The sequence below is a fragment of the Bacillus sp. USDA818B3_A genome, from assembly GCF_009928415.1.
Lineage (GTDB): Bacteria > Bacillota > Bacilli > Bacillales > Cytobacillaceae > Neobacillus.
In genome coordinates this window covers 1-57,671 of record NZ_JAABNN010000004.1, presented here as the reverse complement: position 1 = coordinate 57,671, position 57,671 = coordinate 1, and the positions used below count along the sequence as shown (strand labels likewise).

At 35.3% G+C, this 57,671-nt stretch carries 55 protein-coding genes, 1 pseudogene and 1 riboswitch (1 of these 57 running past the window's edge); of the genes and pseudogenes, 48 read left to right on the top strand and 8 right to left on the bottom strand.

Features of this window, described 5'->3' with window-relative positions; translation table 11 throughout:
- From GXK58_RS10015 to GXK58_RS09990, 6 genes are all read left to right on the top strand, one after another.
- Positions 1-951, top strand: the 3' portion of a protein-coding gene (locus tag GXK58_RS10015; protein WP_160722321.1) for a tetratricopeptide repeat protein. 267 nt of this gene lie to the left of the window's left edge; the window shows 951 of its 1,218 coding nt (coding positions 268-1,218); its start codon lies off the left edge, out of view; the stop codon is at positions 949-951.
- The gene (locus tag GXK58_RS10010) at positions 948-1,091 is read left to right on the top strand and encodes a hypothetical protein (RefSeq protein WP_160722319.1); all 144 of its coding nucleotides are present in this window, start codon (positions 948-950) and stop codon (positions 1,089-1,091) included. Before GXK58_RS10015 ends, GXK58_RS10010 begins: the two co-directional genes overlap by 4 nt.
- Before the next feature lie 117 nt (positions 1,092-1,208).
- Positions 1,209-2,384 (top strand): trans-sulfuration enzyme family protein, encoded by a 1,176-nt coding sequence (locus tag GXK58_RS10005; RefSeq protein WP_160722317.1) that lies wholly within the window; start codon positions 1,209-1,211, stop codon positions 2,382-2,384.
- 27 nt (positions 2,385-2,411) lie between these two features.
- Positions 2,412-2,597 (top strand): hypothetical protein, encoded by a 186-nt coding sequence (locus tag GXK58_RS10000; RefSeq protein WP_160722315.1) that lies wholly within the window; start codon positions 2,412-2,414, stop codon positions 2,595-2,597.
- Positions 2,598-2,663: 66 nt separating this feature from the next.
- The gene (locus GXK58_RS09995) at positions 2,664-3,062 is read left to right on the top strand and encodes a cytosolic protein (RefSeq protein WP_160722313.1); all 399 of its coding nucleotides are present in this window, start codon (positions 2,664-2,666) and stop codon (positions 3,060-3,062) included.
- 205 nt (positions 3,063-3,267) lie between these two features.
- Complete coding sequence (locus GXK58_RS09990) at positions 3,268-3,795, top strand: ECF transporter S component (RefSeq protein WP_160722311.1); 528 nt, start codon at positions 3,268-3,270, stop codon at positions 3,793-3,795.
- 57 nt (positions 3,796-3,852) lie between these two features.
- On the opposite strand, the gene GXK58_RS09985 is transcribed toward GXK58_RS09990, so the two are convergent.
- Both GXK58_RS09985 and GXK58_RS09980 read right to left on the bottom strand, forming a co-directional pair.
- Entirely contained in the window at positions 3,853-4,236 is a 384-nt protein-coding gene (locus GXK58_RS09985) for a VOC family protein (protein ID WP_160722309.1), read from the bottom strand.
- A gap of 21 nt (positions 4,237-4,257) precedes the next feature.
- A complete protein-coding gene (locus GXK58_RS09980; protein ID WP_160722307.1) occupies positions 4,258-4,821 on the bottom strand; it encodes an FAD-dependent oxidoreductase in 564 nt (187 codons plus the stop codon).
- A gap of 168 nt (positions 4,822-4,989) precedes the next feature.
- Here GXK58_RS09980 and pxpB point away from each other — a divergent pair, with 168 nt between their 5' ends.
- From pxpB to GXK58_RS09965, 3 genes are read left to right on the top strand one after another with little or no spacing between them, the layout of a single operon-like run.
- Complete coding sequence (gene pxpB, locus GXK58_RS09975; protein WP_160722305.1) at positions 4,990-5,709, top strand: 5-oxoprolinase subunit PxpB; 720 nt, start codon at positions 4,990-4,992, stop codon at positions 5,707-5,709.
- 4 nt (positions 5,710-5,713) lie between these two features.
- On the top strand, positions 5,714-6,472 hold the full coding sequence (locus GXK58_RS09970) for a LamB/YcsF family protein (protein ID WP_160722303.1): 759 nt from the start codon (positions 5,714-5,716) through the stop codon (positions 6,470-6,472).
- The gene (locus tag GXK58_RS09965; protein WP_337248172.1) at positions 6,469-7,422 is read left to right on the top strand and encodes a biotin-dependent carboxyltransferase family protein; all 954 of its coding nucleotides are present in this window, start codon (positions 6,469-6,471) and stop codon (positions 7,420-7,422) included. The genes GXK58_RS09970 and GXK58_RS09965 overlap by 4 nt, the downstream gene beginning before the upstream one ends.
- Positions 7,423-7,488: 66 nt before the next feature.
- Here the strand turns inward: GXK58_RS09965 and GXK58_RS09960 are convergent, their stop codons facing one another.
- The 6 genes from GXK58_RS09960 to GXK58_RS09935 form a co-directional block, all read right to left on the bottom strand.
- Positions 7,489-8,700, bottom strand: a complete 1,212-nt coding sequence (locus GXK58_RS09960) for an MFS transporter (protein ID WP_160722301.1) — start codon at positions 8,698-8,700, stop codon at positions 7,489-7,491.
- Positions 8,701-8,714: 14 nt separating this feature from the next.
- Positions 8,715-9,128, bottom strand: coding sequence for a MarR family winged helix-turn-helix transcriptional regulator (locus GXK58_RS09955; RefSeq protein ID WP_160722299.1), 414 nt, complete (start codon positions 9,126-9,128; stop codon positions 8,715-8,717).
- A 510-nt stretch (positions 9,129-9,638) separates the two neighbouring features.
- Complete coding sequence (gene metH, locus GXK58_RS09950) at positions 9,639-13,088, bottom strand: methionine synthase (protein WP_160722297.1); 3,450 nt, start codon at positions 13,086-13,088, stop codon at positions 9,639-9,641.
- Complete coding sequence (locus tag GXK58_RS09945; protein WP_160722295.1) at positions 13,066-14,925, bottom strand: bifunctional homocysteine S-methyltransferase/methylenetetrahydrofolate reductase; 1,860 nt, start codon at positions 14,923-14,925, stop codon at positions 13,066-13,068. The genes metH and GXK58_RS09945 overlap by 23 nt, the downstream gene beginning before the upstream one ends.
- A gap of 3 nt (positions 14,926-14,928) precedes the next feature.
- Positions 14,929-16,119, bottom strand: coding sequence for a cystathionine beta-lyase (gene metC / locus GXK58_RS09940; RefSeq protein WP_160722293.1), 1,191 nt, complete (start codon positions 16,117-16,119; stop codon positions 14,929-14,931).
- On the bottom strand, positions 16,119-17,231 hold the full coding sequence (locus GXK58_RS09935) for a methionine biosynthesis PLP-dependent protein (protein WP_160722291.1): 1,113 nt from the start codon (positions 17,229-17,231) through the stop codon (positions 16,119-16,121). The genes metC and GXK58_RS09935 overlap by 1 nt, the downstream gene beginning before the upstream one ends.
- 128 nt (positions 17,232-17,359) lie before the next feature.
- A riboswitch (SAM riboswitch) is annotated at positions 17,360-17,473 on the bottom strand.
- Between the two features lie 364 nt (positions 17,474-17,837).
- Between GXK58_RS09935 and GXK58_RS09930 the strand changes: the two genes are divergently transcribed.
- The 39 genes and pseudogenes from GXK58_RS09930 to GXK58_RS09740 all read left to right on the top strand — a co-directional run bounded on the left by GXK58_RS09930 (position 17,838) and on the right by GXK58_RS09740 (position 57,655).
- Positions 17,838-19,778 carry a lasso peptide isopeptide bond-forming cyclase gene (locus GXK58_RS09930; protein WP_160722289.1) on the top strand — a complete coding sequence of 647 codons (1,941 nt, stop codon included), beginning with the start codon at positions 17,838-17,840 and terminating at the stop codon, positions 19,776-19,778.
- 15 nt (positions 19,779-19,793) lie between these two features.
- Positions 19,794-19,949 carry a paeninodin family lasso peptide gene (locus GXK58_RS09925; protein WP_160722287.1) on the top strand — a complete coding sequence of 52 codons (156 nt, stop codon included), beginning with the start codon at positions 19,794-19,796 and terminating at the stop codon, positions 19,947-19,949.
- Between the two features lie 294 nt (positions 19,950-20,243).
- Entirely contained in the window at positions 20,244-20,978 is a 735-nt protein-coding gene (locus tag GXK58_RS09920; RefSeq protein WP_237389626.1) for a YveK family protein, read from the top strand.
- Positions 20,968-21,618, top strand: coding sequence for a CpsD/CapB family tyrosine-protein kinase (locus GXK58_RS09915; RefSeq protein WP_237389625.1), 651 nt, complete (start codon positions 20,968-20,970; stop codon positions 21,616-21,618). The genes GXK58_RS09920 and GXK58_RS09915 overlap by 11 nt, the downstream gene beginning before the upstream one ends.
- Before the next feature lie 426 nt (positions 21,619-22,044).
- Positions 22,045-23,871 carry a polysaccharide biosynthesis protein gene (locus GXK58_RS09910; RefSeq protein WP_160722283.1) on the top strand — a complete coding sequence of 609 codons (1,827 nt, stop codon included), beginning with the start codon at positions 22,045-22,047 and terminating at the stop codon, positions 23,869-23,871.
- Positions 23,872-23,884: 13 nt separating this feature from the next.
- Positions 23,885-24,763 (top strand): UTP--glucose-1-phosphate uridylyltransferase GalU, encoded by an 879-nt coding sequence (galU, locus tag GXK58_RS09905; RefSeq protein ID WP_160722281.1) that lies wholly within the window; start codon positions 23,885-23,887, stop codon positions 24,761-24,763.
- A gap of 28 nt (positions 24,764-24,791) precedes the next feature.
- Entirely contained in the window at positions 24,792-25,946 is a 1,155-nt protein-coding gene (locus GXK58_RS09900) for a glycosyltransferase family 4 protein (RefSeq protein ID WP_160722279.1), read from the top strand.
- Positions 25,931-27,040, top strand: coding sequence for a glycosyltransferase family 1 protein (locus GXK58_RS09895; RefSeq protein ID WP_160722277.1), 1,110 nt, complete (start codon positions 25,931-25,933; stop codon positions 27,038-27,040). The genes GXK58_RS09900 and GXK58_RS09895 overlap by 16 nt, the downstream gene beginning before the upstream one ends.
- Before the next feature lie 6 nt (positions 27,041-27,046).
- Positions 27,047-27,940, top strand: coding sequence for a glycosyltransferase family 2 protein (locus GXK58_RS09890; protein WP_160722275.1), 894 nt, complete (start codon positions 27,047-27,049; stop codon positions 27,938-27,940).
- Positions 27,941-28,000: 60 nt separating this feature from the next.
- On the top strand, positions 28,001-29,101 hold the full coding sequence (locus GXK58_RS09885) for an EpsG family protein (protein ID WP_160722273.1): 1,101 nt from the start codon (positions 28,001-28,003) through the stop codon (positions 29,099-29,101).
- On the top strand, positions 29,098-30,258 hold the full coding sequence (locus GXK58_RS09880; protein ID WP_160722271.1) for a glycosyltransferase family 1 protein: 1,161 nt from the start codon (positions 29,098-29,100) through the stop codon (positions 30,256-30,258). Before GXK58_RS09885 ends, GXK58_RS09880 begins: the two co-directional genes overlap by 4 nt.
- Positions 30,259-30,273: 15 nt before the next feature.
- The gene (locus GXK58_RS09875) at positions 30,274-31,470 is read left to right on the top strand and encodes a glycosyltransferase (protein WP_160722269.1); all 1,197 of its coding nucleotides are present in this window, start codon (positions 30,274-30,276) and stop codon (positions 31,468-31,470) included.
- A 42-nt stretch (positions 31,471-31,512) separates the two neighbouring features.
- Positions 31,513-31,665, top strand: a complete 153-nt coding sequence (locus GXK58_RS09870; protein ID WP_160722267.1) for a hypothetical protein — start codon at positions 31,513-31,515, stop codon at positions 31,663-31,665.
- 24 nt (positions 31,666-31,689) lie between these two features.
- Positions 31,690-32,313, top strand: a complete 624-nt coding sequence (locus tag GXK58_RS09865) for a sugar transferase (protein WP_160722265.1) — start codon at positions 31,690-31,692, stop codon at positions 32,311-32,313.
- A gap of 31 nt (positions 32,314-32,344) precedes the next feature.
- Complete coding sequence (locus tag GXK58_RS09860) at positions 32,345-33,403, top strand: peptidoglycan bridge formation glycyltransferase FemA/FemB family protein (RefSeq protein WP_160722263.1); 1,059 nt, start codon at positions 32,345-32,347, stop codon at positions 33,401-33,403.
- 14 nt (positions 33,404-33,417) lie between these two features.
- Positions 33,418-34,596, top strand: coding sequence for a DegT/DnrJ/EryC1/StrS family aminotransferase (locus tag GXK58_RS09855; RefSeq protein ID WP_160722261.1), 1,179 nt, complete (start codon positions 33,418-33,420; stop codon positions 34,594-34,596).
- A 23-nt stretch (positions 34,597-34,619) separates the two neighbouring features.
- The gene (locus GXK58_RS09850) at positions 34,620-34,973 is read left to right on the top strand and encodes a helix-turn-helix domain-containing protein (protein ID WP_337248171.1); all 354 of its coding nucleotides are present in this window, start codon (positions 34,620-34,622) and stop codon (positions 34,971-34,973) included.
- Positions 34,954-36,006, top strand: coding sequence for a glycosyltransferase family 2 protein (locus GXK58_RS09845; RefSeq protein ID WP_237389624.1), 1,053 nt, complete (start codon positions 34,954-34,956; stop codon positions 36,004-36,006). Before GXK58_RS09850 ends, GXK58_RS09845 begins: the two co-directional genes overlap by 20 nt.
- A gap of 75 nt (positions 36,007-36,081) precedes the next feature.
- Positions 36,082-37,284, top strand: a complete 1,203-nt coding sequence (locus GXK58_RS09840) for a CDP-glycerol glycerophosphotransferase family protein (protein WP_160722259.1) — start codon at positions 36,082-36,084, stop codon at positions 37,282-37,284.
- Entirely contained in the window at positions 37,265-37,687 is a 423-nt protein-coding gene (locus tag GXK58_RS09835; RefSeq protein WP_160722257.1) for an adenylyltransferase/cytidyltransferase family protein, read from the top strand. The genes GXK58_RS09840 and GXK58_RS09835 overlap by 20 nt, the downstream gene beginning before the upstream one ends.
- Before the next feature lie 17 nt (positions 37,688-37,704).
- Positions 37,705-38,691, top strand: a complete 987-nt coding sequence (locus GXK58_RS09830; protein ID WP_160722255.1) for a glycosyltransferase family 2 protein — start codon at positions 37,705-37,707, stop codon at positions 38,689-38,691.
- A 20-nt stretch (positions 38,692-38,711) separates the two neighbouring features.
- Complete coding sequence (locus GXK58_RS09825) at positions 38,712-39,734, top strand: glycosyltransferase (RefSeq protein ID WP_160722253.1); 1,023 nt, start codon at positions 38,712-38,714, stop codon at positions 39,732-39,734.
- 41 nt (positions 39,735-39,775) lie between these two features.
- Positions 39,776-40,969 carry a glycosyltransferase gene (locus tag GXK58_RS09820; RefSeq protein ID WP_160722251.1) on the top strand — a complete coding sequence of 398 codons (1,194 nt, stop codon included), beginning with the start codon at positions 39,776-39,778 and terminating at the stop codon, positions 40,967-40,969.
- A 28-nt stretch (positions 40,970-40,997) separates the two neighbouring features.
- On the top strand, positions 40,998-42,188 hold the full coding sequence (locus GXK58_RS09815) for a glycosyltransferase (protein ID WP_160722249.1): 1,191 nt from the start codon (positions 40,998-41,000) through the stop codon (positions 42,186-42,188).
- 32 nt (positions 42,189-42,220) lie between these two features.
- Complete coding sequence (locus GXK58_RS09810; RefSeq protein ID WP_160722247.1) at positions 42,221-43,192, top strand: glucosamine inositolphosphorylceramide transferase family protein; 972 nt, start codon at positions 42,221-42,223, stop codon at positions 43,190-43,192.
- A gap of 62 nt (positions 43,193-43,254) precedes the next feature.
- Positions 43,255-44,433 (top strand): leucine-rich repeat domain-containing protein, encoded by a 1,179-nt coding sequence (locus GXK58_RS09805; protein ID WP_160722245.1) that lies wholly within the window; start codon positions 43,255-43,257, stop codon positions 44,431-44,433.
- A 15-nt stretch (positions 44,434-44,448) separates the two neighbouring features.
- On the top strand, positions 44,449-46,233 hold the full coding sequence (locus tag GXK58_RS09800; RefSeq protein ID WP_160722243.1) for an ABC transporter ATP-binding protein: 1,785 nt from the start codon (positions 44,449-44,451) through the stop codon (positions 46,231-46,233).
- Between the two features lie 59 nt (positions 46,234-46,292).
- A complete protein-coding gene (locus tag GXK58_RS09795) occupies positions 46,293-47,456 on the top strand; it encodes a glycosyltransferase (protein WP_160722241.1) in 1,164 nt (387 codons plus the stop codon).
- Positions 47,457-47,479: 23 nt separating this feature from the next.
- Positions 47,480-48,391: a PIG-L deacetylase family protein gene (locus GXK58_RS09790; protein WP_160722239.1), complete on the top strand. Its 912-nt coding sequence runs from the start codon at positions 47,480-47,482 to the stop codon at positions 48,389-48,391.
- 110 nt (positions 48,392-48,501) lie between these two features.
- On the top strand, positions 48,502-49,710 hold the full coding sequence (locus tag GXK58_RS09785) for a GNAT family N-acetyltransferase (protein ID WP_160722237.1): 1,209 nt from the start codon (positions 48,502-48,504) through the stop codon (positions 49,708-49,710).
- Between the two features lie 46 nt (positions 49,711-49,756).
- Positions 49,757-50,626 carry a 6-hydroxymethylpterin diphosphokinase MptE-like protein gene (locus GXK58_RS09780; protein ID WP_160722235.1) on the top strand — a complete coding sequence of 290 codons (870 nt, stop codon included), beginning with the start codon at positions 49,757-49,759 and terminating at the stop codon, positions 50,624-50,626.
- 111 nt (positions 50,627-50,737) lie between these two features.
- Entirely contained in the window at positions 50,738-51,895 is a 1,158-nt protein-coding gene (locus tag GXK58_RS09775; protein WP_160722233.1) for a GNAT family N-acetyltransferase, read from the top strand.
- Positions 51,896-52,020: 125 nt separating this feature from the next.
- A complete protein-coding gene (locus GXK58_RS09770) occupies positions 52,021-52,923 on the top strand; it encodes an ROK family protein (RefSeq protein ID WP_160722231.1) in 903 nt (300 codons plus the stop codon).
- Positions 52,924-53,018: 95 nt separating this feature from the next.
- The gene (locus tag GXK58_RS09765; protein WP_237389623.1) at positions 53,019-53,762 is read left to right on the top strand and encodes an acylneuraminate cytidylyltransferase family protein; all 744 of its coding nucleotides are present in this window, start codon (positions 53,019-53,021) and stop codon (positions 53,760-53,762) included.
- A gap of 22 nt (positions 53,763-53,784) precedes the next feature.
- On the top strand, positions 53,785-54,609 hold the full coding sequence (kdsA, locus tag GXK58_RS09760; RefSeq protein WP_160722763.1) for a 3-deoxy-8-phosphooctulonate synthase: 825 nt from the start codon (positions 53,785-53,787) through the stop codon (positions 54,607-54,609).
- A gap of 18 nt (positions 54,610-54,627) precedes the next feature.
- Positions 54,628-55,611, top strand: a complete 984-nt coding sequence (locus tag GXK58_RS09755; RefSeq protein ID WP_160722229.1) for a KpsF/GutQ family sugar-phosphate isomerase — start codon at positions 54,628-54,630, stop codon at positions 55,609-55,611.
- 2 nt (positions 55,612-55,613) lie between these two features.
- A complete protein-coding gene (locus GXK58_RS09750; RefSeq protein WP_160722227.1) occupies positions 55,614-56,144 on the top strand; it encodes a KdsC family phosphatase in 531 nt (176 codons plus the stop codon).
- A gap of 110 nt (positions 56,145-56,254) precedes the next feature.
- A pseudogene (locus GXK58_RS27695) lies at positions 56,255-57,136 on the top strand (acyltransferase family protein).
- A gap of 183 nt (positions 57,137-57,319) precedes the next feature.
- Positions 57,320-57,655 (top strand): helix-turn-helix domain-containing protein, encoded by a 336-nt coding sequence (locus tag GXK58_RS09740; RefSeq protein WP_237389622.1) that lies wholly within the window; start codon positions 57,320-57,322, stop codon positions 57,653-57,655.
- Positions 57,656-57,671 lie beyond the last annotated feature (16 nt).

The following is a 57,671-nucleotide window of genomic DNA, read 5'->3' as shown; positions in this document are numbered from 1 at the left end:
AGTATCGAGCATCTCATCCCCTTCTCCAAACATCTTTTTTCTTGCGAATTAACAAAATATCGTTATTTCCTTTTTAAAGGATTAATTGATGATGCCGAGTCACAAAGGGACTTATTGTATAAGCAAAAGAAGAATTTTTCCCAACATGAAAGCTATTTATTTCGTTACTATAATGCGATATTCTTAATATTAAAACAACAGTTTAAGAACGCAGATGATATCCTCGATAGTCTCTATCAAGAAAATGATCAGGATACAACCAGCGGTGAATTCTTGTATCACCGTGCTTTAGTAAAAAGTTCGCTGGAACAATCAGGTCATGCGATCCATTTTGGCAAGATGGCCTTGCAAATTTTCATGAACCAGCATAACTTTCTTAGAATCCTGCACACGTTAATGCTCTTAGGCATCAATTACACCCATTCAAAAATTTACGAGGAAGCGGAAGGATGTTATCAGCATTTAATCCGGAATGCAGAAATTTTAAAGGAGGACAAGATGCTTCCGCAAATTTATCACAACATGGGCTTTTTACAAAACAAAATGAACAATCATTTGGAAGCGATTAAGTATTATGAAAAAAGTTTAGCCCTTCAGCCTGCCATTAATCCGCATTATCTTGTAACTATGTATGCAATTGGTGAAATTTATTTCTCCATAGACTCGATGGAGAGTGCCAAAAAATACTTTCAAGAAGTCTATTCCTTATCAAAGGAGCTGGGAAATAAAAAATACCGTCTGTTGGCTGACTTTTACTTGTGCCGAATGGCTTCACCACAAAAAGCATATAAATACTTAGAAACCAAGGTCATCCCTTACTTTGAGGAGACCAATGAACATATTGATGACCTTACCCGCTTTTATAAGATGCTCTCAGATTACTATAATGACAACGGTAAGATCCATGAAGCAGTCAGTTATTTAAATAAAATAGCAGGAGGATTGTTATGAAAAAATGGACTGCGCTACTATTATCAGTTACGTTCCTTGCTCTTTTTGTATCCAACACAACTTCCGTAAAAAGTGAATCACATCCTCAGGTCGTTGCATACGAAGCACCTGAAGGTCATCCCATCCAGCCGCCAGTATGATGATGGCAAACAAAAAATCCCTGTTTTCAGGGATTTTTTTTATGGACTGGAATGAATATTGAAGAAAGACAGACAATAGGTAAAAATAAATTTTGTTTAATAGGAGTCAACTTTCTTATGTCACAGGGAAAAGAGTTTGAGGTCGATAAACAAATTTGTATGCATTATGAAGATGACCGGAATCGCTTTAATGGTGCGGTTGTCCCTCCCATTTTTCAAAATACCGTATTCACCTATCAGACGTTTAGTGAGTTGACAGATGCGGTTAAAACAGAAAAATATCACTATGTCTATGGAAGAGGAACCAATCCTACGGTCGAAATCGTGGAGGAAAAACTAGCCGCATTAGAGCGGGGGGAAGAATGCAAGACCTTCGGGTCAGGCATGGCAGCGATAAGTGCGGCGATAATTAACAGCGTGGAAAGCGGCGACCATGTACTGTGTGTGAGTAATTTATATTACTCCACGATGGAGCTCTTAAAATATTTAGGAAAGTTTAATGTAAGTCACTCAGTTGTATACTCTACTAATACCGAGGAAATTTCACAAGCCATTCAATCGAACACGAAGGTGATCTTTCTCGAAAGCCCGACGGATCTGACCTATCGATTGCTAGATCTTGCCGCGATCAGTAAACTGGCAAAGGAAAATGGAATCCGGACGATTATCGATAATACCTGGGCGACGCCCCTTTTTCAAAAACCAATACCGCATGGGATCGATATCGTCGTCCATTCCGCTTCTAAATATCTTGGCGGCCATAGTGATGTCTTAGGCGGGGTGTTAATTACAAGTTATAAAATCATGAAATCATTATTTGAGAAAGAATATTTACTAATGGGAGCTGCGATGCCGCCGTCCGAAGCAGCCCTTTTGCTAAGGGGCTTACGGACCTTACCACTGCGCATGCAGTCCCATCAGGAGAATGCATTAAAAGTTGCCGCGTATTTGGAGTCCCACCCGAAAGTAGCTAAAGTTAATTTCCCTGGACTTGAATCCCATCCGGATTTTTTATTAGGAAAAAAACAACTCACTGGTTACAGCGGTTTAATGAGCATAGAACTAACGGAAGCAGATTATTGTGGAGTAGAAAGGGTAATTAACAAACTAACTGCTTTTAAAATCGGAGTTTCCTGGGGTTCATTTGAAAGCCTAGTCCTGTCTCCTAATTTGCGGAACAATGAGGGACAGCTGCTAAAGGAACATATCAGCCCGGGGACTATTCGACTGGCAGTAGGTCTAGAGGATGTAAATGTTCTGATCCATGATTTGGAGAAAGCTTTATGTGATTAATGAGGAAAAGAAAGCAGGTGAGAAGTGATGAAAGATCAAGAACCGAGCCGATTGTTTGAAGATGAGGAATGGGAGAAAGAGGCGATGAAAAAGCTGTATGGAGTTGAACCTGAGATGAGTCTGCAGACAGCACGCTTTGCGACAACGGAAAATCCTCTTTTGACGGAATATTACCAAGAGAGAAATGAGGATGACAATAATCCACTTGAATGAAATGATTCAAAAAGTGGGCATCCTACTAACAGTGTTTGACTTTGATGAAAAGGTAAGGAGGATATCATGGAATCATTTGTAGTTGGTTTTCACCAAGAAGATAATGTGGACAGCATGCAAGTACAGAAAATAAATCAAGAGGAATTTAACACAGCAACTGAAGGCGGGACAAGACATTTATTTGAGCTTGATACCAATATTGGCTTTTTTGTCTTTTTTGATGCGGCAGACATTGATGGGAATCTTTCTTATATGGTATTGCAGTATGAAGAGGATAATGAAGACCCTGTCGGCTGTTATTCCTTCCAGCTTAAAGACTTCTATGAGTTTATGGCGCTATTTTTAAATGACCTTACAATTGGCGACGAAGAGGATGAAGAGGAAGAGCAGGAATATGGCCCTATTCATCATCTAGCCCATTTGCTGTTTCATATCGTCGAAGCTGGCAAGGATCTTAAAGTTTAGAAACTCCCACACTATCTGGTGGGGTACAGGTATTACTGTAAAAAAGTTCAGACCCTTTAAGGCTCTGAACTTTTTTACGATTCAAATTCATCATGTTTTTTCGTATTTGATTTCCCCACCTCATTCTGAATATTTCCAATATCTAATATACGACATCGATAAAGTAGTATGATATTATGAAAAAAAAGAAAAAAGGGGTCATCATATGAATTCTACATACTCACATGCAGCACCAACTAAAACTAGGGCTATCGTCATTAATGCACTTTTCATTGCATTAACTCTAGTAGCGACCATGTTCATCAATTTAAGACTTCCAATCATGGGGAACGGTGGATTAATCCATCTCGGAAACGTACCACTTTTTATAGCGGCCTTGGTTTACGGTAAAAAAACAGGGGCGATTGCAGGAGCCTTCGGGATGGGCTTATTCGATATTATCTCAGGCTGGGCGATATGGTCACCATTTACCTTCGTTATCGTAGGGTTGATGGGCTTTGTCGTCGGTCTTATAACGGAAAAGGTACCTGGTAATCGGGCCCTTGTAAGCACACTTGCCATTGCCCTTGCACTGATTATAAAAGTAGTAGGCTACTATTTTGCAGAAGTGGCCCTCTACGGTAACTGGGTCCAGCCACTCGGTTCCATCCCAGGAAACGTGATGCAAGTGGTAATCGCGGGAATCATTGTTGTCCCGCTTACAGCACGCTTAAAGCAAAGAGCCAAATTTTAATATATTTTTTTAACGAAAAAGAGGCTAACTTAAGCCTCTTTTTTCGTGGATCTAAAATTATCTTTTGAAAAACTCTACTTTTTCCCCATCAGGGCCATTGACAAAGAAATTGCGATACCCGTTAGGAAGGGTATCCACTTCTTCGCTAATAAAAGCTACTTCTAGTCCTTTTAACCGGTTAAATTCTTCGTCGATATCATCTACTAAGAAAGCAATGTGATTTACCTTTCCTTCTTCCGGCAGGTTTGGATTGCCTCCATGAACTAATTCTAATTCCGTTTCATCCGAACCGTTGAAACCAAGGAAAGCAAGGGTAAGGGCTCCATCAGCAATGGTAAACTGGTCCTTTAGTTCCATCCCAACAACCTCTTGATAAAAGGTAAGTGATGCATTTAAGTCTTTAACAAATACGCCAACATGGTCCATCTTTTTAACAGCCATTTTGATTGCTCCTTAGCTTAATTAAGATTTCAATACATCATGGTCAACATAGCGTTCACCGTTGATTTCACTAATTACATTAATCGCCACTTTCGCACCGTCACCAGCAGTAATGATTGTATGTACACTCACACCAGCTACGGTTCCGGCTGCCCAAATTCCATCGATATTTGTTTTTCCAGCTGCATCTACATCCAAGACAGTTTTGATTCTTGGTTCTGTTCCAGGCTTGGTTTTTAGACCAATAGGTTCAGCGAGAGCAGTTAAGGCTCCAGTTGCCACAATGACATGCTTGGCTTGGTATTCGTTTTGATCGGTTACGACTTTGAAACCTTCTTCATTTTTATGAACATCGGTTACGGTAGCTTCTACTATTTCTGCCCCAAATTTTGCGGCTTGCTTTTTACCAATATCAATTAGATCTGGTCCAGTAATTTCCGCCACTCCATAATGGTTTTCAATCCAAGCACGTTTTGTCATACTTTTATCATTATCAACAACTAATGTTTTCTTTCCTGCCTTGGCAGTAAAAAGCGCAGCACTTGCCCCGGCAGCACCTGCCCCAATAACAACTACATCAAACATCTAAGATCCCTCCTATATCTAGTAATAATTCTAGCTTATCGCAATTAAAAATTAATGTAAAATGAAGTGCTTTCAATGTAAATTTTGGGTGGAAAGTGGGCCATAATACTTGAATTTTACCCTTCTAGCAGATAACTTTAAACCAACGATGAATAATAGGGGATTGCTATGATTGAGATTCATTTATTGGGAGATAGCGCGGTTAGTGTTTCGTTCGGGAATGAAATAAATGAAGTGCTCTATAAGGAGATACAGCAATTCATTTCTAGGGTTAAGCAGGCAAATCTAAAAGGCGTGGTCGAGTTTGTGCCTTCCTACTGTACGGTTGCCATTTATTATAAACCTGAGATTATTAACTTTTATGAATTAGAAGAAAGCCTCAAAAGCATTTATCATCATCAAACTAATTTGGAACAACAGGAACGAGTGGTTTACGAAGTTCCTGTCTATTACGGCGGAACGACAGGTCCTGATTTAACGTATGTGGCAAACTACCATCAACTGAGCGAAGAAGCGGTGATTCGTCTGCATACGAGCCAGGAATACCTGATTTATATGATGGGTTTTGTTCCAGGCTTTCCTTATTTGGGAGGACTTCCCCCGAGTCTTGCGGTTCCAAGACTCGACCATCCACGGCCAAAAGTGCAGGCAGGCTCGGTCGGAATAGGAGGAAATCAAACAGGCATTTATCCGGCTGAGGTACCATCCGGCTGGCGTATTATTGGTATCACACCCGTTCCGCTCTTTGACATCGAGCGTCCGTCACCATTTCTTTTCTCTGCCGGGGATTATATTAAATTTTATTCGGTAGATTTCAAGGAGTATAAAGAAATCCAGCAATTACTAGCTTTAAAAGCATTTGAGGTAAAGACCTATAAAAAGGAGTAAACAAATGAGAGTGATTGATTTAAATAGTGATTTGGGTGAAAGTTTTGGAGCGTTTAAGATTGGAAATGATGAAGAAGTTTTAAAATACATCTCATCTGCAAATATTGCCTGCGGGTATCATAGCGGTGATCACAATGTGATGTTTGAGACCGTAAGACTTGCCAAAAAATATGGAGTTCAAATCGGTGCACATCCCGGCTTCCCAGATTTAGCGGGATTTGGCAGGAGAGAAATGCAGCTGACTCCTAGCGAGATTCATCATCTCGTTATTTATCAAATCGGTGCATTAGCAGCTGTGTGTAAGGCGTGTGGGGCTGATCTAGTACATGTAAAGCCTCATGGTGCTTTATATAATATGGCAGCAAAGAATCGAGAAATGGCCGATGCGATCACACAAGCTGTGTATGATGTGAATCCTGGACTCGTGTTATTTGCCCTAGCTGGAAGCAAACTAGCCATGGCTGGGAAAGAGAGAGGCTTAAAGGTCGCTGGAGAAGTGTTTGCTGACCGGACCTACCAGCCTGATGGAACGTTAACCCACCGAAAGGAACCGAATGCTATGATTCACGATTCAGAACTTGCCATTAACCGAGTGATTCGGATGATTAAGGAAGGAAAAGTCGAGATCGTTGATGGGACGGATATCGCAATTGAAGCGGATACTATTTGTGTTCATGGGGATGACCCGCACGCCCTGGAATTTGCCTCCAAATTAAAGAAGGCTTTTCTCCAAGAGAATATCCAGATGAGAAAAAGCTGGTGAACCAATTGTGTGCCATTTTAAAAGTATTAAAACCGGGGCTGCAAACATCGGTGCAGGATCTAGGACGATATGGGTACCAGCAATATGGAATTAGCACATCCGGGGCGATGGATAGTTACTCCATGCATGCCGCAAATATCCTCGTGGGTAATGCTGCTGGTGAAGCCGTTCTTGAGGCAGCCATGATTGGACCGGAACTGGAGGCATTATGCGATGTGGCAGTGGCGATTTGCGGTGGGGATTTTAGTCCGAAAGTGGACGGGGAGGAAGTGGCCCTATGGAAAAGCTTCCTGCTGCGAAAGGGCCAGGTTTTGACGATAGGAACGTGTCAACAAGGAGCGCGTGCATTAATAGCTATTGGAGGTGGCATTGACGTTCCCTTTGTGTTAGGCAGTAAATCTACCTTCTTAAATGGAAAGCTAGGCGGATATGAGGGACGGGCATTGAGTAAGGGCGATGTATTGAAGGGCAGACCGGTGATCAGAAAACCCTTTAAGAAACTTCGTCCAGATTTAGTTCCTTCTTATTCAAAAGAAATCACGGTAAGGGTCATTTTAGGTCCGCAAGAGGGGAGATTTACGGAGCAGAGTATTCAACGCTTTTTCTCCGAAGAATTTATAGTAACACCTCAATCGAACCGGATGGGCTATCAGCTAAAGGGACCAAAACTGGAACACATCGGCGGCCCAGACATCATATCCGACCCCATTCCATTAGGAGGAATCCAAGTCCCCGCCAGCGGCCAGCCCATCATCCTCCTCGCCGACAGACAAACCACCGGAGGCTACACTAGAATCGGCACAGTGATCTCCGTAGACATTGCGAGGCTTGCCCAAGCGGTGACAGGCACCATTATTCACTTTTCCATGGTGTCAGTAGAGGAAGCGCAGCAGCTTTATGTTGAAAGGCAGAGATTATTAAAACATTTGCAGCTGGGGGCGGCAAAATAAAAAGAACCATCATTTCCTAAGTGGGAATGATGGTTCTTGTGTTTAAACTGATATTTACTTCAAAGCTTAAATTTCCTGTACTTTTGTTTGCTGTTGTGCAGATTCTTTGGCAGCAGTGCTCTTCTTCGTATGAAGGAAGTAAAAAAGCACTAAGCCGATTAAGATATAGAAGGAGAAGAAGCAATATAAAGTACTATAATCCATCGTTGAGGCAATAACCCCAACGATAAAGGAACCTAACGCAATTCCAGTATCATAAATAGATAGGAACGTTGCCGTAGCCAATCCTCTTTTTCGTGGCTCCGCATCTTGAATCGCAATGGTTTGGAAGGTTGGGAAAAGGGTTCCCCAGCCGATACCAATCAAACCTGCTGATACAAGGAACGTAACAGCTCCATTGCTTTGACTCAAGATAAACATCCCGATGGCAAAAAGAACGATACATGGGTAAGTCATTACATTAGGGCCATATTGGTCCAGCCACTTGCCTGTAAATGGTCTTGATGCTAATAAGACAATCGCATAGACCACAAAGAACATACTGGCGATGTGCTCTAAATGAATTTCACTTGCATAAATCGATACAAATGATAAAAGCGCCGAATACACAATCGCCATAAAGCTTCCGACGATAGAAATTGGAACAGCAGAGACTTCAAATAGGCTGCTGATCGAAAACGATGACTGAGCCTTCGTTTGTGCAGGTTCTTCAAATGTGTTGTGTTTCACAATGAGCCCTGTAACTAACGAACAAAAAGCTACAATGACACTAAGGATAAATAATGGACGTGCACCCCATTGCTGCATGGCCATTAAACCAATAAATGGACCAAAAACCATCGCCAAATTGGTTGACATCGCGAAGTACCCCATTCCCTCACCGCGGCGGGAGGCAGGAATCATATCGGCTACAATCGTACCAACAGCTGTTGTCGCCATTCCAAACCCAATTCCATGTAACAGGCGGATAATTAAGAATCCTGTAATGGTTTTAGGGAAGAAATATAAAAGGGATGCAGCTGCGAAAAGAATGAGTGCTGTGAGCAGAACCTTCTTATTGCCAGCTCGCCCAAGCCATTGACCGGCTAAAGGTCGGGAGATGATGGCTGATAGTAAAAATACGGTGGTCATTAGTCCTGCCATTGAAGAACTGCTATGTAATTCGTCAAGGGCGTATGAGGGAAGGGTGACAAGTAAGACATAAAAGGTTAAAAAGAGAAAAAGATTACTAAAGGAGATACTAATAAAGTTTTTCGTCCAAAGTTTTGGTTTATTCATATGATGCACCTCTGTTATAAAATTTGCTGTAACCAGCTTTTTTGCAATTGTAAAAGTTGTTCTCGTGATTCAAGAGGGAAGTTTTTCATGAGTTCCTGATTGGCCGAATTCACGATTTGTTCCCAGGCTGGGTATTCCTGAAGGGCTATATTCGTTAATTGTACATATTTTTCTCGTTTGTCTTTCCCAGGTATTTGAGTTACGTAGCCTTGTTTGACTAGACGTTGGATGGTTCGTGTCATAGGTGGCGCTTCGACAAATAGGTAATCGCAAAGTTCTTTTTGTGTCAGCGACCCTTTATTTTTGAGTACATAGATAACGGACCACTGGGCACTATATAATCCTAATGGTTTTAGAGCTTCGTTAAGTGTATTGGTGAGATGTCTTGATAGCTGATGAAGGGTATGGAATAGTTCGTGGGTTATCATAAGTCGCTCCATCTTTTTTAATAGTTACCTAGGTAAATATATTCTATATTGGTGTTTATGTCAAGGGTTGTGCTAAAAATTGGGTGGTGGTATGACATAAGGGGCGAGCGGTGCTGACGGCGGATCTGGCTTTTTTTATGATAAAAGACGGGCAGGCGGAATAAAAGGGAAGAATGGCGGAATTATTCCAGAAAACGGCGGAAATATAACAAAAATAGGCGGAATAAATTCTAAGTCGCGCGGAAAAAACGCAAAAATCGGCGGAATTCACAGCAACAATCAAAAAGAAATCCCATTAAGAAACGCAATTTTTAAAGGGTGAAAATTAGGTTTGGCGGAATTACTCCATAATTCGGCGGAAATACAACAAGAACAGGCGGGAAAAATTCCACAATGCGCGGAAAAAACTCAAAAACAGGCGGAAATCACCTCATCACCACACACGCATCACCACCACCATCCCAATCCACACACAAAAAATCCGCGGAAATAATATCCGCGGACTACATCTTATCTATTCACATTAAAATACCGAGCCTCAGGATGAGCAAAAACAATCGCAGAAACCGATGCCTCCGGCTCCATCATACAGCCCTCCGTCAACTCAATCCCAATCTCCTCAGGATGAATCAACTTAAACAACTTCTTCTGGTCTTCTAACTCCGGACATGCCGGGTAACCAAACGAGAAACGCTGCCCCTGATATTTCGCCGTAAAACGATCCTGCATCGTGAAATCAAGCGGATCCGGGAAGCCCCAGCGATCACGCATCTGGCGGTGAATCAACTCAGCAAAACCTTCAGCAGACTCAAGCGCCAATGACTGAAGCGCATGACTTTCAAGAAAACGTCCTTCTGCCTTGAACTCATCGGCCTTTTGGCGAATGCCTCGGCCAGCTGTCACCGTAAAGAAGCCAACATAATCCATCACACCACTGTCAACCGACTTTAAAAAGTCAGCTAAACAAAGGAATGGTGCGGATTCCTGACGAGGGAAATCAAAGGTTTCAATAATGGTCTTTTGATCTTCTGGATCATAGATAAATACCTTATTACCGTCCGATTGGGCCGGGAAGAATTGATAGGATGCTGCAGGTGTAATCCAGTTATTTGCACTGGCATCTGCTAACAATTGATCAACTGTCCCTTTGATTTTTAAGGCCTTTTCATCCTTCTCTGCAAGCAGCTTAGAAAGTTTTCCTTTCAAACCAAGATGATGCCCGATTAACATTTGCATATTAATATACGGCTCAATATGAGATAGAGAATAAGATCTTAAAATATGCCTTTTCGTATCCATCGGTGTAAAAACAGGTACCTCTGTTGACACCGCCGGTTTCACTTTTACCGCAACGGAACTCGCTGGACGGGCAGGTAATTCCCTTGGTACATCCAATGCCGCCAGCTTTTCTGCTTTATCATCCAACAGCTTCTGATATTCTTCCGGTGACTGCAATTGGTTGGCAAGCGATAGACCGTTCATGGCATCCTTTGCATAAAGAACTAGGCCATCATATTCCTTGGCAATCCTCGTGTCAGTGAACTTGCGAGAAAGGGCTGCACCGCCAACTAGTATCGGCACAGAAATTCCAGCTTCCTTCATGTCTTGGGCAGTTAACACCATCTGCTGTGCTGATTTAACCAGCAAACCGGACAACCCAACCATATCAGGCTTCTCTTCACGAATGGCTTGCACCAATTCTGTTGGAGTAACTTTAATTCCCAAGTCGACAACATCATAACCATTATTGCTTAAAATAATATCAACAAGGTTTTTACCGATATCGTGAACATCACCTTTAACGGTTGCTAAAATAACTTTACCTTTTGAAGCAGACACATCGCCTTTTTCCATATGAGGCTCAAGGAAGGAAACTGAAGCTTTCATCACTTCGGCACTTTGCAGAACCTCCGCCACAATTAACTGGTTGTCATTAAACAGACGGCCAACCTCTTTCATGCCATCCATTAATGGACCATTAATAATATCAAGTGGAGCAGGGTACGTAGAAAGGGCTATCTCTAAATCCGGGAGCAGACCTTCCTTTGTGCCCTCAATCACATAATAGGCAAGGCGTTCTTCTAATGTCATATTAGGAATAGTGGTCTTTGCTTCCTTCTTTTTCCCGCGATAAAACTCAGTAAAAGTAGCTAATGTTTCATCGGTTGTATCAAATAACAAAGCTTCCGCTAGTTGAACTTCATCCTTAGAGATGGAAGCAAACCGCTCAAGCTTTTCGGTATTCACAATCGCATAATCCAAGCCAGCCTGCGTACAATGGTAAAGGAAAACTGAATTCAGCACTTCCCGTCCAACAGGAGGCAGCCCGAAGGAAACGTTACTGATTCCAAGGATGGTCTGCACATTTGGCAAGGCTTCTTTAATCATTCGAATTCCATCAACGGTCGCTTTTGCTGAGCCGATATATTGTTCATCACCTGTACCCACAGGGAACACAAGCGGGTCAAAAATCAGATCCTGTGACTTTAGCCCATATTTATTGACTAACAGGTCATGGGAACGTTTGGCAATCGCCAGTTTGCGTTCAGCTGAAACACCCATTCCTTCTTCATCAATCGTTCCGACAACAACAGCCGCACCGTAACGGTGAATCAAAGGTACAATCGCTTCAAAGCGCTCTTCTCCATCCTCAAGGTTAATCGAATTGATAATCGCTTTCCCTTGGGAATACTTGAGGGCTCTTTCAATGACCTTTTCATCAGTAGAATCAATGACAAGCGGCACTTTTACTTTTTTAACAACTTCTTTTATAAAATTCTCCATATCAACTATTTCGTCACGATCTGGGTCGGCAAGACAAATATCAATAACATGGGCGCCGCCCTTTACCTGTGCACGGGCAACTTCTGAAGCTTCTTCAAATTTGCCTTCGGTAATTAATCGTTTGAACTTCCGAGAACCAATAACATTTGTCCGTTCCCCAACCATGATCGGTCTTAAGGTAGGATCATCATAAATAAATGGATCAATCCCTGACACCATGTGCGTTGTGGATGATTGGAATGGACGAGGCTGATATTCCTTCATCGCGTCAGCAATCGCCTTGATATGCTCAGGTGTTGTTCCGCAGCAGCCGCCGACAATATTCAACCAGCCATGGGCAGCAAAATCGGACAGCTTCTTCGCCAATATTTCCGGTGTTTCATGGTAGTGGCCATCTTCATCAGGCAAGCCGGCATTTGGATAGCAGCTGACCGCTACTGTTGATAAACCTGATAGTGAACGAATATGGTCCTGCATGAATTCAGGGCCCGTCGCACAGTTAAGACCGACAGCGATAGGATTCATGTGTTCAACAGAAATAAAGAACGATTCAATCGTTTGTCCAGCCAATGTGGTTCCCATCGGTTCGATGGTACCTGAAATAAAGATCGGCAAGGTTTTGCCTGTTTTTGAAAAAGCACTTTGAATCCCAACGAAACCAGCCTTTACGTTCAATAAGTCCTGGCTTGTTTCTAATAAAAGTAAATCAACGCCGCCGTCAATTAAACCAATCGCCTGCTCCTCATAAGTGGCAGAGAGGGCGTCGAAGGTAGTGCCCCCAGTGACACTTAATGTTTTCGTAGTCGGACCCATGGATCCTGCTACATAACGTGGCCATTCATCCGTCGAAACGCTCATCACTTCCCGGACAGCAAGCATCGCCGCGATTTTATTAATCTCATAAGCTTTATATCCAAGTTCATATTCGTCCAAAACAAGGCTTGTTGCCCCGAACGTATTCGTTTCAATGATGTCTGCACCAGCCTCTAAGTATTCACGGTGAATACGGGAAATGACGGAAGGAGCTGTTAAAACAAGGTGTTCATTACAGCCCTCGTACTCTTCACCGCCAAAATCCTCGGCTGTAAGATTGGCTTGCTGCAGCATCGTACCCATTGCACCGTCCATGACTAAGATGCGCTTTTTAAGTTGTTCAGAAAATGGTGTTTTCGGCATAGCTGGCCCCCCTAATCTCACTTGCTCGCTGGTTGGCATATAGAGCCAGTTCAGCGGTCATTTCATAACGCAGGAATGGTGTAATTAAATAAATTCCATTGAATAAATCTAATGCAGTATCAATGAGTGACTTGGTAATCGCCACGCCTTCTCTAGCGGCTGCAATCGGATTGTCATTCAACGAAGCCATCCGGTCGCGAATCGAGTCGGCAATCTTGATTCCAGGCACTTCATTGTGTAAAAACTCTGCATTTTTACTGCCTGTTAATGGCATTAGGCCAATATAAACCGGTGCATCTAGATGTTTCGTATGTTCATAGACTTCAATCAATTTCTCCTCAGAAAAAACAGGCTGAGAAATGAAATAATCGGCACCGTATTGAATCTTTTTTTCCAAACGCTTTACAGCTTTCTCGACTGAGCGGACATTCGGATTAAAAGCTCCCGCCACACTAAAGGCTGTTTTTTGCCCCAGGTCTTTACCGGAGAAGGATAAGCCCTCGTTCATCTGTTTAATCATTTGAATCAATTCAAATGAGGATACATCATAAACAGAAGAGGCACCAGGGAAATCCCCAACTCTGGCCGGGTCGCCTGTAATTGCAAGGACATCATGCATGCCAAGGGTATGAAGGCCCATTAAGTGAGATTGAAGTCCGATAATATTACGGTCGCGGCAGGCAAGATGAATCAGCGGCCGCATCCCCAATTCACTTTTTAAAAGATAGCCTAAAGACTCATTAGAAATTCGAACGGTTGCCAGCGAGTTATCTGCTAGTGTAATCGAATCAATGCCCGCTTCCTTAAGAGCTTTAGCTCCTTCGAAAAATTTAGTCGTATCCAGCTTCCGAGGAGGATCCAGCTCAACAATAACAGAAGGCCGTTCTTTAACGATTTCCTGCAGGGGAGTGTATTCCCGTTTCGGAGCAGATTCGACAACAATCTTCTTTTGTTGCAATTTTACAACTTTTTCAGTCACAGGGATACTGTTCTTTAACTCTGCCGCAAAACCGCGAATGTGATCGGGCGTGGTACCACAGCAGCCCCCAAGCAAGCGTACGCCTTCATTTCTAAAGTTTTGCGCTGATTTCTGAAAATAATCCGCATCACCTTCATAATGAAACTTTCCATCTGTATAGGTTGGAAGACTGGCATTTGGATAGGCTGAAAGGAAGCTATGCTTCGGAATTTCAACTTGCTCCAACGCTAACAACATATGGTGCGGGCCTAACCGGCAGTTCAGGCCGACCACATCGGCGCCAAGACCTTCCAGCCTTTTTAATGCGTCATTCACAGGAGTACGGTCATGTAAAAATCCAGGTTCGGAAAGGGAAACCTGAGTAATGATTGGCAGCTTGGTTTCCTTCCGTGCAATCGTAAGGACAGTTTCAAGTTCTTCTAGGTCGTAAAAGGTCTCAAACAATAATCCATCGACACCTTCCATCAGCAAACAATATAATTGCTCACGGAAGCTTCGTTTTAATTCTTCTATTGTTATGGAACTCGTTTTAATCCCGCGATTGCCGCCAATCGTCCCGAGCACATATGCATTCGATTGGGCAGCTTTTTTTGCATTACGAACGGCGGCGCTATTGATTTCCTTTACCGAGTCTTCTAATCCATACCGCTGCAACTTTAAATAGTTTGCAGCATAGGTGTGGGTTTGAATGACATCTGCGCCAGCGTCAATATAGGCCCGATGGATATTTTGGATTTGTTCGGCTTGAGAAATGTTTAATTCCTCCGAACAGGAATCCAACCCAAATGAATAAAGCAGCGTGCCCATCGCACCATCAGCTATTAAAATTTGATTTTGTAATTTTTCTAATAGATTCATTGTTTATGACTCTCCTTGATGTAAAACCAAATGTTTTGCACGTACCTCCTCAAGGGCTTGAGAGAAATCCTTAATCAAGTCATCTGGATTTTCAAGACCAACCGATAAGCGGACAAGTCCATCGGTAATTCCTCGTTGCAGGCGGTCTTCGCGAGACATCGCCGCGTGAGACATTTTTGCTGGATAAGAAAGAATCGATTCAACTGCTCCTAAGCTTACCGCAAAAACAGGTATTTTCACATTCGCAACAAACGTACGAAGGGCATCTTCAGTCGCTAGTTCAAAGGATAAAACTGCTCCTGGACCATCGGCTTGCTCTTTTTGAATTGCATATTGCGGGTGGCTTTCGAGCCCTGGATAATGAACCTTCTCTACAAGTGGGTGTACATCTAAAAACTCTGCTATTTTAATCGCTGCTTTTTGTGATTGTTCGAGACGAACAGACAGAGTCTTGATTCCACGTAATACAAGCCATGCATCTTGAACACCTAGAATCGCACCGAAACTATTTTGTAAGAATCCTAGTCTTTTAGCCAACTCTTCATCTTTAACAACAGCAAGTCCTGCCACGACATCACTATGACCTGCCAAGAACTTAGTCGCACTATGAAGCACGACATCTGCCCCTAGTAGCAATGGCTTCTGGTGGTATGGAGTAAGGAATGTGTTATCAACAAAGGTTAATGCACCGATTTCCTTTGCAATCTCACTGACCGCTTTGATATCTGTTACTTTCATTAATGGATTGGATGGTGTTTCCACATAAAAAGCTTTCGTATTCGGCTGAATGGCGTCTTTCACTTCATCTAAATTGGTCATATCCACAAACGTATGCTCAATTCCAAGTCTTGTAAGAACTTGGGTTACCATACGGAAGGTACCGCCGTAAACATCCTCAGTAATCACAATATGGTCACCAGAGGATAGAAGAAGGAAGGCAGTTGAAATAGCTGCCATTCCTGACGCAAAAGCAAATCCTTTCACACCGCCCTCAAGTTCCGCAATCACATCTTCCAGTGCTTCCCTTGTTGGGTTTAAACTGCGGCCATAATCATACTTACCAAACGAATCAAAGTCAGATTGATGGAAGGTAGAAGCATGCTGAATAGGAACACTAACCGCCCCAGTTACCGGATCAATTTTATGTTTGTTGTGAAGCAGTCTGGTTTCAAAACTAAATTCTTCGTGTGCCATTATGCAATTACCCCTTCCTGAACTTTAGCGAATGCGTGATGTAAATCTTCAATAATATCTTGTGAATCTTCAATTCCAACTGAGAAACGTAATAAACGATTGCAAACACCAGCAGCAATGCGGATCTCTTCTGGGATATCCATATGTGTCTGAGTTGCTGGATAAGTAATGAAGCTTTCTGTGCCGCCTAAGCTTTCGGCAAAACTAATTAGATTTAAATTCTGTAAGAATGGATTTACCCATGCTTCGTCCTTGATTCTGAAGGAAACCATTCCGCCGCGGCCTGGGTAAAGAACATCGGTTACAGCATCATGCTGGGAAAAGAACTCTACGATGGCCTTTGCATTCTTTTCATGGCGTTCCATTCTTAGGGACAATGTCTTCATTCCGCGCATTAATAACCAAGAGTCAAATGGACTCAAGACTGCTCCAGCACCATTATGATGGAAAGCCAGCGCTTCGCAAATCTCTTTTCCTTTTGCTACAACTAAGCCGGCTAAGACGTCATTATGACCTCCAAGGTATTTCGTGCCGCTATGGATAACAATATCTGCCCCAAGGCTGATTGGCTGTTGTAAAAGTGGTGTATAGAACGTATTGTCCACGATTAACAATAGTCCATGCTGCTTTGCAATTTTTGAAATCGCCGCAATATCAGATTCCTGCATCAACGGATTGGTTGGTGTTTCTAAGAAAATCGCTTTTGTTTGCGTGGTGATTTTTTTCTCAACATCTTCCGGACAACATGTATTTACATATTGAGTCTTTAAGCCCCATTTTTTATAGCCTTTTTCTAATAAGCGATAAGTTCCGCCATATAGATCTTCACTCACGATCCATTCGTCACCAGATTCAAATAATGCTAGGATCAGTTGGATAGCTGCCATACCAGAGCTAGTAGCAAATCCTTGATCGGCACCTTCCAAATCAGCGATCGTTTTTTCAAGCAGCTGGCGTGTTGGATTTCCTGTTCGTGTATAGTCAAACCCGGTAGATTGCCCGATTCCCTCATGGCGGAAGGCTGTTGAGAAGTATACAGGCGGGTTTACTGTTCCCGTTGTTGTTTCGCTGCGGTTACCAATTTGGGCTAGTTTTGTATCGATTTTGTACATATCGGACACTCCTTGTAGTTAAATAGTATAAGTTCAACTCTAACGCGATTACGTGTTAAAGCTTTTAGATAAATAAAAAAAGTCTTCTTATAAGAAGAAGACTTTTGCAGGCAGCACATTTGTCATTCTTCTTATCTTGCAAATTAGTAAATTTGCAGGACTTAGCACCTTTTCAATGAGAAAAAACATTGAAGGTTGCTGAGGCGTCGCAGGGCCCTTCCCTCAACCTCTCTTGATAAGAACACATTATTTAGATTATTTATAAAATTTACTACAAATTTCGTGTTATGTCAATTTGTTTTTCAAAATAGGAATATTAATGAAGAAACTAGCTTTAATTAAATAATGGAAAATATATAAACAGTTAGCTTGAAAAATGTTGACAGTGATTGAAGCAGATTATATTATAAATTTATTGGTCGTTCTAAATAAAGAACTAAAGATATGAAAAACAGGTATAAAGTATTGTGGTTTGATAGATAACATTTAATAACTTATAACATAACTCCCAGGTTTATGAAATTAGAGTAATCTGTTTATTGAAGCATGGAATTAATGTTCTATTTAATGAACATTAGTTAAACTTATATCTAGTAGGAGAAAAGCATGAGTGCTATTGCAGGAATCTATCAGGTAAACGATGAACCAATCAATTTAGAGCACGGAAAAAAGCTGATGAAAGAGTTAGAGACCTTTCCAGCTGATGATGTTCAATCCTGGAATAATGAAAGGGTTTTCCTAGGTTGCCATGCACAGTGGATTACACCTGAATCTAAGGGTGAAAAACTTCCTTATTTTGATCATGAAAGGAAGTTAGCCATTACAGCAGATGCCATTATTGATAATCGGGAAGAACTATATGAGCGACTACAAGTTGATAAATGGAAACAAAAAGAAATTACTGATAGTGAACTTATCTTGCTTTCCTATCATAAATGGGAAGAAGATTCACCCAAATATCTAATAGGTGATTTTGCTTTTATTATTTGGGATGAAAGAAAACGGAAACTTTTTGGTGCTAGAGACTTTTCTGGGAGTAGGACGCTATATTTTAACTATAATCAACAGACATTTTCATTTTGTTCTACAATCAAACCATTATTAGCTCTCCCAAAAATAGAAAAAAAACTAAATGAACAGTGGTTGGCTCAGTATTTAGCCATTGTTGGAATGATTGATGTGGTCGAAGCTGATGCCACCCCCTATAAAGAAATTTTTCAATTACCTCCTTCACACAGTTTTTCAATAGTGAATGGAAAGTTAACACTTAAACAATATTGTCTATTAAAGCCAGGCGAGTCATTGCGACTTAAATCCAATCTAGAGTATGTTGAAGCTTTTCAGGAAATATTTCAACAAGCAGTTTCTTCTAGGTTGCGCACATACCATGATGTTGGAGCGCAATTAAGTGGCGGGTTAGATTCTGGATCGATTGTTAGCTTTGCATCTAAACTCCTTAAATTAGAGGGGAAGAAATTACATACCTTAAGCTATATTCCTCCTCAAGATTTTAAAGATTTTACTCCAAATCATTTAATGCCAGATGAGACACCTTTTATTAAAGCAACCGTACAACATGTAGGTAATATTTCAGATAAGTATTTTGCCTTCGAAGGAAGGGAGCCTTTTTCTGAAATTGATAGTTTTCTAGAGATTATGGAGATGCCATATAAATTTTTCGAAAACTCTTACTGGTTAAAAGGGATGTTTGAAAAAGCTCATGATCAAAAAATTGGAGTCCTGCTAAATGGAGGAAGAGGTAATCTAAGTATATCTTGGGGCTCAGCTTTTGATTATTATGTAACACTTTTAAAGAAGCTAAAGCTGGTGCACTTGCTTAAAGAATTAAAACAGTATAGTCAAAAAGCGGGTGCAAGTAGATTACTGCTTTTCTCTGCCCTGAGCAGAGAGGCCTTTCCATTTTTATATCGTGTACCCCAAGTAGACTCATCTTATATATTTCCAAAAATGATCAATCCAGAGTTTGAAAAAAAAACAAATGTTATAGAAAAATTGAAAGATCATGGAATGGATGGAACAGGATGGTTTGCAACCACTAATATTTATGAACAAAGAAACCAACATTTTGAAGATGTCTTTCATTGGAATGCAAGTAATACTATTGCATCAAAACTTTCCTTAAGGTATTCATTATGGAAACGTGACCCTTCAAATGACTTGCGTGTCATTCGTTTTTGCTTATCCTTACCAGAAGAACAATACGTTCAAAATGGGCTTGACCGTGCACTAATCCGAAGGGCAACAGAAAGTTATTTACCTGATAAAGTTCGGTTAAACCAAAAGATTAGTGGTGTACAAGGTGCGGATTGGGTCCATCGAATGGCCCCTGTATGGGGCTCCTTCAAAAAGGAACTTCAGGAGATGATTAGGGACAATCAAATTTTTGAATTTATCAATGACAAGGTCATTAGGGAAGCTGTTTCAAAAGTAAAGGAATATCCTAATCCAGAAAGTGCTACAGATCCTCATTTTAAAATCCTAATGAGGGCCATAATTGTCCACAGATTTATTAAAAACTACACATAAAAGGAGGTGATAAGAATGAAAAAGGAATGGAAACAGCCTCAATTAGAGGTACTTGATGTTAAAATGACAATGGCATCGACTATGTGGGGACCATATACGGACGAAGCATATGTGCCGGGAAAAGCAGTAGACCCAAATAATCCTGAGACTTGGAGACGTTTTACTAGTTAATCGTATGTGAAGTGTGTGCCCTAATGCAATGTAACAATGTATTGGGGCCTTTTATTTAATAGAATAATAAAATTAGAAAAAATAAAAATTATTTTATTGACTTGTTCTTTTTAAAGAACTATATTATGAATATAGATGAACTTTAACTTATTATTGAATGGGGTTTTTTGGAGAAACAATACGGATTTGAGAATAATAAGAAGGCAACTTCTTTTTTTTATAAAATTAAGTTCATTATTTAGAACGTAATTAACTGGTTTTTTAGAAGAAATGCTCTAAATAGGGGTGACAAAAGTGAATAACAATGACGGAATGTATGTTCAACCTATGAACAAGGCAAAGGAAATTAATTTAAAAGAGTTATTTAGTGTTATAAAAAAACGTCTTTGGATGGTTATAGTAATAACTATTGTCACCACAGCAATTGGTACATACTACAGTAATACAACATATAAGCCTGTCTATCAAACTGCATGTCGAATTATTGTTGAAGATACACCAGATAATCGGACAACCTTACTGGTTATTATTAAGGACACAGTAGTCTTAGAGAAGGTAGTTAATGAACTAGGATTACCTGTAACACCTGAAACCTTAGCAGGGCAGATAACAGTAGAGAGTATTGAAGGTTCTCAGGTGATAAGTATTGGTGTTACCGAAAGTAATCCGGAAATGGCAGCCAATATTGCCAATACCACAGCAAGAATCTTTAAAGAGGAAATACCTAAGATAATGAAATCCTCTAATGTAAGAATATTATCTGAAGCAAAAATAAATTCTTGGCCGATTAATCCGCCTGGAAATCAAATGAAGATTATCTCCGTTGTAATTGGTTTAGTTATAGGGATGGGGTTAGTGTTTTTACTAGATTCTTTAGATGAGAAATTGCGGACTAACCGGGAAGTTGAAGTACTTTTAGGTCTGCCAGTACTGGGGAGAATTCCTAAAAAAAATAAAAAGAATTTGAAAGTAAAACGTGGTAAGCAAATGGAATTTGATGCGAGAGGTGAGTCAATTGGTGATAAATAGTAAAATTGGAGATTCAGTAAAAGGAAGATCTTTAGTTACCTATACTCATCCCGAATCTATAGTTTCTGAACAGTATCGTTCCATTCAAGCAAATATTAATTTTGTTATGGAAGATAAAAAAAGTCGAACGTTCCTAATAACGTCCCCTAATAAAGGAGAAGGAAAATCAACAGTAGCCTCTAACTTAGCAATATCATTAGCCCAACAGAAAGAAAAGGTACTTTTAATTGATGCAAATTTACGAAACCCTAGTTTGCATTCAATTTTTAATATTAAAAATAACAGTGGGTTGACCGATGTTCTTACAGGAAGAACAACATTTTATGATGAAATCCATCATACGAAAATTGGTAGATTAGATATAATACCAAGCGGCGCTGTCCCTATTAACCCATTAGAATTACTTTCTTCTCCGATGATGAAAGAAATATTATTTACTGCATTAAGATCTTATAATGTAGTATTAATCGATTCTCATTCAGTTTTGGAGTTAACTGATACAAGACTTTTGGCAAGTCAATGTGATGGAGTAATCTTAGTCATTCAAAGTGGGAAAACCATCCAAGGGAATGCACTTGAGGCTAAAAAGGTATTAGAATTTTCTAAGGCTAAGGTAATTGGGGCCATCATAAATGAATAGCATATTTTCAGTTAAAAAAATTTAACCTTAATGTTCTTAATAAAGAATATATAGTACTTACATTTAAATATGTTAGGTGATGTCTCCTTGCCGATATCAACGGAGGCACTCGGTCATGCTGTGGGTCTAGGACCTTAGACGTAAGTCGTCGGTAGTGTGGTGTGAGGATGGGTTAGATGCCCAATTACTTAAAAAATTTTAATTATGTGCTCTATTAATAGAACAAATAACTAAAATTTTTTAAGGACGTGATATTTTGAAAAATATTGATCACTTTCCAAAATGTATAAAGAAAACAGTAAGGTATATAAAGCAAGATGCCTCACAAGAACAGTTATCAGAAATAAAGGAAATAATAGAAAAAGCGATAAGATTAAAGAATCAGAATTACAAATTGACCAAATAATTAGTATTAAGGGGGATAGTATGACATATCGACAACGTTTATCTTTTTTTATTTTTATAGATTCATGTATTGTCTTAACAGCCATTTTTTTTAGTCGTCTATTAGTGAACGCAACAACTGAAGTTATTACTCTCCCGATTATATTAAGTTCAATAGCTATATTGATAAGTCATCAAATTTTTTCTTTTAATTTTCATCTTTACAAAAAAGCATGGGAATATGCAAGTGTTGGTGAACTGCTTAGCATTTTAAAGGTAGTAAGCCTTTCAATTCTTATTGCAGCAGTTACACAAGAAATAATTTTACGAGAAATTCAGTTTAGATTACTAACTGTAACCTGGCTGCTGAACATGTCATTCATTGGTGGTTCACGTTTTTGCTGGAGAATGTTCCGAGATTTATATTTAAATAGTGCTAATAACAGAAAAAGAACTCTAATTATCGGAGCAGGTGCGGCAGGAACAATGGTTGCAAGGCAACTGCAAAGAAATAAAGAAGCAGATTTATTCCCAGTTGGATTTATAGATGATGATCAAAAAAAGCAAAAACTAGATATATTAGGGATACCCGTTATTGGCGGTATTGAAGATATTGAGGAAACTGTTAGTAAATTTAAGATTGATAATATTATTATTGCGATACCATCTCTAAGAAAAAAAGAACTAAATGTAATATTTCAAGAATGTGTAAAAACGAATGCAAAAACACAGATTTTACCGATGTTAGAAGATTTAGTAACTGGAAAAATATCTGTTAAACAATTTAGGGATGTACAGGTAGAAGATTTACTTGGTCGTGAACCCGTGGAACTGGATATTAATAGTATCTCTGCAAATATTGCGAACAAGGTGGTATTAGTTACTGGGGCGGGGGGTTCAATTGGATCCGAAATCTGCCGCCAAATCGTCAGGTTTAATCCTCGACAATTAATATTATTAGGACATGGCGAAAATAGCATTTATTCAATTGAAATGGAATTAAATGAAACATTTAAGGATAAAAGCATACAATTTATTCCTGTGATAGCTGATTTACAAGATGAAAGAAAAATGCAACATGTTATGAATACATATCAGCCGGATACTGTTTATCATGCTGCTGCACATAAACATGTTCCTTTAATGGAGGCTAATCCTGAAGAAGCCATTAAAAACAATATCATAGGAACAATGAATGTTGCTAAAGCGGCAAGTTGGAATGGAGTCAAAACTTTTGTAATGATTTCGACAGATAAGGCTGTCAATCCCACAAGCGTAATGGGGGCATCAAAAAGGCTAGCAGAGATGATTATTCAGTACATGGATAGTTCAAGTGAAACTAAATTTGTAGCAGTAAGGTTTGGGAATGTTTTAGGAAGTAGGGGGAGTGTCATCCCATTATTTAAAAAACAAATAGAAAAAGGTGGACCTGTTACAGTCACTCATCCTGAAATGGTCCGATATTTTATGACTATTCCAGAAGCATCCAGATTGGTTTTACAGGCCGGCGCTCTGTCAAAGGGTGGAGAAATCTTTGTATTAGATATGGGAGATCCAGTAAAAATTGTTGATCTGGCAAAGAACTTAATAAAACTTTCAGGAAATTCAATAGATGAAATAGATATAGAATTTTCAGGGATAAGGCCTGGTGAAAAGCTATTTGAAGAATTATTAAAACCAGATGAAGTACAAGAAGAGCAGATTTATCCAAAAATCTATATTGGAAAAAAATCAGATTTATTGTTAAGTGATATAGAGGAAATTATAAATACTTACCAAACACTAAATAAAGAAGAAATTAAGGAAAAATTATTAAATCTAGCAAATAGTAAAGTAACTTCAAAGTCTAAATTATCAATTTCAGTGTAAAGGAGTCCAAACTATGAAAGTCAGAAAAGCGATTATTCCAGCTGCAGGCCTTGGAACTAGGTTTCTTCCAGCCACAAAAGCAATGCCTAAGGAAATGCTGCCAATCGTTGATAAACCAACCATTCAGTATATTGTTGAGGAAGCGGTAGCATCTGGAATAGAAGATATTATTATTGTCACCGGAAAAGGAAAAAGAGCAATTGAAGATCATTTTGATCACTCTTTTGAATTAGAACAAAACCTTCTGGAAAAGGGGAAGTTTGAATTATTAAGTGAGGTACAAAAATCTTCTAAATTAGTTGATATCCATTATATACGTCAAAAAGAACCTAAGGGTTTAGGTCATGCAATTTGGTGTGCACGGAAGTTTATTGGTAATGAGCCATTTGCTGTTTTACTTGGTGATGACATCGTAAGGGCAGATAAGCCATGTTTAAAACAATTAATTGATCAATATGATAGATATAATGCATCAATTTTGGGTGTTCAAACGGTTTTAGATTCTGAAGTTTCTAGATACGGCATTGTTGATGGGAATAATATCGGTAACCGTATTTATAGTGTTAATAACTTGGTTGAAAAACCAAAACAAGATGATGCACCATCAAATCTTGCTATTTTAGGAAGATATATAATAAGTCCAAGAATCTTTGAGGTATTAAGTAAACAGTCACCTGGTGCCGGTGGTGAGATTCAGCTAACTGATGCAATTGCTACTTTGAATTGCCATGAAGCGGTATACGCATACGATTTTGAGGGTATTCGATATGATGTAGGAGAAAAAATGGGCTTTATCCAAACCAGTATTGAATTTGCTTTACAGAAGGAAGAATTAAGAACGCAACTTTTGGAATATCTTTCAACTATTCTTAACAAAGAACTTAGTAAGTAGCTAGATTAGATTATAGGTGGAGATAAAAATGCCTAAAAAAGTAATGTTTTGTGCAACTGTTGATACACATTTCGAATCTTTTCATTTACCATATTTAAAGTGGTTTAAAGAACAAGGATGGGAAGTTCACGTGGCAGCAAATGGAGATATACCGTTACCTTATGTAGACCAAAAGTTTAATATTTCAATAGAGAGATCTCCATTTAGTCTAAAGAACATAACTGCTTATAAAGAATTAAAAGAAATTATTGATAAAAACGAATACGATATAATTCATTGTCATACCCCGATGGGTGGAGTAATTTCAAGAATGGCAGCAAAAGAGGCTCGAAACATTGGTACAAAGCTCATTTATACTGCTCACGGTTTTCACTTTTTTAAAGGAGCCCCGTTAATTAACTGGGCTTTTTATTATCCTATCGAAAAATTTTTATCTAAATATACAGACTGTCTGATTACTATAAACAAAGAGGACTATCATCAAGCACTAAAACATCGATTTAACGCTGAGCACATTAAACATATTCATGGTGTTGGGATAAATATAGATGTTTTCTTTCCTGTAAATCAACTTAAAAAAAATATTTTAAAGGATCATTATGGCTATTCTAAGCAAGATATCCTGTTGTTTTATGCTGCCGAATTTAATAAAAATAAAAATCAACAATATCTTATTAAGACATTGGCACTAATAAAAAAACAAGCATCTAACGTAAGGCTGCTACTGGCAGGAGACGGTCCATTGTTAGAGGATTGCAAAAAGCTTGCTATTAATTTAGGTGTAGGGGAAATGGTCCACTTTTTAGGTTATCGTAGTGATATTGATAAATTGTTAAAAATGAGTGATATAGCAGTTGCATCCAGTTTACGTGAAGGCCTGCCAGTTAATATCATGGAAGCGATGGCTAGCGGTTTAGCTGTTATTGCAACCGACAATAGAGGGCATAGGGAACTGATTCAAAATGGAGAGAATGGTTGGATAGTGAGCACAAATGGTGTACAGGAAATGTCTGACAAAATAAAGCTCCTAATAAAAAATGAAAAACTCCGAAGCGGTTTTGGTAAGCAGGCGCGTAAAGTGATTGAAGAGAATTATGCCATATCAAATGTTTTAAATGAGAAAAGTCAATTATATTCTCTATTTATGGAAGATAAGGAGGAAAAAAGGTGGGCGGTCCATTAAGAATACTACATGTGGTTGTTAATATGAACCGGGGCGGAGCAGAAACTCTAATAATGAACCTTTATAGGAATATTGACCGTTCAAAAGTTCAGTTTGACTTTCTCACTTGTATAGAAGGTGTGTTTGATTCAGAAATTCAAGCATTAGGTGGCAAAGTGTACCGAATTCCTTATATTTCGCAAGTTGGCCATTCTCAATTTGTGAAAGAGTTAAAGGAATTTTTTTATTTAAATAATCAGTATCAAATCGTTCATTCTCACCTTGATAAGATGAGTGGACTTGTACTTCGAGAGGCTAAAAAGACAGGAATTCCGATTCGAATTTCACATAGCCATAATACGAGAAGTGAGGGGGGGATGGTAGCAAGGTTCTATAAATCTTTAATTGGATCTTTGATTACTCCAAACTCAACCCACCTTGTTGCATGCTCCAACGATGCTGCACAATGGTTATTTAAAGAAAAATACCACACAACAACTATAGTAAAAAACGGTATCGATATAGATAGATTTAAATTTTCCACCGAGATTAGAAATCATGTAAGAAATGAATTAGGATTAGACCACTCCACCTTTGTTCTAAGCCATGTCGGACGCTTTAATCATCAGAAAAATCATTCGTATCTTCTGGAAATCTTTTTAGAAGTAACCAAAGAAATCCCTAACTCAGTTTTAGTCCTGGTGGGAGACGGGGAGCTCCGTCCGGAAATTGAAAATAAAATCCAAATACTAAACTTACAAGATAAAGTAAAGTTACTTGGAATTAGAAGTGATATTCCAGAACTGCTCCAAGCTTTTGATCTGTTTATTTTCCCTTCCTTACATGAAGGATTGCCAGTTTCTCTAATCGAGGCTCAAGGATCGGGATTACCCTGTGTAATATCAAATCATATATCTAACGAAGTTGACTTAGGATTAAATCTTATTGACTACGCTTCACTAGCAAACATAAATAGTTGGGTGAAAAAAATAAAATTGTCCAAGATATTACAATTTAAAAGGGATGGGGTCTCAGAACAGATAATAAAACAAGGATTTGATATTAGGAAAACAGCGAACTTTATTGAAGATTATTACTATTCCATTTTGAGGTGAACTCTATTGAAAATGTTAACTGTTTTTACACCAACCTATAATAGAGCTTATTGCCTTGAAAATTGTTACAGAAGTTTACTACAACAATCTTGCAAGGAATTTGTTTGGTTGATTATTGATGATGGATCAACCGATAACACTAGGGAACTAGTGAATAATTGGAAATCCGAAAATCTAATTGAAATTAGATACTTTTACCAGGAGAACCAGGGAATGCATGGAGCACATAATTCAGCATATAGAATTATTGATACTGAACTGAATGTGTGCATAGATTCTGATGATACAATGCCTACTCAGACTGTAGAGAAAATTATTAATTTTTGGAAAAAATATGGAAGTAATGAAGTTAGCGGAATCATTGGTTTAGATTCTTATAATGACCATACAATTATTGGGACTGAATTACCCAAGTACCTACCCAGCTCCACATTGTTTGATCTATATTATAAATATGGAGTTAAAGGTGATAAAAAATTAGTTTACCGTACGGAATTAACAAAATTATATCCTTATCCATTATTTGAAAATGAACGATATGTCGGTTTAGCCTATAAGTACTACATGCTTGATAAACAGTATAAGATGCTTCTATTGAATGAAATCCTTTGTTGTGTAGAATATCTGCCAGATGGATCTTCATTAAATATGTTTAATCAATATAGAAAAAACCCAAAAGGCTGGGCTTTTTATCGGAAGGAGTTAATGAAGCTGCCATTTGCAAGTAAATCGTTCAAATATAGGCAGGCCATTCATTACGTGTCAAGTAGTCTTTTAAATAGGAATTATAGTTTTTTATCTGAGTCCCCACTAAAAAGTCTAACTTTTCTTGCCATCCCTTTTGGTCTTTTATTATTTATATATATTCAACAAAGACAGGGGCAGTTGAAATTAAAATGAATGATATTGATTTTCTACTTATTGGAGAATGTCTATATAAGTCTGAAAGGAAAATATTGGATGACAATACTCTGGATTAATCTTATACTTACTTTTGTTCTTGCTTATTTTGCAAGATACTTTTCGGTTAGTACTATATCCTCTTATTCATTTGAGTTAATAAAGCCCAATAAACTATTGATATTTTTGGTCATGGTATGTTTTATAGGAGTTTCAGGTCTTAGGTCGAATATCGGCGATACTGGTGCTTATAAGTTTGCTTTTATTAATAATGATTTTACATGGGATTATGTAGAATCACAAAAAGATATCGGATTTGGAATTCTTCAAATGATCATAAAAAATTATACAAACGATTCCCAAATCTTGATTTTTACAACTGCATTGTTTACGAATCTATTAATCATTCATGTGTTTTACAAGTATTCTCGAATGATTGAGGTAAGCCTTTTTATTTATATTACCAGTGGTTTTTTTATAACTTCCATGAATGGGATTAGACAATGCCTAGCAGCTGCCATTATATTTGCTGCAACAAAGTTGCTCATTGATGGCAGTTTTAAAAAATATTTAATTGTGGTTTTATTTGCTTCTACCTTTCACCAAACTGCACTAATGCTAATTCCAATTTACTTTGTTGTTCGAAGAAAGGCATGGACTAAAACAACTTTCCTTATTATTTTATCATCGGTGTTTATTGTTTTAGGGTTTAATTATTTTTCCGGAATTTTATTTTCTGCTATTCAAGATACACAATATGGAGGATATAAGGATTTTGCTGAAGGTGGTGCAAATGTCATTAGAGTAGCCGTTGAGGGTGCTCCTCTGCTTATTGCATTTATGGGTAGGGATAAACTTAGGACTATCATGCCTAACAGTGACATCATTGTAAATATGGCAATGCTTAGTTTAGTATTCATGATTATTTCTACACAAAATTGGATATTTGCTCGATTTTCAATCTACTTTAGTTTATACCAGTTTATATTAGCATCTTGGATTATATTGCTTTTTAAAAAAAAGAGTCAAAGATTGATGTATTTTACAATTCTAGTATTTTATGTGGCTTATCATTACTATGATAGCGTGATATCCATGAATATTGTTTATAAAAGTGACATTTTGAGACCTTTCTTTTCAGAATTGGGTGTGAATTTATGAATAATCCAGACAGGGTTTTACACATTGTAAGTGCAATGGATCGGGGTGGGGCAGAAACGCTATTAATGAATGTTTATAGAAATTTAGATAAGTCAAAATGCCAGTTTGATTTTATTACACATTCAACTACAAAAGGTGATTTTGATGATGAAATTATTTCATTAGGGGGCGAAATTTTTCCGATTTCAAGCCTGGGAGAATTAGGTCCACTTAAATATGTAAAAGAACTTATTCGAATAATGTCTAGAAAAAAATTTGCAGCGGTACATTCGCATACTGACTTTCAAGGTGGTTTTTCCACTTTAGCAGCAAAAATTTGTGGTATTGAGAAAAGAATTTGCCATTCACATAGTAATAATTGGCCATTAGGAAAAAGTTTAAAGTCCCTTCTAACATTAAAATCTCTCCAAACTTTAATCAGAGTGTCAGCCACAAATTATTGTAGTTGCAGTCAAGAAGCTGCTGACTTTTTGTTTGGTAAAAAACTAGTGAAGCAAGGCAAAGTTAATTTATTGAAAAACGGAATTGAAATTCAACCATTTTTAAACTTAGGTGATTGTAGAAAGAGTGTAATAGAAGAACTGAAGTTACCGAAAGATGTAAAAATTGTAGGTCATATTGGGCGCTTTTCTGAGTCCAAGAATCAATCCTTCATCTTAAAGGTATTACAAAATCTATTAAAATCTGATTCATCCTTTATAGCTCTTCTAATTGGAGAGGGACCATTAAAATCCCGGATTGAAGAAGAGGCGGTGAGACTTGGAGTATTAGAGAACATTAGGTTCTTAGGGATTAGAGATGATATTCCAAGGCTTATGAAGGCATTTGACGTGTTTTTGTTTCCATCAATATTTGAAGGATTTGGCATTGTCATGGTTGAAGCGCAATGTGCGGGGACACCTTGTGTTGTTTCAAATTCAGTACCCAGATCGACCGATATGGGACTTGATTTAGTTTCCTTTATCAGCTTAGAAAGTGATTTGAATTTGTGGTCACAAGAAGTAATCAAAAAAACAAGCCAAAAGCTAACAGATTCAAAAATCATAGCTAGTAATATTAAAAAGCATGGTTATAGTATTCAAGATAATATTCCCCATTGGTTATCCATATACGGCTTAAATAAACAAAAGCAAGCTAATGCTTCGGTTAATCTATAAAGGGAGGCAAGAGAAGTGAAAAAAAAATTGTTATTTATTACTCAATACCTTCATACAGGAGGTATAGAGAAAAGCTTATTAACTCTTCTCTCTGACTTAGATTACAGTCAGTATGATGTCGATCTTCTTTTATTCGATCATAGTGGTGTTCTTTTTAAAATGATTCCTTCACAAGTAAACATCCTACCACCACTATTTGAAACATTTTCTACATCGCTTTTGCAAGCAGCTCCTGAGTTAATCAGATCTAGAAAGTATAACTTACTTTTAGGAAAATTATTAGCAGCAAGTTTGTCAAAGTTAACTCCAGGAATTGGAACTGGTGTGAGATGGGAAGTTTACCGAAAAATTCTGCCAAAACAAAAAAAACATTATGATGTAGCGATAAGTTATATAGATTTCTTCTGCAATTATTATGTGACTGAAAAGGTTCAAGCGGACAAAAAAATCGTATATAACCATATGGACTATGCATATAGTCAAAAAAAAGGCTGGCCTTGTCCTAGATTAGAAAGGAAAAGTTTTTCACAATCGGATTTCATCGTTTCAGTAGCTGAATCATCAAAAAAATCATTAGAACAATACTTTCCAGAATTCTCTCGAAAAATGTATGTAATTAATAATCGAGTAGCGTCTAGTACGATACACGAGATGGCTGATAACGGAAAGATTCCTGAAAAAATAAAACGAACAAAGGATATAAAAATAGTAACTGTTGCAAGACTCGTTGATGAAAAAGGAGTCTTTTTTGCGTTAGAGGCATGTAAGATATTAGTTAATCAAGGCTTTAATATTAATTGGTATTTAATAGGGAATGGTCCGTTATTTCAGGAGCTAAAGAAAAAAGTGCAGGAATTAGGTCTTGAAAATAGTTTTATTTTATTAGGAGAAATAGTCAATCCCTATCCTTACATGAAATTATGTGATATTTACGTACAGCCTTCCAAAACGGAGGCCCATTGTGTAGCTGTAGAAGAGGCGATGGCACTTGAACGCCCTATTGTGGTAACAAATATTCCTTCATTCCAGGACCAGGTGCAAGATAAAGAAACAGGGATAATTGTTCAAGCAAATCCAGAAGGTATTGCAGAGGGCATAAAGCAATTGATCAGGTCGAAAAAATTACGAGAAAATTTAACGGAAAACTTAACAAGACCTTCAGCTAAAAAACAAGAACAATTAGAAAAATTTTATCAATTAATTGAAGCATAATGATGTTGCAGGATATAAGGCATTACCTGAGGGGAAAGAATTATGAATATATCAGATAAGATATCGCAGCAAAAATTACTTGAAATCATGATGACAGCATACATGATTGGTCAAGAAGTAGAGAATGTTCAGATGTCTCAAATTTTAGAAGAGATAAAACAGAAAGTTTTATTAGAAATTAATACAAAGGATTAGTGGTACGAATGAGGGGATTAAAAAGTGAAACGGATTTTTGACATTTCTGTATCGATTTTTTTATTAGTATGTCTTTCCACGATAATTGCATTCATTGCCATTATTGTAAGGTGGAAATTAGGAAGTCCTATTATTTTTAAACAAAAACGACCAGGTCTCTATGGAAAGCCGTTTTATATTTATAAATTTCGCACAATGACTGATGAACGAGGTAGTAATGGAGAATTATTACCTGATGAAGCTCGCTTAACATTGTTTGGAAAGTTCCTTAGAAAATATAGTTTAGATGAGTTCGTTCAACTTGCTAACGTCTTAAAAGGAGAATTAAGTTTCGTTGGTCCAAGACCACTTCTTATGGAATATTTACCTTTATATACTCCTGAACAGGCAAAACGCCATAATGTAAAACCAGGAATTACGGGCTGGGCACAGGTAAATGGTAGAAACTCCATTTCATGGGAAGAAAAATTTAATTTAGATGTATGGTATGTTGAAAATCAAAGTTTTTTTCTAGATATGAAGATTCTATTCCTTACTTTCTTAAAAGTAATTAAATCTGAAGGAATACAAAATGGAGATCATGCAACAATGCCTATTTTTACAGGTAGTAAAAGGGCTGAAAAATCAGAGAACACAAAGGCTCTTTAGAAAGTATTTATAGAAGGTGTGAGGGGATGACATGGCTCATTTTGATATCATTGAGCAACAGGATTATTGGAAAGGGATATTAAAGAATTTTAACAACATTGATTGTTACTATTCTTATGAATATGGAAATCTATTTGCGAAAAATGAAAACGGAAAATTATTTGCTGCGTATTATCAGGAGGAAGATACGAGGATTTTTTATCCTTTTATTAAAAGAAGGGTTCCCTTTGCGGAAGAAGAGTTATATGACATCGTAACACCGTATGGTTATGGTGGTCCCTTTATCCAAGGTGATGAAGCAATAGTTAAAAACTTCTATCCATTATTTAGTTCGTATTGTCAATTACATAACATTATTACAGAGACGATTCGATGTCATCCGTTCTATCAAAATTATCGTTATTTAGGTAACCTTTTAGATATAGATTATATTAGAAAAACAACGTCTGTGGATTTACGAGCTTCATTAGATGAGATTAGACAAAATTATTCAGGAATGAATAAACGAAATATAAAAAAAGCCATAAATAATAATCTTACATGTTTTGTTGCAGAGAATAACCAATCTAATATTAATACCTTTATAGAGCTTTATCACGAGACAATGGATCGAAATCATGCCGCTAGTTATTATTATTTTGATGAAGAGTATTTTTTCAACCAAGTACAAGACACAGATTTAAGTGAAACCTTTTTACTGTTTACGAGTTTAAATAATGAAATTATTGCTGGAGTAATGGTATTAGTTGGCAAGGAATTTTCTCACTATCATCTGGGAGCGTCAAAAACAAAATACTTAGATTTCAAACCTAATAATTTATTATTTGATTATATGATTGAATTCTGTAGAAGTAAGGGTTCGAAGCAACTTCACCTGGGTGGAGGGTATCAGGAAAACGATGGTCTTTTTAAATTTAAAACCTCATTTACTAATCAAAATAATTATGATTATTTTATAGGGAAAAAAGTCCATAATGAAACGGCATACAATAAAATCATTAATCAATTAAATTTACGCTACGAATTTGATGAGAACTATTTTCCTTGTTATCGAGGAAAAATGGAACCAAGAAACCTTATTAGGATATAAAGGGGGGGGTCTTAGTGAAACAAAGTAAAGTTTTCTTATCGCCACCACATTTAAGTGGAAGTGAACAAAAATACATTGATGAAGCATTGAGGACCAACTGGATTGCGCCATTAGGACCTAATGTGGATGCTTTTGAAACGGAAATAGCTGCCTATGTTGGAGCCAATGATGCCGTAGCCGTTAGTTCAGGAACTGCTGCCATTCATTTGGCTCTTTCTTTATTAAAGGTGGAAAAAGGAGATAAGGTTTTCTGTTCCACTTTAACTTTTATAGCGAGTGCAAATCCTATTATTTACCAAGGAGCTGAACCTATCTTTATTGATTCAGAACCAGACACTTGGAATATGTCTCCGCTGGCGCTAGAGAGAGCTTTTCAGGATGCCTTTAATGAGGGATATCTCCCTAAGGCAGTAATAGTAGTCAACTTATATGGCCAAAGTGCAAAAATGGATGAAATCGTATCAATTTGCAATCGATACAGTGTTCCTATTATTGAAGATGCAGCTGAATCATTGGGAGCTACCTATAAAGGAAAAGCAAGCGGTACTTTTGGGATGTTTGGTATTTTCTCATTTAATGGAAATAAAATTATCACCACATCCGGTGGTGGGATGCTTGTATCGAATAACAGCGATAAACTTTTAAAAGCACGGTTTTTAGCTACTCAGGCACGTGACCCAGCCCCACATTATCAGCATAGCCGAATCGGATTTAATTATCGAATGAGCAATATCTTGGCTGGAATTGGCAGGGCTCAATTAGAGGTTTTAGAAGAACGAGTATTAGCTCGAAGAGCGATTTTTGAGCGATATTTTCGGGAACTTGCTCCAATTCCTGGGATCTCCTTTATGCCTGAATTAAAAGATACAAGGTCAAATCGCTGGCTAACGGCGTTCACGGTCAATGCAGTAGAAACAGGGATTAACACAAGTGAAGTATTAAAAGCCTTGAGTGAGGAGAATATTGAAGCGCGTCCAGTCTGGAAGCCACTTCATCTGCAGCCCGTATTTGAAGGAGTAAGGTATTATCCGCATAGTTTGAACGAAAATATATCTGAAAAGTTGTTTTTGAATGGGATATGTCTTCCATCAGGTTCAAATTTAACCGAGGATAATCAGTTAAGAGTAATAAACTGTATCAAAAATGTAATTAACAAAAGTTCGAAAGAAAGGGATGTTATCCATATTATTTAACAAAATTAGGATAGAGGTAAAATATGATGGTAGGTAGAAAAATTCATGAAATTCGGAAGAAAAAGGGCCTAACGTTAACAGAGGTTGCTGAAAGAGCCAATATATCTAAATCCTATTTAAGTAATATTGAGCGTGATTTAAATCAAAATCCTTCTATTTATATTATTAAGAAGTTAGCTTCGGTTTTAGATGTAGATTTAAAAGTATTATTAAATGCAAATTCCCAAGAAGACGCACAACTAAAACTTGAACCAGAGTGGATTGAGCTAGTCAATGAAATAAAGGATTCCGGAGTTGAAAAAGACCAGATAAACGAAATTAGAAAAGTGATTGAATATATGAAATGGAAAAAAGATCATGTCGGAGATAAGAAATAACATGGTACCACATAAAATAAGTGTAATTGTTCCTATTTATAAGGTAGAAAAATTTATTAATAGGTGTATTGATTCAATAATTAATCAAACTTATAAAAATTTAGAAATTATATTAGTTAATGATGGTTCGCCTGATAGGTGCGGTGAAATTGCAGAGAACTATGCAAAATTTGATAGCCGGATAAAGGTGATCCACAAAAGTAATGGAGGCTTGTCGGATGCAAGAAACGTAGGAATACAGAATATTACAGGGGACTACACACTCTTTGTTGATAGTGACGATTGGCTGGAAAACCATATGGTAGAGGAAATGGTCCAAAATAGTATTCAATTCCAAGCAGATATTGTTCAAACTGCTTTTTATTATGCTTACGAGAATTACTTGTTATTTGATAACAGGTATTATGAAAAAGGGGATGCACCTGTTATTTTAGACAATAAAGCGTTAATGAATGAATTAGTCATAAATGAAAAAGTGAAAAACTTTGCCTGGGGAAAGCTCTTTAAGACAGAGATTATACAAGATATTCCTTTTAAAAAAGGGGTTTTGTTTGAAGATGTTTTTTGGGCACACCAAGTCATGCAAAGGGTTTCCACCTATGTCATTCTTCACCAACCTCTGTACTTTTATTTTCAGCGAAGTGATAGCATTGTATCCAACTATACTCCAAGGAACCTAGATATCATTAAAGGTTTAATAGAAAGACAGAGTTTTATTGAAGAATTTTATCAAGATTTATCAAATGAATCCTATAAGGTTCTTACCAAGACGATTTTAATACATTACAACCTGCTCGTATTAAATAGAAATAAAGATCATGACGGAAAATATAGAAAAGATCTGCAGGGCTATTTAAAAAATAACTATCTAAAAATAAAAAAGGCTGTTAAATACGATAAGGAGTTAAATAAGCAGCTTCAGTTATTTTATATCCATCCATATGTTAATGTTGCCTATTTGCTTTTCAAGAAGCTGTTAAGAAAGGTCAAGAGCAGCCCAAACACATATGGACTGGAGAAAATTAATCTGTAGAGCATAGGAGTAAGGAAATGGAGATTATCATATCAAATTGTCTGGCTTCTTCCAAAGAAAGGGGAAGCTTTTTCCATGTTGTTAATTAACTGGGTTCAATTTATTAAAAGAATGATTGCACTGGCCATCATCCATGTATTTAATTGTTTTCCAATAAAGGCAAATAAAATCTTTATATTCAGTTATTACGGCAATCAGTATGGCTGCAACCCAAAGTATATTTCAGAGTACATTTTGAAGAATTACCCAAATAAACAATTTGATATCGTTTGGTCATTTAATGATATAAGAAACAAACATCAGATAAATGGCATTAGAATAACAAAAACAATGTCACTTAGATATTTTTATGAGTTATGTACATCTAAAGTTATTGTCACAAATTTTAGAACAACTGATTTGTTTATTAAAAGAAAAAGTCAATATTATATTCAAACTTGGCATAGTTCTTTACGGTTGAAAAAGATTGAGAAAGATGCCGAAAGCTCTTTATCAAATGAGTATATCAGGATGGCCAAAAGGGACTCTCAAAAGTGCGATCTGCTATTATCTGGCTGTAAATTAAGTACTGAAATATTTAAACGAGCATTTTGGTATAAAGGGGATATTATTGAACTCGGAACTCCGAGGAATGATATTTTTTTTCAAGACATATCGGTATTGAAAAGAAAAATACTTAATGATCTCAATATTCCCTTTGATGCAAAACTAGTCTTATATGCACCCACATTTAGAAAAGATGAGAGCCTTGATGTTTATGATATAAATTACGAGATTGTCTCTAAGAAATTAAAAGAAAAGTTTGGCGGTGAATGGGTGATCTTGGTTAAACTTCACCCGCATTTAATTGCAAAATCCAATCAATTAACTTTTACCCAAAATGTGATTGATGCTACAGCATTTGATGATATTCAAGAGCTGTTAAGTATTTCAGACATATTAATTTCAGATTATTCCTCATTAATGTTTGATTTTGCAATTACTCAACGCCCTTGTTTTTTATATGTGCCAGATTTAAAAAATTATATAAAAACTGAGCGAGATTTATATTTTGATATTCAAGCACTTCCATTTATAAGTGCATATAGCAATAAGGATTTAGGAGACAAAATTGAAGCCTTTGATTATGAAAAATATAAAAAGGATCTAACAAAATTTTTAGAAAGGATTGGCTCATTTGAAGATGGGAAAGCCAGTGGAAAATTACTAAAACATATCGATGAGGTTTGCTTCAAACAGAAAAGGAGGAGAAAAAATTATGCAACAGAAGCCATATAAAATGGGTTATACAACGGGTGTATTTGACTTATTTCATGTTGGTCATCTAAATATATTGAAACAGGCAAAAGAACAATGTGAATACTTAATTGTTGGGGTAAGCACAGACGAGTTGGTCCTGGAATATAAAAAGAAACAACCAGTAATTAACTTCGAAGAACGAATGGAAATTGTAGAAGGGATTAAATATGTTGATAAGGTTATCCCACAAACAAATAGGGATAAGTTTGCTGCATGGGAAGAGTTAAAGTTTGATGTTATGTTTGTAGGGGATGATTGGAAAGGAAGCACTCTTTTCAATGATATGGAGAAAAGGTTTAAGGAAGTGGGCGTTTCCATTGTCTATTTTCCATATACGGCCGGGGTGTCATCGACAATTGTGAAACAAAAAATATCAATTTAATGAATGGATTAAGGCCTATGAAACCAATAATTAGTGTTATTGTTCCTGTATATAATGTTGAATCCTATATCAAGAGCTGCGTTGATAGTATCCTTGCACAAAGTTTTTTGGAATTTGAGCTGCTATTAGTGGATGATGGCTCAAATGATACAAGTGGAGAGATTTGTGATGAATATGCTAGAAAAGACAGAAGAGTTCGGGTGGTACACAAAGAATACGGTGGGGTAAGTTCTGCCAGAAATTTGGGAGTTACGCTGGCTCAAGGAGATTATATCAGTTTTGTAGATTCAGATGACCGAATAGATGAAGAAATGTTACAGGTACTTTATGATTTATGTATGCAAACGGATAGTGATATTGGCATATGTAAATTAGGAAGAGAAATTAATGGTCGAATAATCAACTCGGATCAAAGTGAATTTGAAAAAGAACTGACTCACAATGAGGCTATGAAAGAACTATTTAAAGGTAACTTATATCGTTTTTCTCTTTGCAACAAATTGTTTAAGAAACATTGTTTTAAGGGTGTGTCATTTCCTGAAGGACGTATTCATGAGGATTTATCCACTACCTACCGACTCTTTGCTAATAGTAGCAAGGCCGTGTTTACAAACTTTATTGGGTATATCTATATCAAGCGTGAAAATAGTATTTTAACAGCTTCTTATAATCAAAAAAGGTTGGATGCATTCGTTGGCTGGGAAGAGATTTTGAGTTTTATGCAGGAAAAATACAGCTCAATTTACAATGAAGTTATTTGCTGCTATGTATACTGGACCATTGACAATGTGTTTTATATTTTGAATCAGGTTCATGATTCAAAGGAAAGAGATTACTATCTGATTAGAATTCAGAAAAACATTAGAAAAAGGTATAAATATATCGTAAAAGTTGAATCATTTTCTTTACTTTATAAATATTACATTTTTTTATTAATGGCAAATTTTAGATTTTTCATACTTTCAAACCAAATCAAAACTCTTATAGGAAAAAGGAATAATTAATAAAGGATATGAGAAGGTGTATGAACCCAAAATTAAGTATTATTGTTCCAGTATATAAAGTAGTACCTTATTTAAAAAAATGTATTGATTCTATTCTCTCGCAAACTTTTAGTGATTTTGAATTAATTTTAGTTAATGACGGTTCACCGGATAAATGTGGTGAGATATGTGATCAATATGCAAAACATGACTCAAGAATAAAAGTTATTCATAAAAATAATGGTGGTATTTCCTCTGCTAGGAATGCAGGAATAGAAGCTGCAAAAGGATATTATATTGGATTTGTTGATAGTGATGATTTTATACACGCAAATATGTATCGGATATTATTTGAAACTGCAATTAAGCACTCTGCTGACATAGCTGTCTGCGATTTTAAATATGTAAATATGGATGAGGTAATTGATACTCAAAAGAATAAATGTGACTTGAAAGTTAGAAACTTTACAAATATTGAAGCCTTAAGACAGATGTTTGCTAATGATTCCAGTGGTTTAAAAACTGGTGCAGGAAATAATATTGGATGGGTAGTTCTATGGAATAAAATTTATAAACGGGAAATTTTTGAAAATCTTCGGTTTGAAGAAGGTAGAATTTGTGAAGATGAATTGCTTATTCATAAAATCTTATTCTATAGTAGGAAAACAATCTATATTTCAACGCAGTTATATTATTACGTTCAAAGACCGAATAGTATTATTCGGTCACCTTATTCACTAAAAAGGTTTGCTGATAAAGTATATGCATTAAAGGATAGGTCAGAGTTTTTTTTAACTATTAAAGAATTTGATCTACATTACAAAGCTTACAAATCTTACATGGAGTCATTTTTTTGGAATTACTATACAGCCAAAAAGGATTTCCCTTATTTAAAACAGGAGTTGAAGCAGCTAAAGAGGGATTTTAATAAAAGTTTAATATATTTAATTAAAAATCCTCTAATAGGATGGAAACAAAAATTTGCAACGATTGGATTTATTATTAATCCCTTTATTTATGATTGGTTAATTAAACTAGAAAAAAACATTAAAGCTGCATTTTAACCCTTACATGAAATGTAATTAAATTAGATTGGAAGATAATTATGAGGAAAAAAAAACTGCTATTTGTTATTGATTCATTAGTAGGTGCGGGTGCAGAGAAAAGTTTGATTACATTATTATCACTCTTAGATTATAAAAAGTATTCTGTAGATTTAATGTTATTTACTCATGGTGAATTGCTTGAGGAACTAGTGCCAAAGGAAGTAAATATTTTAGAACCATTAAAGTATTCAACTTTTACCAGGTTGAATTTAAAAAGTGCGTTATTTTTTTCACTTAAGAACATTAACTTTGATATGCTTTACTCGAGGTTAAAATATTCTATAAGTATCAGAATGAAAGAATATAGTAATGCGCAGAAAGCACGGTTGTATTGGGAAAATGTTTCATCCGTAATTGAGGTAAACCCTAAAAAATATGATATTGCCATAAGTTATGCCCAAGGCGTTCCTACTTTTTATGTTGCAGATAAAATTAATGCTGATAAGAAATTTGCCTGGGTAAATGTAAGTTATCGCTTGGATGAGAGAGAAGCAGCATACCAAAAACAATTTTATGATGTATACCGAAATATTGTGGCTGTTTCTGATAGTGCAAAAGATATCTTTTTACAAACATTCCCACAATACTTTAATAAAACAAATGTAATTTATGATATTAACAATCCTAATTTTATAGAAAGTATGGCCGGTTTAGGAGGTAGTTTTAAAGATGATTTTACTGGGATTAGAATCCTAACGATTGGTAGACTTGCCCATCAAAAGGGCTATGATATTGCACTTAAAGCCTGTAAAAAGTTGAAGCAAAAAGGTGTTAATTTCCGATGGTATGTACTAGGAAAAGGTCCCCTAAAAGAAGAAATAAACCAATATATTATCAAAAATAATCTTCAAGATTATTTTATCCTTTTAGGTGTTACTTCAAATCCATATCCTTTTATTAAAGACTGTGATTTGTATGTTCAAACCTCTAGATTTGAAGGCTTTGGTCTTGCAATTGCAGAGGCAAGAATGCTAAATAAACCAGTCGTAACCACAAAATTTGATGCCGTATTTTCCCAAATGATCGATGGGGAAAATGGACTGGTGGTTGAGATGAATTACGATGCAGTCTGTGAAGGAATCCTAAAGCTTATAAATAATAAGGAACTAAAGAATAATATAATAAAATATTTGAAAGAGGAAAAGAAAGGTAATATTGAAGAGTTAACAAAATTCTACGAATTAATTGGATAATTAATCTTCGAAAGAGAGAAGAACATATATGAAAAAAAATATGTTATTCATGTTAATTAATATGAACATTGGTGGCACGGAAAAGGCTTTACTCAATATGATTAATGAATTACCACTTGATAAATATAACATGACTATATTTATGTTAGAGGAATATGGTGGTTTTCTTAACTCTATCCCTCCTGAAGTGAAAGTGGAATATTTTTCAGGGTATAAAGATATTAAAGACCTGCTAAATAAGCCTCCAAAGTTAATTTTCTTTAACCTATTGAAAAAATGGAAATTAATACAAGCTTTTATAATCATATTTTTACACATATTAACTCGAATATTACAGAATAGAAGTTTGTATTTTAAATACATTTTAAGAAACTATCCGCTACTTGAAAAGGAATATGATGTTGCTGTAGCTTATGACGGTCCAATGGATTTCATAAGCTATTTTGTTTTAAAGAAGATAAGGGCTAAGAAGAAATTCCAATGGATCCACTTTGATATTACAAAAATAGGATTCAATCCGAGGTTTGCTGAAAAAATATACAGTCAATTTGATAAGATTTTTGTAGTATCAAATGAAGCTGAAAAAAAGTTAACTGAAAAAGTACCAACACTAAAAAATAAGACAAATGTTTTTTTTAACATTTCTTCACCTGAATTAATTAAGTCACATGCTAAAAAAGGAACAGGCTTTACAGATAAATTTAATGGCATAAGAATCTTAACAGTAGGAAGATTGTCCATAGAAAAAGGGCAGGATTTAGCGATATATGCTTTTAGTCGTTTATTAAAGGATGGATATGATGCTAAGTGGTATTGTATTGGAGACGGAAATGCCAGAGAACATTATGAGAAATTAATCAAAAAGTATAATTTACAAAATAGGTTTATCTTATTAGGCGCAACACCCAATCCGTACCCATTTATAGACCAATGCGATATTTATGTACAGCCATCAAAACATGAAGGATTTTGTATCACACTTGCAGAAGCAAGATGTTTAAGGAAGCCAATTGTTTCCACTGAATTTAGTGCAGCTAGAGAACAAATTCGAAACAGAGAAAACGGATTAATCGTGGGTATTGACGAAAAGGAGCTTTACAATGGAATTGTGGAATTAATTAATAATAAAGATATGAGGAAACAATTTACTGAGAATTTAAAAAATGAAAACCCTATTGACAATCAAGAAATAAATTTATTTCTTAATTGTGCAATTTAATGGATGTATAAAATTTCAAAATAGGTGATTATATGTATTTTATTGTCTCCATGGCTTTAACCATGCTAATTCTTATATTCGTTATTTTAAGCAGGAAAAAAATACTCCTAGGAATATGGTCAATTACAGTCTTTCAGTCAAATTCCATGATTAATGGAATACCTGATCAGAAAATTCTAAAAAAACCTAGTTTACAAGCATCAGATGTTACAGATGTACCCGCAGAGTTTATTGCTGATCCATTTATTATCACTCATAACTCATTATTTTATATGTTTTTTGAGATCCTAGATAAAACTACTGGAAAAGGTATATTAGGGTTAGCCAAAAGCAAGGATGGTGAAACTTGGAAGTATGATCGAGCGATATTAAAGGAAAATTTCCATTTATCATATCCATATGTATTCAAATCCAATAATGAATTTTATATGATACCGGAGTCCAGTGAGGCCAATAAAGTTTTGTTATATAAGGCAAAGAACTTCCCTTATGAATGGGAAAAGGTTTCAGGGCTTATTGATGGTAAATATGTAGATTCAAGTATTTTTTATTATAAGAAAAAATGGTGGTTATTCGCAGGAAAGGGTGGAAAATTGCATTTATTTTTCTCAGATACGCTCGAGAAAAATTGGTATGAACATCCTAAAAGTCCATTGATCAAAAATAATTATAACATTACAAGACCTGGGGGCCGGGTGATTGTTGACAATGATATCATTTTTCGATACACACAAGATGGAAAGCCAAATTATGGCAGTGCTGTTCATTTATTTAAAATTACAAGATTATCAGAAAGTGAATACGAAGAAGAACCAATTAGCATGGTTTTAAACGGTTCTAATAAAGATAAAGATTGGAATAAAGATGGAATGCACACAATTGATCAAATAAAAATAACAGATCAGAAATGGATTGTAGCAGTCGACGGGCATAAATTGGTTAATAAGAGCTATCTTATTTGGAAGCTGGATCAGATATGGTCAAAGTATTTATTAATGAGATGAAATAAATACTTTACATCATAGCGATCTCTTTCTTTATTTGGAATATTATAGGAGGTGTATAAATGAAATTTATGAGCATACCATCCCTAAAGGAAAAATATTTTCAATGGAGATATTGGTCCAATTTATACCATGATATGTTTAATAATTTAGAGAATCACCATCATAAAACCAATCAAGAATGCATTCCTTACATAAATAAACCTGGAGTAGCGCTTTCATTTGATGATAGTTATAGAGTTCATGAGTGGTATGAAAATGGAAAGGAACTTTTTGGATACTATGATGTGAAAGTAACCTTCAATATAAATGGCATACACCCTTTGGATGGAGAGCGTAAACATAATCAAGAAGAAATTGACAAACTATTAGAACTTCAGGCAAATGGTCATGAAATTGGTCATCACGGATTTAATCATATGAAAGCAACAGACTATTCAACACAACATGGGTATCATCGTTGGATCAAAGATGAGATAGAATTGCTTTTAAATTGGATGAATGAGCAAACACATTCTACAACAAAGGATAAATTCAAAAAACCAGTTTCATTTGCCTTTCCTCATTTCCAATACGATAAAGAACATATTAAAAAGCTAGTTCCAAATTATTTTAAAATCACCAGAGGACACTTAAATAAGGATAATTTAACTGCTTTTAATTATGAAGGATTTGCTCCTTCTATTTGTTTAGATGGTTATTATTCATGTAATGTTTATTATTTGAAGAAAATCATTAAGTTAGCTAAGGAAAAGGGGGAAAATGTAATCTTTACTTGCCATTCAATAATCCCCGAAGAAGCGAAAATGGAGAAATTAGTTGACGGGACAAAAGCTGATAGATGGGCAAGGTGGGCTGTAACCACTAAGCTAATTCAAACAATTATAAATGAAGTCAGAAACAATGATATGGAATTTTACACCACATCAGAATTGGCTGGGATAGCCAATATTATGGACAATAACTTAGAATCCGCAGTTAGAAAAATAATTGCAAAACCTATAGAAAGTAAATGGTTAAGAATCTCAGATTTGGTCAATATTAAAGAGTTAGATTTGAGCAATTGCTGCATTTCTGCCCTGGATGGCATTCAGTATTTTTGGGGCTTAGAGAAGCTAAATCTTGCAAATAACAACATTACGGACTTTCGCCTATTGAAAAAAATCCCTTTTTTAAAAGAGGTTGTTTTAAATGGTAACCCTGGATATAAAGAAACATTAAAAATTGCAAAAGTTAATTAAGGAAGGCAGTTGAGAATGATGGACACAATCAATAAGCTTGTTAAGCTTTTTGATAAGGGTGATAAAAAAAGATTAATAATATTATTATTAATGATGATCGTTGCAGCATTGTTTGAAACGATAGGTATAGGATTAATAATTCCCATTGTGGGGATTCTAACAAATCCAAAAATGATACAAGAGCAAGCTTTATTGTCTTATATTTTTAAGTTGTTTAATTTTCAGTCCTCAACTACATTTATCGTATTTTCTGTAATTTTTCTATTACTGGTCTTTGTGTTGAAAAACCTTTATTTATTCTTATATAACTTTGTACAGTTAAAGGTAAATTTGAGTCAGAAAGTCAAGTTATCTAGTGGTCTATTTAAGGAATATCTAACAAAACCTTATTCATTCCACATTCAACGAAATTCTGCACAATTACTAAGAAATGTAAATAATGAAGTTTCTAGGGTATTTAATGGACTTGTTATATCTGGGTTTCAATTGTTTACCGAATTATTAACAATAACTTTTATTTTAATTTTACTATTAATGCAAGCTCCTTTGGCAACAATAACTGCCACTGTTCTTTTAGGGGGGAGTGTATTATTGTTTTTTAAATTTTTTCGTAAAAAGATTAACTATTTAGGCAAGGAACAACAAAAAGTAAGTAGTGAAATGATTAAATGGGTTAATCAAGGTTTAGGTGCTAGTAAAGAAGTACTCGTATCAGGCAAAGAGGACTTTTTTATTAAGGCATATACCCGACAAAGCCATATTAGTGCAAATAATGGTAGATATATGAATATGTTAGATCTTTTACCAAGGCTTTTTATCGAAACATTAATGGTTTCAGTGGTCTTGGTAACGATGTTAATTATTGTTTTTCAAGGAATGGATACAACTCAATTAGTATCTACAATGGCATTATTTGCTATGGCAGCGTTTCGATTAATGCCATCTATTAACCGTGTAATTGGATTAATTACTACTATGCGATATAGTAAACCAGCATTAGAAGTTGTTTATGAGGACCTATTTGAAAATAAAGGACTAACTTTTTATAAGAGTAGTACAAAACTAGGTGTTAAATTACAAGATACAAATAAGAGAGTTTTTAAAGACTCCATAAAATTACAAGGGGTTTCTTTTTGTTACCTCAATCAAAGAGAGTATTCAGTGAATGATATATCGTTAACTATCCCAATAGGTCAATCAGTTGCTTTTATTGGTGAATCAGGGGCAGGTAAAACGACTCTAGTCGATATTATACTAGGACTTTTCCAACCAGATAAAGGGCGTGTGTTGGTTGATGGTAAAAATTTATTTGAACAAAAGGCAATGTGGCAGCAAAAAATAGGTTATATCCCACAAACTATTTATTTATCGGACGATACGATCCGTAGTAATGTTGCTTTTGGGATAGAAGAGGGAAATATTGACGATGATAAGGTTTGGAGAGCTTTAGAGCAAGCACAGTTAAAAGAATTTATTGAAGGTCTACCTGACCAGCTAGATACAAAGGTAGGAGAAAGAGGAGTAAGACTTTCGGGTGGACAACGTCAACGTATCGGCATTGCAAGAGCTTTGTATAATAATCCTGAAATATTATTCATGGATGAAGCAACATCTGCCTTAGATAACGAAACAGAAAAGGAAATAATGAAGGCAATAGATGGACTAAGGGGAGAGAAAACTTTAATTATCATAGCTCATAGATTAAGTACCATTGAAAATTGTGATATCGTTTTTAAATTAAGTAAAGGGAGATTAGTTTCTATTGAAAATAAAGTAAAGGCAGTCAGCTATGTAAGATAAAGGAACGAACTAAATGATAATCTTAAAATTTCAAGAAATAAATTAAGGTTGTGTTTAATATGAAAAAGCTTGTTATTGTAACACATAGATTTGGAATGGGCGGTATAGGAAAGGCATTAATATCTATGTTGAAATCTATACCTAAAGAAGAATACCAAGTAACTGTATTAGTAATGGAAAAGGGCTTACTTGAGGATGAAGTACCTAATCATGTTAAAGTTGAAAATTTATATGGATCTGAGAAATCTGCCTTAGAAAAGATATGGAAATTGGCAAAAAAAGGTAGACTAATTCAGGCGTTCAAAATTGGCTGGTATATGCTGTTGGCTAAGGGAACAAAAGATAGATATAAATATGAGAGTTATTACTCTAAAATGATTCCAGTGCTTAACTCAGAATACGACTTAGCAATCTCTTATCATATACCCACATCATTTCCAGTAGTTTTTGTAGTAAATAATATTAAAGCAAAAAAAAAGTTTGCCTGGATTCACTCCGATGTTTCAGCAATGATAGAAAAGATGGAACTGTATAAAAATTATTTTGAAAAATACGACAAAATATTCTGTGTATCGGAATTTGCAAAGAATAAGTTTATTGATCTGCTACCTCAACTTAAAGCAAAGACATCTGTCTTTTACAATATTCTAGATGGAAAGAATATGGAGGAAATGGCGGTAAATGGAGAAGGATTTAGTGATCATTTCAAGGGAATAAGAATTCTAACAGTAGGAAGGTTAAGTTCAGAAAAGGGTCAGGACATAATTCCACGAATACTATTTAAGTTAAAGGCCGCAGGTCACAATGTGAGATGGTATTGTATTGGAGACGGAACTTCTCGATCGGAGCTTGAAAAGTTAATTAGACAATATGGTTTGGAAGAGAATCTTATTATATTGGGTACGAAAAGCAACCCTTATAACTATATCAAGCAATGTGATATCTATGTCCAACCGTCCAGACATGAAGCATATTGCCTTTCACTAGCTGAGGCAAGATTATTTTCAAAACCAATTGTAACTACAGATTTTGTTGGTGCAAGGGAACAAATCATAAATGGTAAGAATGGATTGATAGTAAATTTTGATGAAATTGAAATATTTAATGCTGTCAATTCCCTTATAATTAAGCCAGAGTTGTGTGAAAAGTTCAGAAATAACTTAAAGAACATTAAATTAGACACAACAAATGAAATTAATAAACTATTTGAAGGTGTAAGCTAATATTATTTTAAAGGTGGAATTTCATGCTATTGGCTAATATAAAAAAACCTATTCTAAGATTAATTCCATTTATAGAAGGAAATGAAATTTTAATAAAAAAAATTGAATATTTTAGAGGGTTATATAGGTATCCTAATAAAATGGTTGGCCGTAAACGTCTAAATACTTTCAATAATAATAAAGTAGACGCACTAGTCTTTGCTGCACACCCAGATGATGATGTTTTAGGATTAGGGACCATCTTATATAGACATAGACTTAATGGGGACAACATAGTTATTGTATTTGTAACTAATGGTACAGCTCGGAATGGGGAGAGTTGGCATATAAAAAAAAGTGTATCAAAGGAGATATCAGAAATTAGGTATAAAGAGGCAGTAAAGGCATTGTCTCTAATAAATATATCAGAAGAAAATATTGTTTGCCTCGGATATCCAGATAAAGGATCACAAAGATATTTGAAAAATATTTCTAGTGATATTCTTAACTTAATTAGAAATCTGAACCCGCATCAGATTTATGCTCATTGTATTGAAGGAGGACATGGAGATCATGATTTTACAAGTTTTGTAGTAAAGTCTATATGTCGGAAGATAGAATATACTAATTTGTTTGAGTGGGCTGAATATAATCCAAAACAACAGTTAGGTACACACGATATAAAGTTTTTATCAACTCTAAAAAGTAAATCACAAGAAACAAAAATTGTTATTTCTAAAGAAGAGCGCAGAATCAAAAAGGAAATGTTGGCCTGTCATACTTCACAAAATGTAGAAAAGCACTTCTTACAAGGTGAGGCTATTCGGAAGGCCGATACTTCTAATTTTGAATGGGAATTGTATGAACATTGTCAATTTCCTAATTCTAAAATTAAAACAATAGTAAAAGATTACAAAAAGAAACTCTCGAAAAGAAACACTAGAGTAGTACTTTAATAGGATAAATAATTAAAGTTTATTCTTTTTAATAAGATTTTGTACTTATGGAAATAGTTGGAATGTAATTGTTTGGTATGCGCTTTATATTAATATAATGGGGTGAGTATTTGGACGCAGTAATACATAAAAAAAAGGAATCAATTAGGAAGTTGTTTCCTAAATGGGTGAAATTGAAAGAGGAATATCAAGAAATAACAATTTTCCAAGAGACTGGATGGTTAGAAAGTTGGTGGGAATATAAAAGTAAAATTGAAACTATTACCCCTTATATAATAGAAATTAGGGAACATAATAAAACAATTGGTATCATACCACTTTATTGTTCTCAAGAAAAATTTAAAAATATTAATTTCCGTATACTTAAGCCTATTGGTGATGAACTCTCAGATTATTTAATCCCAATTTTATCAATAAAATACCCAACTGATAAGCAACTTGGAATAGCATGGAAAAAAATAAAAAAAGATAGGGACAGTTGGGATTTTATAGAATGGGGTGATATACCTGAAAACTCAGTTTTAGATTCTTTTTTCAAAAGACAATCAAAATGGAAAAATCCATTAATAAGCAGAATAAGAGGGCATGTTTGTCCTTTTTTAGAGCTCAATAATAATGCTGAGACTGTTAAACTAAAATTTGAACAAAATCTCTTAAATGAAATTCTAAAAAAAGAAAGAAAGTTAGAAAAGAAAGGCGATCTACTATTTTCTAAAGTGTTAGCAGAAAAAGAGATTGAACCTGTAATGAATATGCTTTTTGAATTCCATTGTGAAAGATGGGCAAATACAAAATCACCAAGTAGATTTAGCAATTTGGAGGACAGACAGCATGCCTTAGATGCAGCCAGAAGTCTTTTTAAATGCAATTTGCTACATCTTACATATTTAAGTTTTAATAACGAAATAATATCGGTCGAATTTGCGATGAAAGACGATAAAAAGATTTATCTTTACAATACTGGTTATAGTAATAAATATAAAAAATATTCAGTTGGAAATATTATGTTATATAAACTTATTATTGATGCTTGTAAAGAGGGGTTTGATATTTTGGACTTTACAAGGGGAGGAGAAAACTATAAGAAGCAGTGGGGGACTTTACAAAAATATAACGTAAAATACACATTTTTTAATTTTTCCCTAAAGTCCGTATTTTACAAAATACTTTATCAGGTATATAAATCAAAACTTTTAAAATTATATATTAATAAATTTTTTGAGATGAAGTTATTAAAAAGTAAATTAAGAATATTAATAATTACTCTTCTAAATGTTCAACAGTTTTTTGAACTTGATGAATTATTAATGATACTTTAAAAGATTATCAATTATTTAAAGTTTATTTAAAAATAGGGTGATTTAGATGTGGATTAGAGAAGTTTTTAAAAGAAACAAGTTTACCTATTATTTTATTAAAAAGGTAAGGAAATTCCAATTTGTACAACTCCCATACTATATCTCAAGAAGCAAATTTAATATTAAAAAAATATTAAGGGTTATGAATATTAAATATAAAACCCCTTATGAAAAATTAAAAATGCTGAAGAATATACATACTGGAGAGAGATGCTTTATTGTTGCAACAGGCCCAAGTCTAACAATAGAAGATCTTGAAAAATTAAAGAATGAAATTACTATCAGTATGAATTCAATTTGCCTTGCCTTTAACGAAACTAGCTGGAGACCCACATATTATGGCATTCAAGATGAGCGTGTATATTCAAAGCTTAGGGAGCAAATCGAACAATTAGAGGTGGAGTGTAAATTTATTAGCGATACCATTCTTAATAAAGAAAGGATAAATTTATCAAAGTGTGATTATATTTTTCCGTTAGATATGCTTCATCACAATTACAATCCTAGTAAACTAACCACCAAATTTAGTAAAGACCCTTATAAGGCGATCTACAGTGGATTTACAGTCACATACTCTTTAATTCAAATGGCCGTATATATGGGATTTAAGGAAATTTATTTATTAGGGGCCGATTGCAATTATTCAAGTGATATGAAACACCATTTTAAAGAGCATGGAATTGTTGATTCGTCATTTTTATTGGCAGGTGAAAGAATGGTCAGCTCTTACAAGGTAGCTAAAGAGTACGCTGATCGGCATCATATTAAAATTTATAACGCAACAAGAGGTGGGATGCTTGAGGTATTTGAAAGAGTAGATTTAGATAAAGTGTTATCTGTGAATATCAAAAATTCAAGTTCTCTTACTGCTGGGTAATAAGGCTTTTCTTTATTCAGTATCATTTCTTTAATAAATAATCAGTTTTAACAAAAAGCAAGAAATAAAAAAATAATTTATTATTTAAGTATCTTAAAGAGGATGATAATAATGGAAGTATTGGTTCATAAACAAATAGAGGTACTTGATGATATATTCCCGGAATGGGAAATGTTAATAGGTAATTTTTATGATATTACAGTATTTCAAGATTTTAGTTGGCTAAAAAGTTGGTGGGATTTTAAAAATAAACAAGCAAATATCACTCCTTATATTATTGAAATAAAGGACAATAACAATCCAATCGGGATAATTCCACTCCACATTCTTCATATAAAATTCTTAAAGTTTAAATTTAGAATCTTAAAACCTATTGGCTCGGAGCTTTCAGATTATTTAGTGCCAATTCTATCTAACCAGTACCCAGCAGAGGAATTACTAGACTTAGCATTTTCGAGGATTTACAAAGACAAATTAAGTTGGGATTGTATTGAATGGGGAGATGTACCGGAAGATTCACATTTTGCTCATTTTATCAATAATGATCGATTAGGGAATTATGCTTTAATTCAGAGAAAAAAAGATCATATTTGCCCATATTTATTACTTGATAAAGACGCTGAAAAAGTAAAAATAAAATTAGGTAAAGAATTTTTAAAAAAAACTCTTTATAAAGAGAGAAGATTAAATAGAGAAGGCAAATTTACTTATTCAAAAGTAACGAAAGAAGAAGATATTGAACCTATATTGAATAAATTTTTTGAATTACACTGTCAAAGATGGGCGAATACAAATACACCGAGTGAATATAGACATAAGGATAAAAGGGAAAGTTTAATACTAACTGCAAAAAACCTTTTTAAAAGTAATTTACTACATTTAACATATCTAACTTTTGATAATGAAATAATAGTTGTTCAATTCGGAATGTCCGATAGAAAAAGAATTTACTTGTATGTTCATTCTATTAATATTCAATACAGTAAATATTCTCCGGGGAGTATTTTAATGTATAATATTATGCTTGAGGGTTGCAGAGAGGATTATGAAATTTTAGATTTCCTCAGAGGTGACGAATCATATAAAAACTATTGGGGAACTTCTGAGAAAATGAATCAAAAATTCCTATTCTTCAATCACTCCATAAGATCATTATTATATAAAGACCTAATATATTTATATGAAACTAAGCAATTCAAAAATGTGTATAAATTAAAGGATTATTTAAAAAGTCATATAGGTATAAACCATAAAGTGTTAAAAATTTAGTAGAAACCTTTTGTTCTTTATAATGAATATATTGTATTTTTTATAGAAAAAGGTGATAATATAATTGACCTGTTTTTAATACTTCCACTTATTTTCTAATGGTTAAAGTATACGGAGGTAAAATAATGAAATATTATGCAGTTTTTGATGTGGGAGGTTCGACTATAAAATACGCCCTAATGAATGAAAATGGGAATTTTATAAGTAAAAGCTACACTCCAACTCCCAATAGTTTGGCAGTTTTTGTTAATACAATTAATTGGGTAATAGAAAATTACCGTGACGATTACTTATTAGACGGAATAGCAATAAGCATACCTGGAGTTGTAGATATTAAAAAAGGTACTATAGGTGGAATCAGTGCAATACCTTATATCCATGGCCCCAACATTAAACATCTTTTACAAGATAAAACAAATTTACGTGTTGAACTAGAGAATGACGGGAATTGTGCAGGACTTGCAGAAGGCTGGTTAGGGAATGCGAAGGATGTTCAAGATTATGTTTGTATTGTACTTGGTAGCGGTATAGGTGGTTCAATATTTCTTGATAAAAAGCTCCGACATGGTACCAATCTCTTCGCCGGGGAATTTGGTTATATGATAATGGAGGATTACTTGGAACAACCACATGGGGTTAGTTGGAGTTCCCTTGCTTCGACTAAAGCATTAGTTAATCAAGTTGCTAAACGTAAAAAAAGAGGGTCAAGTATCTTTGATGGGAAAAAAATATTTCAAATGGCCGACAATGGTGATAGAAAGGTTAAAAATGAGATAGAAAAATTCACCAAGCGTTTGGCTGTAGGTATTTATAATATACAACACGTTATCGATCCTGAAAAATTTCTGATTGGGGGGGCAATCACTGAACGTTATGATTTAATCGATAAAATTAACGAAAAACTCTTAGGAATGAAAGGAAGGATTGATATTAGAGTAGAGAAATGTAAATTTGAAAATGATTCTAATCTAATTGGTGCACTATATAACTTCCGACAACAGGAAAATTCAATTAATATCTTATATTAATATTAGGATTAAATTATCTCCCAACCACTTTAATTTCATAACTGTTTAGATTAAAACCTTTATATTTATATTTTTTTATTTCGGCGTTCTTTATTGTGAACGAAGAAATGAGTTATAAACTTAAATTTAATTTGATTTTAATTAAAAATGAATCAAGGAAGTGGAATTTAAAAGTGGAAAAAAAAGTTGTCGCTTTTGTCCCTATTAAGTTAAACAGTCAACGATTACCACATAAAAATATTCTTCCATTAGGTGAACACTCCCTAAGTTGGTATATTTTCAATACATTATTGCAAATTGAGCAAATTGATGAGGTTTGTGTATTCTGTAGTGATGAGAAGGTAATGGAATATTTGCCGAAAGGCGTTAGATTTGTAAAACGGGACAGTCGTCTCAATGGGGACTTAGTAAAAGGTCACGAAATCTATGAAGCTTTCATCAATACGATTGATAGTGACATTTATTTGTTGGCACATACAACATCACCATTTATGTCTGAAACTTCTGTAAGGAATGCATTAATAAACGTTTTAAGTGAAAATTATGATTCAGCCTTGAGCGTTATAAAGAAACAAACCTTTGTCTGGTACAAAGGAGAAACATTAAATTACAAGCTAGACGATATACCAAGGACCCAAGATATAGAACCAGTCTATATTGAAACAAGTGGATTTTTTATATTTAAGAAAGACCATTTTTTAACACATGGTCAAAGAATTGGTTTCTTACCATATTTTCAAGAATTAGATGATATTGAAGCAATTGATATTGATACAAAAGAGGATTATGAATTTGCTTTAAGGATCATTGAGCCGAATAAACTTCTACAAGAAATATAGATAATGGGAGCTGGATTTTATGATCAACGAAGTAACTTTAAATAATAACATCATTTTTGGGGGAAATCGTTCAATGGTCCTCATTGCTGGACCATGTATGTTGGAAAGTGAGTCCCTTGTAATGGAAACTGCTTCGGTTATTAAAGAAATAACACAAAAATATAATATTCCATTTGTGTTTAAAGGATCTTTTGATAAAGCTAATCGCTCATCGATTTATTCAGAAAGAGGTCCTGGGATTCAAAAAGGCTTAGAGATTTTAGAAAAAGTGAAAAAGGAATTGTTGCTCCCTGTTACAACGGATATCCATGAGGTGAATCAAGCCGAAGTTGTAGGGGAGGTTGTCGATATTATACAAATTCCTGCCTTTTTGTGTAGACAAACTGATTTATTAGTTAGTGCAGCAAAAACTAATAAAATTGTTAACATAAAAAAAGGGCAATTTCTTGCTCCATGGGATATGAACAATGCGGTGGTGAAGATTAGAGAATCAGGAAATAATAAAATTTTGTTGACAGAAAGAGGGACAACATTTGGTTATAACAACTTAGTTGTCGATTTGCGCTCCCTTCCTACAATGAGAGAACTTGATGCCCCTGTAGTATTTGATGCAACACATAGTGTTCAAATACCTGGAGGACTGGGCACAGCTACTGGGGGTAAAAGAGAGTTTGTTCCCTATTTGGCACGTGCTGCCACTGCTGTTGGAATCGATGCGTTGTTTGTCGAAACCCATCCTGATCCCGACCATGCGTTGTCAGATGGGCCAAATATGATAAAACTTGATCAACTTGAGGAATTCCTTAAACCAATTATTGAAATTGATAGAATAATTAAAGGAATCTGAGGGCAGGAGGGTTAAAGGATGGTTGAGAGTTTATTTACAGTAAATAATCATATCACCACCGTAAAAGAAGTTCTAGAACAAGAAGGCCAGGCAATCTTTAATTTAATTGAAACTGTAGACCAAGAAATTTCAGAGGTAATAGAGACAATCCATAATTGTAATGGAAGAATAATTGTAACAGGTGTTGGAAAATCAGGTTTAGTTGGAAGGAAAATTACTGCTACATTAGCCAGTACAGGGACACCATCTCTGTTTTTGCACCCTGCAGAAGGTCTTCATGGTGACTTAGGAATGGTGACAAATTCAGATATTATTTTAGCGTTATCTAATAGCGGGGAATCAGAGGAAGTCATAAAATTAATTCCATCTATTAAACGAATAGGTGCTAAACTTATAGCATTTGTTGGAAATCGTGCTTCTACATTAGGAAATAAGGCTGACCATATTCTTTGTATCGGTAAAGTAAAAGAGGCCTGTCCACTAGGTTTAGCCCCTACAACAAGCACAACATTAATGCTTTCTTTAGGAGATGCGGTAGCTATTGCTTTGTTAAAGGCTCGTAATTTCTCCTCCGAACATTTTGCTGTTTTTCATCCTGGAGGATCACTTGGTAAAAGACTGTTATTCACTGTTGAAACAATTATGGAAATTACGAAAAGAAATCCAACCTCTTTAGATAATTGCACTATCCAGGACATTATGTTTACTATGACGAAATCGGGTTTGGGCGCAACGAGTATTATTAATCATGATGGTAAGCTAGTTGGCATTATTACTGATGGCGATATTAGAAGAAGGTTAGCGCAAGGGGAAAATTTTATGGAACTTTCGGTAACCGATTTATACAATAAGAAGCCAGTAACTGTTAGACCTAATACTCTTGCGGTTGAGGCGTTGAATACTATGGAAAATTTAAAAATAAATGTTTTACCTGTAGTAAATAATTCAGATGAACCCATTGCTATGATCCACTTACATGATATTACAAAATTAGGGTTTTAATTATGTCTATACCAGAAATTAAATTAATCGTATTAGATGTTGATGGTGTCTTAACGGATGGTAAGTTATTAATTGGCTCAAATGGAGTAGAGTATAAAAGCTTTAACGTGAAGGATGGTTTAGGAATAGGTTTGGCCAAATTTTGTGGATTAAAAGTTGCCATTATCACTGGAAGAGATTCGGAATCTGTACAAATTCGATCGAAAGAACTAAAAATTGATTGCGTTTATCAGGGAATTACAAACAAAGTTGAAGTGCTAGATAAAATCACAGCTTCACTTGGTATTCAATATAACAATGTATTTTATATGGGTGATGATATTAATGACCTACCCATAATAAGAATAGTAGGTTTCTCAGCTGCTCCTAATGATAGTGCAGAATTAGTAAAAGAAACAGTTAATTTTGTTAGCAGTTTAAATGGAGGTATGGGAGCTGTTAGGGAAGCAATAGATTTTATTTTGTCTCATCAAGTAGATTACAAGGAACTAATTAAAAATTACCTATGCAAAAAAACAGATTTAATTCAATAAAATAAGAGTAGTGTATGTCAAGTCTCCTCTTTTTATTGGGGCAGAGAAAGATTTCACAAAGAATTTTAGATTACTCACCTTTCTAAAAGGAGGATATAAGATTTGGATAGATTTACTCAATAGATTCCATAAAATGTCTTGCGATATTTAATGTAATATATTTTCATACTGTCACTTTTAATGCTGCAGAGACAGAAAGCCTTAGTATCTGGTTTTTAGCTTTTCCGAGGTACGTTATCCCTTACTTTTTTATTGTTTCAGGGTTTTTATTTGGGGGAAAATTAAAGAATTGTTTAACTAATCTGAATTACTTTAAATCTTATACTTTTAACTTAATAAGATTATTTGTTGGCTGGTATATTTTTTAACTATTTTACGATCTTTTCATAGCGATAGTTTTTGCCTTATTTCAAGGAAATTCATTAAAAGATGAATTAGTTAAATATGTTCATTCTTTACCAAACTTTAGTGTTGTGTATTATGGGATTGGTGATACGGCATACCATTTATGGTTCATAACCGCACTAATTTGGTCAATAACAATCTTGTATTTATTCATAATTGTTAAGAAATTACACATCTTGTTAATCATAAGTCTTATGCTAAATTTGTTAGGGCTTTTTGGTCAAACCTATTCGGGTATATTTCATCTTCCAATAGATACCAGAGATGCACTGTTCTTTGGTTTATTCTACGTGTCTGCAGGTTGCTTCATCTCGAAACACTATGAAGGAATTAAACTAATCATTAATAAGGTTAAATCAACAACCTTAATCTATGTTTTCTTACTATCATGTATATTGCAAATTGTCGAAAGCTACATAACCTATCGATTACTTGATGGAACTGAAGGTGGAATTGGATATTATCTTTCTACAATTCCATTAACTATTAGTCTTTTTTTGCTAGTACTAAAAAATAAAAACTTTGGAAAACACTCTATTCTGACTAGAATAGGTAGAAATACTTTTGGAATTTATGTTAAACACTAATTATTTTTATTGTATCTCACTATTTCAATTTAACTATACAAAAAGTAAGGGACAAAATTAGTGTAACTGCTAGACTATAATCAACAGTTTCTGCTAGATAAGATTGAACACTTTTTTACCAATATTTTTACCAGCTAAGCTATGATACTATTATCAATTTTGTTTAGCTGGAGGATATGAAAGGTGAAAAAGTTACTTATGTATATAGAAGTTCATCAACTAAAAGAACAAGGATTTAAAGTTGCAGCAATTGCCAAGAAATTAAAGATTTCCAGGAATACAGTTTATAAGTATTTAGATATGAATCTAGAGGAAGCAACAGAGTGGATTAATTCCCTAGGGAACAGAAGGAAGAAGTTAGATCCCTATCGGGCTCGTATAATAAATTGGTTGAAGGAACATCCTGATTTATCATCTGCTCAAATCGAAGATTGGTTAAGAGAACACGACCCTGAAATTGAAATCGGAGGAAGTACAATTTGTTTATGGCATCATAAAAATGTAGGATATGGCACCTAATTTGTGTTGGCTTCTA

Excerpts from the sequence above, each read along its gene's own strand:
- GXK58_RS09770 (WP_160722231.1), top strand. The coding sequence starts at position 52,021 with ATGAAATATTATGCAGTTTTTGATGTGGGAGGTTCGACTATAAAATAC.
- GXK58_RS09860 (WP_160722263.1), top strand. The coding sequence starts at position 32,345 with ATGGCTCATTTTGATATCATTGAGCAACAGGATTATTGGAAAGGGATA.
- GXK58_RS09775 (WP_160722233.1), top strand. The coding sequence starts at position 50,738 with ATGGAAGTATTGGTTCATAAACAAATAGAGGTACTTGATGATATATTC.
- GXK58_RS09830 (WP_160722255.1), top strand. The coding sequence starts at position 37,705 with ATGAAACCAATAATTAGTGTTATTGTTCCTGTATATAATGTTGAATCC.
- GXK58_RS10010 (WP_160722319.1), top strand. The coding sequence starts at position 948 with ATGAAAAAATGGACTGCGCTACTATTATCAGTTACGTTCCTTGCTCTT.
- GXK58_RS10005 (WP_160722317.1), top strand. The coding sequence starts at position 1,209 with ATGTCACAGGGAAAAGAGTTTGAGGTCGATAAACAAATTTGTATGCAT.
- GXK58_RS09800 (WP_160722243.1), top strand. The coding sequence starts at position 44,449 with ATGATGGACACAATCAATAAGCTTGTTAAGCTTTTTGATAAGGGTGAT.
- metC (WP_160722293.1), bottom strand. The coding sequence starts at position 16,119 with ATGGCACACGAAGAATTTAGTTTTGAAACCAGACTGCTTCACAACAAA.
- GXK58_RS09805 (WP_160722245.1), top strand. The coding sequence starts at position 43,255 with ATGAAATTTATGAGCATACCATCCCTAAAGGAAAAATATTTTCAATGG.
- GXK58_RS09750 (WP_160722227.1), top strand. The coding sequence starts at position 55,614 with ATGTCTATACCAGAAATTAAATTAATCGTATTAGATGTTGATGGTGTC.
- galU (WP_160722281.1), top strand. The coding sequence starts at position 23,885 with ATGAAAGTCAGAAAAGCGATTATTCCAGCTGCAGGCCTTGGAACTAGG.
- GXK58_RS09935 (WP_160722291.1), bottom strand. The coding sequence starts at position 17,231 with ATGTACAAAATCGATACAAAACTAGCCCAAATTGGTAACCGCAGCGAA.
- GXK58_RS09995 (WP_160722313.1), top strand. The coding sequence starts at position 2,664 with ATGGAATCATTTGTAGTTGGTTTTCACCAAGAAGATAATGTGGACAGC.
- GXK58_RS09945 (WP_160722295.1), bottom strand. The coding sequence starts at position 14,925 with ATGAATCTATTAGAAAAATTACAAAATCAAATTTTAATAGCTGATGGT.
- GXK58_RS09980 (WP_160722307.1), bottom strand. The coding sequence starts at position 4,821 with ATGTTTGATGTAGTTGTTATTGGGGCAGGTGCTGCCGGGGCAAGTGCT.
- GXK58_RS09780 (WP_160722235.1), top strand. The coding sequence starts at position 49,757 with ATGTGGATTAGAGAAGTTTTTAAAAGAAACAAGTTTACCTATTATTTT.
- GXK58_RS09870 (WP_160722267.1), top strand. The coding sequence starts at position 31,513 with ATGAATATATCAGATAAGATATCGCAGCAAAAATTACTTGAAATCATG.
- GXK58_RS09885 (WP_160722273.1), top strand. The coding sequence starts at position 28,001 with ATGACAATACTCTGGATTAATCTTATACTTACTTTTGTTCTTGCTTAT.
- GXK58_RS09880 (WP_160722271.1), top strand. The coding sequence starts at position 29,098 with ATGAATAATCCAGACAGGGTTTTACACATTGTAAGTGCAATGGATCGG.
- GXK58_RS09790 (WP_160722239.1), top strand. The coding sequence starts at position 47,480 with ATGCTATTGGCTAATATAAAAAAACCTATTCTAAGATTAATTCCATTT.
- GXK58_RS09970 (WP_160722303.1), top strand. The coding sequence starts at position 5,714 with ATGAGAGTGATTGATTTAAATAGTGATTTGGGTGAAAGTTTTGGAGCG.
- GXK58_RS09820 (WP_160722251.1), top strand. The coding sequence starts at position 39,776 with ATGAGGAAAAAAAAACTGCTATTTGTTATTGATTCATTAGTAGGTGCG.
- GXK58_RS09845 (WP_237389624.1), top strand. The coding sequence starts at position 34,954 with ATGTCGGAGATAAGAAATAACATGGTACCACATAAAATAAGTGTAATT.
- GXK58_RS09900 (WP_160722279.1), top strand. The coding sequence starts at position 24,792 with ATGCCTAAAAAAGTAATGTTTTGTGCAACTGTTGATACACATTTCGAA.
- GXK58_RS09955 (WP_160722299.1), bottom strand. The coding sequence starts at position 9,128 with ATGATAACCCACGAACTATTCCATACCCTTCATCAGCTATCAAGACAT.
- GXK58_RS09985 (WP_160722309.1), bottom strand. The coding sequence starts at position 4,236 with ATGGCTGTTAAAAAGATGGACCATGTTGGCGTATTTGTTAAAGACTTA.
- GXK58_RS09755 (WP_160722229.1), top strand. The coding sequence starts at position 54,628 with ATGGTTGAGAGTTTATTTACAGTAAATAATCATATCACCACCGTAAAA.
- GXK58_RS09910 (WP_160722283.1), top strand. The coding sequence starts at position 22,045 with ATGACATATCGACAACGTTTATCTTTTTTTATTTTTATAGATTCATGT.
- metH (WP_160722297.1), bottom strand. The coding sequence starts at position 13,088 with ATGCCGAAAACACCATTTTCTGAACAACTTAAAAAGCGCATCTTAGTC.
- GXK58_RS09825 (WP_160722253.1), top strand. The coding sequence starts at position 38,712 with ATGAACCCAAAATTAAGTATTATTGTTCCAGTATATAAAGTAGTACCT.
- GXK58_RS09925 (WP_160722287.1), top strand. The coding sequence starts at position 19,794 with ATGAAAAAGGAATGGAAACAGCCTCAATTAGAGGTACTTGATGTTAAA.
- GXK58_RS09815 (WP_160722249.1), top strand. The coding sequence starts at position 40,998 with ATGAAAAAAAATATGTTATTCATGTTAATTAATATGAACATTGGTGGC.
- GXK58_RS09810 (WP_160722247.1), top strand. The coding sequence starts at position 42,221 with ATGTATTTTATTGTCTCCATGGCTTTAACCATGCTAATTCTTATATTC.
- GXK58_RS09960 (WP_160722301.1), bottom strand. The coding sequence starts at position 8,700 with ATGAATAAACCAAAACTTTGGACGAAAAACTTTATTAGTATCTCCTTT.
- GXK58_RS09835 (WP_160722257.1), top strand. The coding sequence starts at position 37,265 with ATGCAACAGAAGCCATATAAAATGGGTTATACAACGGGTGTATTTGAC.
- GXK58_RS09840 (WP_160722259.1), top strand. The coding sequence starts at position 36,082 with ATGTTGTTAATTAACTGGGTTCAATTTATTAAAAGAATGATTGCACTG.
- GXK58_RS09990 (WP_160722311.1), top strand. The coding sequence starts at position 3,268 with ATGAATTCTACATACTCACATGCAGCACCAACTAAAACTAGGGCTATC.
- GXK58_RS09795 (WP_160722241.1), top strand. The coding sequence starts at position 46,293 with ATGAAAAAGCTTGTTATTGTAACACATAGATTTGGAATGGGCGGTATA.
- GXK58_RS09850 (WP_337248171.1), top strand. The coding sequence starts at position 34,620 with ATGATGGTAGGTAGAAAAATTCATGAAATTCGGAAGAAAAAGGGCCTA.
- GXK58_RS09930 (WP_160722289.1), top strand. The coding sequence starts at position 17,838 with ATGAGTGCTATTGCAGGAATCTATCAGGTAAACGATGAACCAATCAAT.
- GXK58_RS10000 (WP_160722315.1), top strand. The coding sequence starts at position 2,412 with ATGAAAGATCAAGAACCGAGCCGATTGTTTGAAGATGAGGAATGGGAG.
- pxpB (WP_160722305.1), top strand. The coding sequence starts at position 4,990 with ATGATTGAGATTCATTTATTGGGAGATAGCGCGGTTAGTGTTTCGTTC.